Annotated in this window: 51 protein-coding genes (2 of these 51 running past the window's edge); 22 read left to right on the plus strand and 29 right to left on the minus strand. The window is 69.5% G+C overall.

Annotated features, from left to right (window positions below):
- Nucleotides 1-330 carry the 3' portion of a GntR family transcriptional regulator gene (locus tag ACFYRH_RS00970; protein ID WP_387766030.1) on the plus strand. The gene continues 450 nt to the left of window position 1, outside the view, so the window shows 330 of its 780 coding nt (coding positions 451-780); its start codon lies off the left edge, out of view; it ends in the stop codon at nt 328-330.
- Here ACFYRH_RS00970 and ACFYRH_RS00975 read toward each other — a convergent pair.
- Nucleotides 314-1,243: a LysR family transcriptional regulator gene (locus tag ACFYRH_RS00975; protein WP_387766033.1), complete on the minus strand. Its 930-nt coding sequence runs from the start codon at nt 1,241-1,243 to the stop codon at nt 314-316. The two genes, ACFYRH_RS00970 and ACFYRH_RS00975, sit on opposite strands and share 17 nt — an antisense overlap.
- A 112-nt stretch (nt 1,244-1,355) precedes the next feature.
- Between ACFYRH_RS00975 and ACFYRH_RS00980 the strand changes: the two genes are divergently transcribed.
- The 5 genes from ACFYRH_RS00980 to ACFYRH_RS01000 are packed head-to-tail and all read left to right on the plus strand — an operon-like array spanning nt 1,356 to nt 4,759.
- Nucleotides 1,356-2,066 carry an SDR family NAD(P)-dependent oxidoreductase gene (locus ACFYRH_RS00980; protein WP_387766036.1) on the plus strand — a complete coding sequence of 237 codons (711 nt, stop codon included), beginning with the start codon at nt 1,356-1,358 and terminating at the stop codon, nt 2,064-2,066.
- Nucleotide 2,067: 1 nt separating this feature from the next.
- The gene (locus ACFYRH_RS00985) at nt 2,068-3,180 is read left to right on the plus strand and encodes a YbfB/YjiJ family MFS transporter (protein WP_387766039.1); all 1,113 of its coding nucleotides are present in this window, start codon (nt 2,068-2,070) and stop codon (nt 3,178-3,180) included.
- Nucleotides 3,177-3,527: an SgcJ/EcaC family oxidoreductase gene (locus tag ACFYRH_RS00990; protein ID WP_387766042.1), complete on the plus strand. Its 351-nt coding sequence runs from the start codon at nt 3,177-3,179 to the stop codon at nt 3,525-3,527. Before ACFYRH_RS00985 ends, ACFYRH_RS00990 begins: the two co-directional genes overlap by 4 nt.
- Before the next feature lie 26 nt (nt 3,528-3,553).
- Nucleotides 3,554-3,949, plus strand: coding sequence for a VOC family protein (locus tag ACFYRH_RS00995; RefSeq protein ID WP_387766045.1), 396 nt, complete (start codon nt 3,554-3,556; stop codon nt 3,947-3,949).
- Between the two features lie 24 nt (nt 3,950-3,973).
- A complete protein-coding gene (locus ACFYRH_RS01000) occupies nt 3,974-4,759 on the plus strand; it encodes an arylamine N-acetyltransferase (RefSeq protein ID WP_387766048.1) in 786 nt (261 codons plus the stop codon).
- 24 nt (nt 4,760-4,783) lie between these two features.
- Here ACFYRH_RS01000 and map read toward each other — a convergent pair whose 3' ends face one another.
- Nucleotides 4,784-5,560, minus strand: coding sequence for a type I methionyl aminopeptidase (map, locus tag ACFYRH_RS01005; RefSeq protein ID WP_387766051.1), 777 nt, complete (start codon nt 5,558-5,560; stop codon nt 4,784-4,786).
- Nucleotides 5,561-5,641: 81 nt separating this feature from the next.
- Here map and ACFYRH_RS01010 point away from each other — a divergent pair, with 81 nt between their 5' ends.
- Nucleotides 5,642-5,944 (plus strand): helix-turn-helix domain-containing protein, encoded by a 303-nt coding sequence (locus ACFYRH_RS01010; RefSeq protein WP_387766054.1) that lies wholly within the window; start codon nt 5,642-5,644, stop codon nt 5,942-5,944.
- Here the strand turns inward: ACFYRH_RS01010 and ACFYRH_RS01015 are convergent.
- Entirely contained in the window at nt 5,914-6,537 is a 624-nt protein-coding gene (locus ACFYRH_RS01015; protein WP_387766057.1) for a flavin reductase family protein, read from the minus strand. The genes ACFYRH_RS01010 and ACFYRH_RS01015 overlap by 31 nt on opposite strands.
- Nucleotides 6,538-6,603: 66 nt before the next feature.
- Here ACFYRH_RS01015 and ACFYRH_RS01020 point away from each other — a divergent pair, with 66 nt between their 5' ends.
- Nucleotides 6,604-7,302: an ArsR/SmtB family transcription factor gene (locus tag ACFYRH_RS01020; RefSeq protein ID WP_387766060.1), complete on the plus strand. Its 699-nt coding sequence runs from the start codon at nt 6,604-6,606 to the stop codon at nt 7,300-7,302.
- Between the two features lie 52 nt (nt 7,303-7,354).
- Nucleotides 7,355-7,594: a hypothetical protein gene (locus ACFYRH_RS01025; protein ID WP_387766063.1), complete on the plus strand. Its 240-nt coding sequence runs from the start codon at nt 7,355-7,357 to the stop codon at nt 7,592-7,594.
- Between the two features lie 358 nt (nt 7,595-7,952).
- Here the strand turns inward: ACFYRH_RS01025 and ACFYRH_RS01030 are convergent, their stop codons facing one another.
- The 5 genes from ACFYRH_RS01030 to ACFYRH_RS01050 form a co-directional block, all read right to left on the minus strand.
- On the minus strand, nt 7,953-8,615 hold the full coding sequence (locus tag ACFYRH_RS01030) for an anti-sigma factor family protein (protein WP_387766066.1): 663 nt from the start codon (nt 8,613-8,615) through the stop codon (nt 7,953-7,955).
- The gene (locus tag ACFYRH_RS01035; RefSeq protein WP_387766069.1) at nt 8,612-9,121 is read right to left on the minus strand and encodes a sigma-70 family RNA polymerase sigma factor; all 510 of its coding nucleotides are present in this window, start codon (nt 9,119-9,121) and stop codon (nt 8,612-8,614) included. Before ACFYRH_RS01035 ends, ACFYRH_RS01030 begins: the two co-directional genes overlap by 4 nt.
- 30 nt (nt 9,122-9,151) lie before the next feature.
- Complete coding sequence (locus tag ACFYRH_RS01040) at nt 9,152-9,562, minus strand: DoxX family protein (protein WP_387766072.1); 411 nt, start codon at nt 9,560-9,562, stop codon at nt 9,152-9,154.
- A gap of 81 nt (nt 9,563-9,643) precedes the next feature.
- The gene (locus ACFYRH_RS01045) at nt 9,644-10,471 is read right to left on the minus strand and encodes a hypothetical protein (protein ID WP_387766074.1); all 828 of its coding nucleotides are present in this window, start codon (nt 10,469-10,471) and stop codon (nt 9,644-9,646) included.
- Between the two features lie 63 nt (nt 10,472-10,534).
- Entirely contained in the window at nt 10,535-10,954 is a 420-nt protein-coding gene (locus ACFYRH_RS01050; protein ID WP_387766077.1) for a MarR family winged helix-turn-helix transcriptional regulator, read from the minus strand.
- Between the two features lie 52 nt (nt 10,955-11,006).
- On the opposite strand from ACFYRH_RS01050, the gene ACFYRH_RS01055 reads away from it, so the two are divergent.
- On the plus strand, nt 11,007-11,600 hold the full coding sequence (locus tag ACFYRH_RS01055) for a TIGR03086 family metal-binding protein (RefSeq protein WP_387766080.1): 594 nt from the start codon (nt 11,007-11,009) through the stop codon (nt 11,598-11,600).
- Between the two features lie 2 nt (nt 11,601-11,602).
- Here the strand turns inward: ACFYRH_RS01055 and ACFYRH_RS01060 are convergent, their stop codons facing one another.
- From ACFYRH_RS01060 to ACFYRH_RS01070, 3 genes are read right to left on the minus strand one after another with little or no spacing between them, the layout of a single operon-like run.
- Nucleotides 11,603-18,586 carry a hypothetical protein gene (locus tag ACFYRH_RS01060; protein ID WP_387766083.1) on the minus strand — a complete coding sequence of 2,328 codons (6,984 nt, stop codon included), beginning with the start codon at nt 18,584-18,586 and terminating at the stop codon, nt 11,603-11,605.
- 2 nt (nt 18,587-18,588) lie between these two features.
- Nucleotides 18,589-18,966, minus strand: coding sequence for a hypothetical protein (locus ACFYRH_RS01065; protein ID WP_387766086.1), 378 nt, complete (start codon nt 18,964-18,966; stop codon nt 18,589-18,591).
- Complete coding sequence (locus tag ACFYRH_RS01070) at nt 18,959-19,309, minus strand: YbaB/EbfC family nucleoid-associated protein (protein WP_387766089.1); 351 nt, start codon at nt 19,307-19,309, stop codon at nt 18,959-18,961. Before ACFYRH_RS01070 ends, ACFYRH_RS01065 begins: the two co-directional genes overlap by 8 nt.
- A gap of 115 nt (nt 19,310-19,424) precedes the next feature.
- On the opposite strand from ACFYRH_RS01070, the gene mycP reads away from it, so the two are divergent.
- Entirely contained in the window at nt 19,425-20,609 is a 1,185-nt protein-coding gene (gene mycP / locus ACFYRH_RS01075) for a type VII secretion-associated serine protease mycosin (protein ID WP_387771659.1), read from the plus strand.
- Nucleotides 20,610-20,663: 54 nt separating this feature from the next.
- Here mycP and ACFYRH_RS01080 read toward each other — a convergent pair whose 3' ends face one another.
- The 5 genes from ACFYRH_RS01080 to eccCa all read right to left on the minus strand — a co-directional run bounded on the left by ACFYRH_RS01080 (nt 20,664) and on the right by eccCa (nt 27,163).
- The gene (locus tag ACFYRH_RS01080) at nt 20,664-20,963 is read right to left on the minus strand and encodes a WXG100 family type VII secretion target (protein ID WP_387766092.1); all 300 of its coding nucleotides are present in this window, start codon (nt 20,961-20,963) and stop codon (nt 20,664-20,666) included.
- 15 nt (nt 20,964-20,978) lie between these two features.
- Complete coding sequence (locus ACFYRH_RS01085; RefSeq protein WP_387766095.1) at nt 20,979-21,296, minus strand: WXG100 family type VII secretion target; 318 nt, start codon at nt 21,294-21,296, stop codon at nt 20,979-20,981.
- 128 nt (nt 21,297-21,424) lie between these two features.
- Entirely contained in the window at nt 21,425-22,870 is a 1,446-nt protein-coding gene (locus ACFYRH_RS01090) for a hypothetical protein (protein ID WP_387766098.1), read from the minus strand.
- A 9-nt stretch (nt 22,871-22,879) separates the two neighbouring features.
- On the minus strand, nt 22,880-23,266 hold the full coding sequence (locus ACFYRH_RS01095) for a hypothetical protein (RefSeq protein ID WP_387766101.1): 387 nt from the start codon (nt 23,264-23,266) through the stop codon (nt 22,880-22,882).
- Nucleotides 23,267-23,278: 12 nt separating this feature from the next.
- Nucleotides 23,279-27,163 (minus strand): type VII secretion protein EccCa, encoded by a 3,885-nt coding sequence (eccCa, locus tag ACFYRH_RS01100; protein ID WP_387766104.1) that lies wholly within the window; start codon nt 27,161-27,163, stop codon nt 23,279-23,281.
- A 115-nt stretch (nt 27,164-27,278) separates the two neighbouring features.
- On the opposite strand from eccCa, the gene eccD reads away from it, so the two are divergent.
- The 7 genes from eccD to ACFYRH_RS01135 all read left to right on the plus strand — a co-directional run bounded on the left by eccD (nt 27,279) and on the right by ACFYRH_RS01135 (nt 35,623).
- Entirely contained in the window at nt 27,279-28,619 is a 1,341-nt protein-coding gene (gene eccD, locus ACFYRH_RS01105) for a type VII secretion integral membrane protein EccD (RefSeq protein WP_387766107.1), read from the plus strand.
- Nucleotides 28,620-28,622: 3 nt separating this feature from the next.
- A complete protein-coding gene (gene eccB, locus ACFYRH_RS01110; RefSeq protein ID WP_387766110.1) occupies nt 28,623-30,041 on the plus strand; it encodes a type VII secretion protein EccB in 1,419 nt (472 codons plus the stop codon).
- A gap of 88 nt (nt 30,042-30,129) precedes the next feature.
- Entirely contained in the window at nt 30,130-30,456 is a 327-nt protein-coding gene (locus ACFYRH_RS01115) for a hypothetical protein (protein WP_387766112.1), read from the plus strand.
- A 14-nt stretch (nt 30,457-30,470) separates the two neighbouring features.
- Nucleotides 30,471-31,706, plus strand: coding sequence for a hypothetical protein (locus ACFYRH_RS01120; protein ID WP_387766115.1), 1,236 nt, complete (start codon nt 30,471-30,473; stop codon nt 31,704-31,706).
- A gap of 467 nt (nt 31,707-32,173) precedes the next feature.
- Complete coding sequence (locus ACFYRH_RS01125) at nt 32,174-32,722, plus strand: type VII secretion protein EccE (protein WP_387766118.1); 549 nt, start codon at nt 32,174-32,176, stop codon at nt 32,720-32,722.
- Nucleotides 32,723-32,945: 223 nt separating this feature from the next.
- Complete coding sequence (locus ACFYRH_RS01130) at nt 32,946-33,977, plus strand: LuxR C-terminal-related transcriptional regulator (protein WP_387766121.1); 1,032 nt, start codon at nt 32,946-32,948, stop codon at nt 33,975-33,977.
- A complete protein-coding gene (locus ACFYRH_RS01135) occupies nt 33,974-35,623 on the plus strand; it encodes a right-handed parallel beta-helix repeat-containing protein (protein WP_387766124.1) in 1,650 nt (549 codons plus the stop codon). The genes ACFYRH_RS01130 and ACFYRH_RS01135 overlap by 4 nt, the downstream gene beginning before the upstream one ends.
- Before the next feature lie 5 nt (nt 35,624-35,628).
- Here ACFYRH_RS01135 and ACFYRH_RS01140 read toward each other — a convergent pair whose 3' ends face one another.
- The gene (locus tag ACFYRH_RS01140) at nt 35,629-36,195 is read right to left on the minus strand and encodes a hypothetical protein (RefSeq protein WP_387766127.1); all 567 of its coding nucleotides are present in this window, start codon (nt 36,193-36,195) and stop codon (nt 35,629-35,631) included.
- The gene (locus tag ACFYRH_RS01145) at nt 36,192-36,761 is read right to left on the minus strand and encodes a hypothetical protein (RefSeq protein WP_387766130.1); all 570 of its coding nucleotides are present in this window, start codon (nt 36,759-36,761) and stop codon (nt 36,192-36,194) included. The genes ACFYRH_RS01140 and ACFYRH_RS01145 overlap by 4 nt, the downstream gene beginning before the upstream one ends.
- Nucleotides 36,762-36,878: 117 nt before the next feature.
- Here ACFYRH_RS01145 and ACFYRH_RS01150 point away from each other — a divergent pair, with 117 nt between their 5' ends.
- A complete protein-coding gene (locus tag ACFYRH_RS01150; protein WP_387766133.1) occupies nt 36,879-38,390 on the plus strand; it encodes a serine/threonine-protein kinase in 1,512 nt (503 codons plus the stop codon).
- 1 nt (nt 38,391) lies between these two features.
- Here ACFYRH_RS01150 and ACFYRH_RS01155 read toward each other — a convergent pair whose 3' ends face one another.
- The 5 genes from ACFYRH_RS01155 to ACFYRH_RS01175 form a co-directional block, all read right to left on the minus strand.
- On the minus strand, nt 38,392-40,431 hold the full coding sequence (locus ACFYRH_RS01155; protein WP_387766136.1) for a transglutaminaseTgpA domain-containing protein: 2,040 nt from the start codon (nt 40,429-40,431) through the stop codon (nt 38,392-38,394).
- Nucleotides 40,428-41,555, minus strand: coding sequence for a DUF58 domain-containing protein (locus ACFYRH_RS01160; RefSeq protein ID WP_387766139.1), 1,128 nt, complete (start codon nt 41,553-41,555; stop codon nt 40,428-40,430). Before ACFYRH_RS01160 ends, ACFYRH_RS01155 begins: the two co-directional genes overlap by 4 nt.
- Entirely contained in the window at nt 41,552-42,550 is a 999-nt protein-coding gene (locus ACFYRH_RS01165) for an AAA family ATPase (protein ID WP_387766142.1), read from the minus strand. The genes ACFYRH_RS01160 and ACFYRH_RS01165 overlap by 4 nt, the downstream gene beginning before the upstream one ends.
- Entirely contained in the window at nt 42,550-44,877 is a 2,328-nt protein-coding gene (locus ACFYRH_RS01170; protein WP_387766145.1) for a fibronectin type III domain-containing protein, read from the minus strand. The genes ACFYRH_RS01165 and ACFYRH_RS01170 overlap by 1 nt, the downstream gene beginning before the upstream one ends.
- Nucleotides 44,878-44,967: 90 nt before the next feature.
- Nucleotides 44,968-46,329: a BTAD domain-containing putative transcriptional regulator gene (locus ACFYRH_RS01175; protein WP_387766148.1), complete on the minus strand. Its 1,362-nt coding sequence runs from the start codon at nt 46,327-46,329 to the stop codon at nt 44,968-44,970.
- Between the two features lie 248 nt (nt 46,330-46,577).
- Here ACFYRH_RS01175 and ACFYRH_RS01180 point away from each other — a divergent pair, with 248 nt between their 5' ends.
- Together ACFYRH_RS01180 and ACFYRH_RS01185 are read left to right on the plus strand one after the other, a co-directional pair.
- Nucleotides 46,578-47,189 (plus strand): dihydrofolate reductase family protein, encoded by a 612-nt coding sequence (locus ACFYRH_RS01180; protein ID WP_387766151.1) that lies wholly within the window; start codon nt 46,578-46,580, stop codon nt 47,187-47,189.
- Between the two features lie 231 nt (nt 47,190-47,420).
- Entirely contained in the window at nt 47,421-50,216 is a 2,796-nt protein-coding gene (locus ACFYRH_RS01185; protein WP_387766154.1) for a glycosyltransferase, read from the plus strand.
- On the opposite strand, the gene ACFYRH_RS01190 is transcribed toward ACFYRH_RS01185, so the two are convergent.
- The 5 genes from ACFYRH_RS01190 to ACFYRH_RS01210 are packed head-to-tail and all read right to left on the minus strand — an operon-like array spanning nt 50,179 to nt 54,752.
- On the minus strand, nt 50,179-50,982 hold the full coding sequence (locus ACFYRH_RS01190) for a DUF1932 domain-containing protein (RefSeq protein ID WP_387766157.1): 804 nt from the start codon (nt 50,980-50,982) through the stop codon (nt 50,179-50,181). The genes ACFYRH_RS01185 and ACFYRH_RS01190 overlap by 38 nt on opposite strands.
- A gap of 26 nt (nt 50,983-51,008) precedes the next feature.
- Nucleotides 51,009-51,644, minus strand: a complete 636-nt coding sequence (locus tag ACFYRH_RS01195; RefSeq protein WP_387766160.1) for a methyltransferase — start codon at nt 51,642-51,644, stop codon at nt 51,009-51,011.
- Nucleotides 51,645-51,655: 11 nt separating this feature from the next.
- A complete protein-coding gene (locus ACFYRH_RS01200; protein WP_387766163.1) occupies nt 51,656-52,657 on the minus strand; it encodes a tripartite tricarboxylate transporter substrate binding protein in 1,002 nt (333 codons plus the stop codon).
- A gap of 50 nt (nt 52,658-52,707) precedes the next feature.
- The gene (locus tag ACFYRH_RS01205) at nt 52,708-54,210 is read right to left on the minus strand and encodes a tripartite tricarboxylate transporter permease (RefSeq protein WP_387766165.1); all 1,503 of its coding nucleotides are present in this window, start codon (nt 54,208-54,210) and stop codon (nt 52,708-52,710) included.
- A gap of 2 nt (nt 54,211-54,212) precedes the next feature.
- Nucleotides 54,213-54,752: a tripartite tricarboxylate transporter TctB family protein gene (locus ACFYRH_RS01210; RefSeq protein WP_387766168.1), complete on the minus strand. Its 540-nt coding sequence runs from the start codon at nt 54,750-54,752 to the stop codon at nt 54,213-54,215.
- A gap of 169 nt (nt 54,753-54,921) precedes the next feature.
- Between ACFYRH_RS01210 and ACFYRH_RS01215 the strand changes: the two genes are divergently transcribed.
- On the plus strand, nt 54,922-55,650 hold the full coding sequence (locus tag ACFYRH_RS01215; protein WP_387766171.1) for an IclR family transcriptional regulator: 729 nt from the start codon (nt 54,922-54,924) through the stop codon (nt 55,648-55,650).
- A gap of 13 nt (nt 55,651-55,663) precedes the next feature.
- On the opposite strand, the gene ACFYRH_RS01220 is transcribed toward ACFYRH_RS01215, so the two are convergent.
- A protein-coding gene (locus tag ACFYRH_RS01220; protein ID WP_387766174.1) for an NACHT domain-containing protein crosses the window boundary here: on the minus strand, nt 55,664-56,724 show its 3' portion. It continues 2,275 nt past the right edge of the window; only the last 1,061 of its 3,336 coding nucleotides appear in the window; its start codon lies beyond the right edge, outside the window — the gene reads right to left on this strand; the stop codon is at nt 55,664-55,666.

Below are 56,724 nucleotides of genomic sequence, written 5' to 3' on the forward strand. Positions count from 1 at the left end.
CCCGCCACGCTCGCCGAGCCCCTCCTCAACGCCGACTTCACCCACACGAGCCTCTACAACGAGCTGGCCCGACGCACCGGCATCAACCTGGACCACGGCCGTGAAGACATCCGCGCCGTGAACCCCGGTCCCGCCGAGCGCGCCCTCCTGCACTGCCCCGACGACGCCGCCGTGTTCTCGATCATCCGCCAGGGCAGCGCCCAGAACCGCCCGGTCGAGTGGCGTCACACGCTCGTCCGCGGCGACCGCTTCGCCTTGTCAGCAGAGTTCTCGGCACACGCCGGCTATCGCCTGATGCCTGCCACCACAGCCCTCACCCAGGCGTGGTGACCCCCAACCGCGATCGGAACGGATCGTCCGACGGCAGCCACCCCACCGCCGGGTCGAAGTCGATCGCCACATCTTGAGTCAACGCCTCAACAGCCGCGAGTACGGCGGGACGCGTCTCCGACCGCCGCGACACCAAGGCCCACGTCCACACCGGCACGGGATCGACGACGGGTCGGCGTACCAGTCCCCGGGGCAGCGGCGTCGCGTCGCGTTTGGGCGAGCTGATCACGGGCCGACCCAACCGGCGTACGTGGTCGTAGAAGGCAGGACCGGTGATGCCGTGGTCGTCGATCCGGACCACTGACGCACCGGTGGCCCGCGCGAACTCGACCGCGTAGATGTTCCACGACGCCCACGCCGCGGTGTCCGCGTCCACCAGAACCCCCGCGTCGGCCGCCCGCACCGGCGACTCGTCACGCCCCACCGCGAACAGCCGATCCACACCCAACAGCTGACCGGTCAGCTCCTGCTCAGCCAGGTCGGTCGCACGCACCCAGCAGATCGCCAGGTCGATGCTCCCGTCGGCGACCCGCCCGGCCTGCGTGTGCGACGGCATCACCCACGCATCGACGAGCAACTGCGCCACCCCGGACACCCGTTCGGCCAGATCCGGCGGCCGCCAGCTGACATAGCCCAACCGCACCGGCTCGCTCGCGGCGAACCCCCGAGCGGTACGCCGCAACGCGTCCGCCTGCTCCAGCAGCGCCCGCGTCTGCGGCAGCAACGTCTCGCCGTACGCCGTCAGCGTCACGGTCCGCCGATCGCGCTCGAACAACCGCACGCCGAGGTCCCGCTCGAGCGACTTGATCTGCTGCGACAACGACGGCCCGGCGATGTGCAACCGGGCCGCGGCCCGGCCGAAGTTCAGTTCCTCGGCGACCGCCACGAAGTACCGCAACTGCCGAAGCTCCACGGCGCTCAGCGTAGTAGGCGCAGCCTCCCAGGTAGGAGAAAGCCGGTCGTGGAAAAGCCCACATGGTTCGACGAATATCGAAGTAACACCCACTCAGAAGAGAGCGAGAACCATGAACTCCCAGAAAGTCGCCGTCGTCACCGGGGCCTCCCAGGGGATCGGCGCAGGCCTCGTCACGGCGTACCGCAAGCTCGGCTACGCCGTCGTCGCGAACTCGCGGACCATCGCGCGGTCCGACGACCCGTTGGTCCTGGCCGTCCCCGGCGACCTCGCCCAGCCCGGCGCCGGCACCGCGGTGATCGAGCGGGGCCTGGAGGCCTTCGGCCGGATCGACACCCTGGTCAACAACGCCGGCATCTTCGTCGCGAAGCCGTTCACCGAGTACACCGACGAGGACTACGAGAAGATCGCCGGACTCAACCTGCGGGGCTTCTTCGACACCACCCGGCGCGCGATCGCCGCGCTGCTGGAGAACGAGGACGGCGGGCACGTCGTCAACATCACCACCGCGTTCGCCGAGCACGCGTTCAGCAGCGTCCCGGCGGCGCTCGCCGCGCTGACCAAGGGTGGCCTGAACTCCGTCGTCACGTCGCTCGCGACCGAGTACGCGACCCGCAACATCCGGGTCAACGCCGTGTCCCCGGGCGTCATCCGGACGCCGATGCACCCGGAGGAGACGCACGAGTTCCTCGCCGCTCTGCACCCGGTCGGCCGGCTCGGCGAGATCGACGAGATCGTCGAGGCGGTCACCTACCTGGAGAACGCGAAGTTCGTGACCGGCGAGGTCCTGCACGTCGACGGCGGCCAGCGGGCGGGTCACTGACATGCAGCCCTGGCGTCTGGCGGGACAGGGAGCGGCGGCACTGGCCGGCGGGATGGGGATCGGGCGGTTCGCGTACACGCCGATCCTGCCGCTGATGCACGCACAGGCCGGCCTCACCCCGCGCCTCGGAGCGGCACTCGCGACCGCGAACTACACCGGTTACCTCGCCGGTGCGGTGGCCGCGGTCGTGGCGCCGCGACTGGTGCACTCCCGCTGGACGCTGCGGGTGTCCCTGCTGATCCTCAGCGCGACCCTCGCGCTGATGCCGGTCGGTCACAGCGGTTCGCTCTGGTTCGTCCTGCGGCTGATCGCGGGGGTCGCGAGCGCACTGGTGTTCGTGATCGCGGTGAGCGCCGTACTCCCCCGGCTGCGCAGTCACCACGTCGGCTGGACTTTCGGCGGCGTCGGCGCCGGCATCGCGCTCTCGGGCGCGGTGTTGATCGGCGGCACTGCGCTGATCGGTGGTACGTGGCGTACGGCGTGGTGGATCACGGCCGTACTGACCATCGCCTGCACGATCCCGGCCTGGCACCTGACCGGATCGCCGGCTGCCCGCACCCGAGGGACCGGCGGCAGGTCACGACATTTCACCGCACTGCTTACCAGCTACACCCTCGAAGGCGTCGGCTACATCATCGCCGGCACCTTCTTGGTTGCCGCGATCAACGAAACGGCCTCGGGAGCGGTCGGGAACGGCGCCTGGATCATCGTCGGTCTGGCCGCCCTACCGTCGACCGCCCTGTGGGCGACACTCAGCCGACGCTGGTCGCGATCGAAGCTGCTGCTGATCGCGCTCGTCCTGCAGGCGATCGGAATCGCACTGCCCACTGTCGTCCACGGCGTCGCCGCTGCCCTGATCTCCGCCGCGCTCTTCGGCGCGACGTTCCTCGGCGTCGCCAACCTCGCGATCGCGATCGGCGCCGACCTCCAGGTCCCGCACGCGGTCGCGATCCTCACCACCGGCTACAGCCTCGGCCAGATCATCGGCCCGCTGGCGGTCGGACCCCTGCTCCACAATGGATACCACCAGGCGCTCCTGGTCAGCGCCGCCGTCGTGGCCCTCGCCGCGACCGCCGCGCTCCTGGTCCGCCACCCCTCAAGGAGACTTGTATGAAACAGATTCTCACCAGCGTTCTGGACCAGTGGAAGTCCGGGGTCGACGCTCACGATCCCGAGCGGGTCGCGGCCCTCTTCACCGAGGACGCGATCTTCCAGGGCCTGCACCCGTACGGCGTCGGCCGCGCGACCGTCAGTGAGTACTACGACTCGCAGCCGCTCGGGATGGCGGCGCAGTACCGGATCCTCGAGACCCGGCAGCTCGCGGACGACCTGCTCCTCGGGTACCTGACCGTCGACTTCACCTTCACCGACCGGCCGGCACTGACCGTCAATCTGAGCGTGCTGCTGCGGCACATCGGTGACGACTGGCTCATCGCGCACTACCAGGTGTCGAAGTTGTAGATGCCGAAGTTGTAGATACTGGCCGCATGAGTGTGAAAGAGCTGCGGCTGGTCGTGACGGCGGAGGACTACGACGAGGCGGTGACCTTCTACCGCGACGTACTCGGGCTGCCCGAGCGGGCGTCGTACTCCTCGGAGAACGGGCGGGTGGTGATCCTCGAGGTCGAGCGGGCGACGCTCGAGATCGCGGATCCCGGGCAGGCGGAGTTCATCGACGAGGTCGAGGTCGGCCGGCGGGTGGCCGGGAAGTACCGGGTCGCGTTCGAGGTCGAGGACTCCGCCGCGACCACCCAGCAACTCGCCGACGCCGGCGCGACCGTCGTCGCGGCACCGACCCGCACGCCGTGGAACTCGCTCAACGCCCGCCTGGAGACGCCCGGCGGCATCCAGCTCACGCTGTTCACCGAACTTGACCTCAAGTGAACTGGAAGTGTTGAGGTAGCGGGCATGTGGAACATCGAGAGCCTCGACCTGGACGCCTACCTCGCCCGGATCGGACACGACCGGGTCGCCCCGTCGGCGGATGCGTTACGCAGCCTGCATCGCGCGCACGTGCTCGCGATCCCCTTCGAGAACATCGACGTGATCCTGGGGACGCACCCGGGGATCACGCTGGACGCGATCCAGGCCAAGCTGGTCGGCCGGCAACGCGGCGGGTACTGCTACGAGCACGCTCTGCTGTTCGGCGCCGCCCTCGAGCAGCTCGGGTACGACGTCGTACGGCGGGTCGCCCGCGTCCAGCCGCACAAGGCCGGCCCGCGGACGCACGCGCTGCTGAAGGTCGGCGTCGACGGACAGGAATTCCTCGCGGACGTCGGATTCGGCGCCGGTCAGCTCTACCCGACTCCGTTGAAGGACGGCGTGGTGATCGACCAGGCCGGCTGGGACCATCGCCTGACCCTCGACGGCGACCTGTGGACGTTGTCGAAGCAGACTGCGGACGGTTGGATCCCGCAACACGCGTCCAACGACGAGCCGGTCCGCCCGATCGACTACGAGGTCTACCACCACTACGTCTCGACGCACCCGAAGTCCCCGTTCACCGGCCGTCCCGTGGTGATGCGCGTCGCCGACGGCGTCGTACGGCGACTCGTGGGCGACACGCTCACGGTCGAACACGCCGACGGCCGTACGACGGAACGCGCCGTGCCACCGCAGGACCTGCCGGACGTCCTCGCGTCCCTCGACGTGGTCCTCAGCGCGGAAGAGATCGACCGCCTCGAGCTCGTCTAGGGCGCGACGCCCGCGACGCCGGCCTCACGTCTGCTTCGGCAGCGTGAGAATCTCGGCGCCGTCCTCGGTGATGGCGATCGTGTGCTCACTGTGCGCTGTCCGGCAACCGGTCGCACTGCGCAGAGTCCACCCGTCGTCATCGGTGACGAGCTCCGCGGTGTCGGCCATCACCCACGGCTCCAGGGCGAGCAACAGGCCCGGCCTCAGCTTGTACCCACGGCCCGGCCGTCCGGTGTTCGACACGTGGGGATCCTGGTGCATCGTCGATCCGATGCCGTGACCACCGAACTCGACGTTGATCGGATACCCCGCGTCGCTCAGCACCGTGCCGATCGCATGCGAGATGTCGCCGATCCGGGCTCCCGGACCGGCCGCGGCGATGCCTGCGGCCAGTGCACGTTCGGTCGCGGTGATCAGCGCGACGCTCTCCGCGGGCCTCGAGTCGCCGACGATGAAGCTGATGGCGGAGTCCGCGGCGATGCCTTCCAAGGTGACGGCGAGGTCGAGGGACACCAGATCACCGTCGGCGATCCGGTAGTCGTGCGGCAGCCCGTGCAGCACGCCGTCGTTGACGGACGTGCAGATGTAGTGACCGAACGGCCCGCGCCCGAACGACGGCTCGTAGTCGACGTAGCAGGACTGTGCCCCGGCCTCGGCGATCATCTCCTGGGCCCACCGGTCGATATCCAGCAGGTTGGTGCCGACGGCACTCCGGCTCTTCAGGGTCTGCAGGATGCCGGCGACCAGCGCGCCGGTGTCCTTCGCGCGCGCGACTTCGGGGGGACTCAGGATCTCGATCATGCGGGCGTCCTTCTCACAGATGCAAAAACCACGACACCAATAACTATACCGGCCATACTATCCCGGTATTAGAATCGGTTCATGGTCAGGTTGCCGCTCACCCCCGCGGACGTCGAACGCGGGCAGCGCCTCGGTGCCCTGCTGCGCCGCGCCCGTGGCGAGCGATCGATGCTCGCGACCGCGCTCGACGCGCACGTCTCCCCGGAGACGCTGCGGAAGATCGAGTCCGGCCGGGTCGCGACGCCGGCCTTCTCGACCATCGCCGCGATCGCCGACGTCCTCGGCCTCTCGCTCGACGAGGTGTGGGCCGAGATCAACCCGCCCGACCGCGGCGCCGCACCGGCCCGCTCCGGTCACACCGCCCGCGAGCGGTTCGCGTCGTAGGTCTCGCTGCGGAACGACGCGCCCAGTTCGGAGCCAAGCCCGAAGTAGTGGCGGAAGTTGTAGATCAGCGGCGACCACTCCGCGGGGTCGACGTACGACGTCCCGGGTACGACGATCCGCTCGTCCGCATGCACCCGCAGCACCCGGGCTTGCGCGATCAGGAAGTTGCCCTCAGCATCCAACTGCGAGTGCACGACGGACGCCTCGAACTGCAACGGACACTCCGCGACCCGCGGCGGTACGACGTGTTCGGACGCGACCGGGGTCAGTCCGGCGGCGGCGAACTTCTCGCGCTCGTGCCGGAAGCGAGCACGCTTGTGGTCCGGCACCGGACTACGTCCGGTCAGACCGGCGATACGTTCGACCGCCCGCCACTGCGAGGGCGACGGGTAGTTGATCACCACGTCCGGCCGGTCCCGCAGGTTGACGGCGGTCTGGCCGGACATCCCGACTCCGAGCACTACGACGTCACCGAGCGCCCACGCGGACGACATCGGCGCGAGGTTGACGGTGCCGTCCTCGTTGCTCGTACTGAGCAGTGCGACGGGCGTTCCGACGTACAGGATGGAAGGTTCGATCGTCAGGTGGGTCACGTCGATCGACGGTAGGCACGGCTCGGTTCGGTGGGTGCCGAACTGTCGCGGCGGCATGATGGGGGTATGACTGCCGAGGGTGCGGAGTTGGCCGGCTGGGCGCGGATGCTGGCCGACGGGACGCGCGCGACGGTCTGTCTGGCGCTGCTCGACGGGCGGGCCTGGACCGCGAGCGAACTGGCCAGGGTCGCGAAGGTCTCGCGGCCGACGATCAGCGAGCACCTCAACGTCCTCGTCACGGGCGGCCTGCTGACCGAGGTCCGGCAGGGGCGGCACCGGTACGTGCGACTTGCCGGACCGGACACCGCCGAGTTGATCGAAGGGCTTGCGGCGCTGGCGCCTCGGCGTACCGAGGTCGCGAACAGTTTGTCGGCGGTGAGCAAGCGGGATGCGTTCGCGCGGGCCCGGACGTGCTACGACCACCTGGCCGGGAAGCTCGGCGTCGCCCTCGCCGACGCGATGACCGAACGCGGCCTGATCGACTGGTCCGACGGGATCGCGTTGACGCCGGAAGGCCAAGCCTGGTTGGAAGATCTCGGCATCACGGTCGAGGCGCGCCGCGGCCGGCCCGCCGTCCGATCCTGCCTCGACGTCACCGAGCGGCGGCCACACATCGCCGGCGCGGTGGGCGCGGCGCTGTGCGCGCACGCGCTGCGGAACGGTTGGGTGAAGCACATTTCGGGCGGTCGTGCGTTGAAGGTCGACGGCGCGGTCCGGGAGTTCGGGCTGCCGTCCGGTGTCGTCCGGACTCTGAGAAGTCCGTGAGGGAACACGCTCTCAGGAGGCGCTCAGCGCCGATTGCACCTAACCTTCGGCCATGACTGAGTTCGAGCCCGGCACCGATCTGGTGTCCCGTCTCCCTCTGCCCAGCCACGTGATCGTCCTCGCGGACGGTCAGTGGCGTCGCGGCTGGCTGATCGGCCGCGACCACGAGGAGTCGGGATGGACCGCTCTGGTGCAGTACGAGGGCGACGACGGAACCGAGCGGACGGAACGCCTCCCGGCGGACCGGATCGCTCTCCCCGAGTCGAACGGCCCGACTGAGAAAGCGTCCTGAGAGAGGAACGCAACGACGCGAAGGGCCCCGGGTGGACATCACCGGGGCCCTTCGCGGGTAACGCTGCCTGGCGCCTCATGAGCATCGAGAACCTCGGCCCAGGCCCTTCGGGCGGACGACCTGGGACGAGGTCCTCAGTGGCGTTACACACGGTGTATCGGCGGTGACGGCCGGAGTGTTACAGATTTGCCGAAGTTTCTCACGACCAGATCACGGCGACCGGCGGCTGCCGAAATGACTCCGGACGAACGGCGACCCCGGTGCACGTCCCTGAACACCGGGGCCTCGAATCGGTGGCCTCTCGAGCGACCGCCGCTCTTGACCTCCCAGTGCCCCGACCGCGCGTAGTCATGCGCTGTCAGAAATGAACTGCCAGCAACACCCGGCCGGTTTCCGAGCTGCGGATGTCCAGCCCCCGGATCTCGCTGCGCTGCAGCTTCGTGGTGGCCGCCGGTTTCACCGTGGTGCCGGGCGAGGAGGTCCAGCTCGCGATCAGCTGAACCTTGCCGGAGGCATCTGTGACGTACAACTCATATCCGCGCGATCGTTCGCTCGGCGTCGCGAGTTCGTCGTACCGGCAGCTGATCTCGATCGTCGTCCCCCAGGGCTCGGGGACGAGGCGGGCGTCGGCGGACAGCTTGCTGCTCACGGTCTGGGCCAGTACGACGTAATCACCCCTCGGCTGGTCGCGGGTGAGCGGGATCGCGATCACCACACCGATCGCGGCGGCGGCCACCGCGATCCCGGTGGTCAGCGCCGCGAACCGGACACGCCGCCTACGCCGGTCGCGCTGAACGCCGCGGACCAGTCCGGGCAACAGATTCGGTGGCTCGGCGGTGATGGTGGCCAGCGCCCGCTCGGCCGGCAACGCGGCGAGCATCCCGGGTACGCCGGCCAGCGACCCGACCTCGGCCGCGCACTCGGCACACGTGTGCAGATGCTCCTCGTACTCGCGCCGGTCCTTCGTCGACAACGCGCCGAGCAAGTAGGCCGCGTCCCACTCCCGGTACGGGTCACTCACTGACTCGTCACCCCCTTCTCCTGCAGCGCGAGCTTCAGTGCCCGCAGCCCGTAGTGCAGCCGCGACTTCACAGTGCCCGACGGGATGTCCAGCTCCTCGGCGATATCCGTGACCGTGCGACGTCCGTAGTACGCCCGCACGATCACCTGCCGATGCTCCTCCGACAACTGCGCCAGCGACTCCGCGACCAGCCAGGCGTCCAGTACGGCGTTCGCGTGGTCGGCGCTCGGCTTCTCGGGGAGGTCGTCGCTGGCGACCTCCCGGCTGACCCGGGCACTGCGCCGGTCGTCGATGACGAGGTTGCGCGCCACCGTGAACAGCCAGGCCCGGGCCCCCGCCTCGTCCTCGGACAGGATCTGCGGCCGGCGCCACGCCCGGAGCAGGGTCTCCTGGACGACGTCCTCGGCGAGCCGGTCGTCGCCGGTGAGCCGCACGACGAACCGCCACAGCGCCGGAGCGTGCACGTCGTGCAGCTCGCGCAGCAGCGCCGCCCGGTCGTCGGCCATCGGCGCTCCTGCTCTGTCGGACATCGGGGATCAGTCGGTTGCCGCGGTTGCTCGTGCGGGTGCCTCGGCTGCCCGCTCCACCGACCAGGCGCCGTTGCCCAGGAAAGCGATCAGCAGGAAGGCGAAGCAGAACAGCGCCGCCTTCTCGCCACCATTCTGCACAGGTAGCAAAGCACCCGCCTGGTGCACGGTGAAGTAGGCGAACGCCATCGAGCCCGAGCAGAGCAGCGCGGCGTACCGGGTGCCGAGCCCGATCATCACCAGCGCGCCGCCGACGGCCTGGATCAGCGCCGCCCACCAGGACGGCCAGACCAGCAGGCCGACCTTCTCGGTCCCGAGGACGCCGAACAAGGCGGCCGCGCCGTGGGTCGCGAACAGGAACCCGACGACGATCCGGAAGACACCGGTCACTTCCTTCTGAAAACGCTCCAGCACCTGCACAGGGCCTCACTCCTCGCAGTAGGTGTTGCGGTGGGGGTTGTGGTCTGTGCTTGGTTCGAACGATTGAACGCTCCACTTGGTTCAACGCTGCGTGATTCTAAGATCACACTCCGAATCGATTGCCTTTCGGGTCGCGAGTTGGTACCCGCGCGCCGCGACGAGCAGGCCGGCGCCCCAGACGACGTACGCCGGGACCGCCACCCAGAAGAAGCTGTCCGGCAGGCCCACATCGCCGTACACCGGTTCGCCCTGGAGCGCGGCGACGACCATCTGGATCAGACCGACACCGAAGTACGCCGTCATGCCGGCGCCGATCGTGAGTCCGGGCAGGAGCAGCAACCACCGCGGGAACCGTCGGCCGGCCGGATGCGCGAGGAGGAACGGCAGCACGGTGCCGACCAGCAGGAACCCACCTTCGAACAACATCAGCGACAGGTTGCCGCCGTACGGCGTCTGATTGAAACCGACCGCCGCTTGAGCCGCCACCCTGGTCACACATCCGACTGCCGCGGCGATCGCGCCTACTGCCGAGAGCCAACGCGGCCACGGCCTGGGGATCGGCTGATGGGCTTTGGCAACGAGAGCAAGCAGTGCGGCGCCGGCGACCGCGGCGAGGCGGGTGATCATGCCGAGCGGATCGAACGGGATACCGAGGCCGGGCAGGACTGCGGCGACGACATCGAGGAGCAGGAAGGCTGCGGCGGCGACCCATCCGGCAGCGAGGGCCCAAAGCAACCTCGGGTGGATCTTGAGCACGGCCGATGCGGTGATCAGACAGGCGGCGACGGCCGCCCAGTTGGGGATCAGGAGATCGTCACCGGGCAGCTTCCATGCGGGTGCATGACCCGTCGCGAACCAGACCCGCAGACCGCCGTACGCGATCGCCCATGCCAGCACCGCTCGCCTCATACGGACAGTCTGTTCAGCCGCGGCGGCGGCCGGATCACCCGCGGGAGGGAACGGGCTCCGTCGTCAGCGTGACGCGTGCAGGTTGTGCAGGATCCGGATGAACGTCTTGCGGTCGGCCGCCGAGAGGCCGTCGAGGACGCTCTCCTCGCGGGACTGGATGTCCTTGCGAACGGCACGGCGTACCCGACGACCCTGGGGGGTGATCGAGAGCAGCCGGACCCGGCGGTCGTCGGGGTCGGGCGTCCGCTCGATCAGGCCGGCCTTCTGCAACTCGTCGAGGGTGCCGATGATGCGCGACTTGTCCGCGCCGATCGCCTCCGCGAGGGCGGCCTGGGTCCGCACCGGGGTCTCGTCCAGGGCCGTGAGCACCGAGTAGCCCCACATCGACACCTCGTGCGCGGCGAGCACCGGCAACTCGAGCGCGATCAGCTCCCGCACCAGCGGATACAGCATCGCTGCCAGATCGGGACGCTCGGTGGCCATGCCTGGAAAGGTAGCACTGGCGCAATCATATACGTGCGCTTATGATAAGCGCATGCCTACTATTGATTACATCGCGCTCGACGCCGAAGCCGTCCGCGCCAGCATCGAGATCGCCGGCACCGCCACCACCGCCGACCTCGCCAGGCCGACCCCGTGCCGGGTCTGGACGCTCTACGGTCTGCTCGCCCACATGGCCACCCAGCACTACGGTTTCGCCGCCGCATCCCGCGGCGAGTCCGACCCCGCGATCTGGAAACTCCGCGACCTCGGCGCCGACCCCGTCAAGGCTTACATCGAGTCCGCCGAACACGTCCTGGACGCCTTCGCCCAACCCGGCGTCGCCGACCGCACCTTCACCCTCGCCGAGTTCGGCCCCGACGCGTCGTTCCCCGGCTCCCAGGCGGTCAGCTTCCATTTCATCGACTACGTCGTGCACAGCTGGGACGTCGCGGCAGCCCTCGGCATCACAGTCACGTTCACCCCCGAAACCCTCGAGGCCGCCGAAACAGTCGCCGAGGTCGTCCCCGCCGGCGACATCCGCAGCGCCCCTGGTACGCCGTTCGCCCACGACATCCCGTGGTCAGGCCCCGACCCCCTGGACCGCATCCTCGCCCACCTGGGCCGCAACCCCAACTGGCCGAAGTGAGCTCAGTTCGGGTTGATGAGACGGGCCGGGACGGCCCGGGCCTGGTCGGCCACCAGGCTGCGGCGGAAATCGGCCTTCGCGGCGATGGCGCGGGGGCCACGACTCCACAACGGCCCGCGGCGACGTTCCGCGGTGGCGACCAGGCCGGCCGCGATGTCGACCAGTTGATCACCGGTGCGGGCTGCCTGCTGGATCTGCGCCAGTGAGTACGGGCCGTACCAATTCTCGGTGACCTGCTGGATCTTGGCCGCGATCAAGGCAGCGCGTTCAGCCTCGGCACTCGGCCGGATCGGGCGGTTCGCATCCCACGTCTGGTCGGTCAGGTTGCGTCCGTTGAGCGGGTCGTGGTGCAGGACGGAGGCGCTGACAGGGATGTTCATCGGCCCGCCAAGACGCAGGTGGGGATCGATACCCAGCTCGTGCGAGGCATCGGCGTACTCCGAGAGTGTGCTCGAGATGGCCAGCAGGATCTCGGTGAGCTGACTGAGCTCGGTCGGTTGGTGCGTGTCGTAGCGGTTCAGGACGCGTTGGTGTTCGGCGTCCAGATCTTCGAGGCGGGCCAGCAGGCGGCCGAGCTCGGTGGAGGGGTGACCGTCTCGGCGTTCCGACTCGATGAACCGGCCGAGTTCGGTGGTCGGAGCGGGTCGATCGCGCGGTGGCAGGCCGTTGACGACGTCCTCGAGGCGGGTAGCGCTGTGGGCGGCGGCCGCGGCCGCGGCGCGCTCCCGATCGAGGTGGGCGGCGGCGCGGCGCTCGGCCGCGCGATCCCGCTCGTCGAAGTCCGCCCTGACTCCCATCCGGCGCCGCAGGTACTTCGCGTAGTAGCTGAACGGCTGGGACCCGGCGGCGATCGAGGCGAGCACCAGGTACGACGGATCGACGTGGAAGCGGAACACCATCACGGCGGAGAGTCCGACACCGGCGCCGGCGATCGAGGCGGCACCCACCGCGTACCAGCGCCGGCTCGTGGTGGCTTCGCGTTCCGGGTGGATGACGGGTGACCAGGGCCGGAGTGGCGGAATGTCGATCGCGCCGAGTGGCCGATCCGCCAGCAGCGCGTCCAGTTGATCGAGGACCGGGTCGCCGATCTTCTCGGCCCGCGTCTGAACCTCGGCGCGCAAGAGCTCCAGCCAGTTGTGCATGCGGCGGTCGAAGGCGTGTCTGTTCGCCTCGGCGTGGAGGGCGTCGACGAACCCGGCGACAACACTGGTCAGACCGACCCGGGCCACCGCTTCCAGCAGAGTGGCGGTGGCCGCGGCGAGCTGATCGTTGGTGGCAACGCTGGCTGCCCGGCTGACCACCGGCACGACACTCAGCAACAGCTCACGAACGGCGAAGGTCACCTTGCCCGGGACGACGCCGCGGCCGGGATCATCCGGCGACGGGGCGACGGCGAACGACGGGAGCTTGATCGCGGGGTCGCCGAACTGCGCACCCAGGGCCTGCAGCCGGACGAGCTCGTCGGCGGCCCGACGGAGCTCGCCGATCAGCTGTCGCCGGCCGCGCCAGTCGAAGAAGCGGATCCGGCGCTCGTCGTCCAGAGTCGCCTGGTGCCGGGCGAACGCGTACTGCGCGGTGCCGAAGACGACGGCGGCCAACCCGATCCCGGCTCCGGCCACCACGGGCGACACGAGCAGCGCGATCGGCGCCGCGGCGACGGCGACAGTGACCGAGCTCTGCACTGTAAAGGTCCACCACGGCATCACCAACGGCGGTGCGTCCACGACGGGCGGCGTCAGTTGAGGGCGTGGCGGGCCGGGTTGGTCCGGCGGGATCGCCAGCCCGTTGTGCTCGGCAGCCGCGGCGAGGACCTGCCGGCCGGCGGTGCGGACCGCGTCGGTGAGCTCTGCGCGTTGAACCGCTTGGGACCGTTCGGCTTGTTCCTGGCGGTAGTTCCTCCGGGCCGTGATGACAAGATCCTCGAGTACGGCGACGTACCGGTTGAGCGCGGCCCGCAGCGGGACGGCGATCGCCCCGCCGAGGAAGATCGTCGTCGCGAGCGGGCCTGGATCCTGGGCGGCGAAGAACCACGCGGTGAAGGCACTGGCCGGCATGGTCTCGACGAGGGTGAAGCACAGCTCGGCGGGCAGGTCCGGGAGCCACTGGCCGGCGAAGCGGCGCATCCGCTGGAGCAGCCCGGGTTCGATCTCGGCCACGGAGGTCGCGAGATCGTGCGGGAGCGCCGCCCGCAGGTCATCGTGAGCGATCACGCCGAGGGCGTCGGCCATCTCGGCGAACTGCCGCGCGGCCCTCCGGCGCTGCGGCCAGGACCCGGCGTTGCGCCACTGGTCGACGAGGCCGCGCAGCCTGTCGAACATCCCGGCTACGGTGTGCTGATCGTCCGGCGCGGGCGTGAACTGGTCCGATGCCAGGCGTCCGAGCGCAGCGGCGGCGTTCGTCCCGTGCGCCTCGACGAGTGCGCGGAGAAACGGCTGTTCGCGCAGTGTCTTCTGCCGGCTCGCGGACTCCCCTGGCGCGGCAGAGACGTCCGGCTGGTTCGCGAAATGCTGGAACAGCCTGTGCAGGCACCGATCCACGGCCGGGTCCGGAGCATCTTTCGTGCCTGCTCCGCTCGGCAACTTCTTCGTCCCGAGCAACCCCGGCCGTGTCGCCTTGACCTCCTGCGCGTCGACCCAGGACACGACGGCGTTGGCGACCCGAGTGCGGACGGCGTTCAGGTGCAGAACCGCCTCGACCCGCCGTCGCAGATCCGAAGGCAGCGGCGGCCCGTCCTGCTTGCCCAGGTGATGCAGCAGCAGCCGCAGCTCCTTCCGCAGATGGTACGGCGACTCACCCCGCTCGATCTGATCGAGCAGGTAGCCCACCTCGGCGTGTCGTCCGTCCGACGGCTCCCCCTTGTACGCCGACACGACGCCGGCGAGCGCGTGCGCGACCGCGCGCCCGGTCACGCCGTCAGTGACCTGCGGGGACAGCGTGATCAGTGCCCAATCGCCGTCCCGAGCGGTGCGTTCCCAGCGGACCGGTCCCGCGTCGGTGAAGGTGCCGGAAACATCCAGCCGGACCGTGAGCTCCGCCCCACCCCGCAGCGTGATCGTGATCTGCTGCCCGGAAATCTCGATCGCACGCACCTCGTCATGCGCCGTCGCGACCGCGCTGGCGATCTGCGGGAGCGCCCGGTGAACAGCATCACGCACCGCGGCCTTGTCCGGCGTACCGCGTCCGTCGCCGCGGAACTCGCTGCGGTGGATACTGCCCGCACTGCCGCGCGGCTGATCCCGGTGCTCACGGGCCAGACGGGCACGGGGCGCCCCGGCGCCGTCGACGGCCGGCCGGTTGTCGCGGACGGCTCGGACGAGGACGCGGAGAATCCGGTACAGCGGGGCCAGTTCGTTCTTGCGGCGGCCGTTCTCCAGCGTTTCGTTGCTAATGGCACCGATGTGGGCGAGGGCCGCACCGATTCGGGTGGAGAGCAACGCGTTGAAGGCCCGGACGACGCGCGGCGGTACGGCGTCCTCCGCGAAGCGAGCGAGGAACTCCTCGTCACGGACGTCATCCGGCTCACCGGCGTACAACTCGTCGATCTCGGCGGAGAGCTCCGGGAGCAGTGGGCGGAGCTTGTGGACGGCGTCGAGGATGTCGGACCGGGTCCGCGCGCCGAACAGATGCCAGGCAAAATGCCCGATCACCTCGTGCCACACGGTCGCGGCGACGTCCGCCGGCGACACGTGATCCCGCGCGGACAGATAGACCACACCGATCCCGTCCTCCATCCGGAAGTATCCGGGTCGGGACTTGTTCGTCCGCTCGATGCCGTACTCACCGACGAGCTCGTCGTTGTCCGCTGCAACCACGAACCGGAGCATGATCCCGCGAGGCAGTCGCATGCGACGTCGTACAGGGTCCAGGGCCCGCCGGACAGCGTCTGTGGTCATCCCGCCGTCCTGCACCTGAGGATCACCACCAGCCACCCTCAGGACGGCTTCACGAATCCGCGACTGCTCTGCCGCTGACAACGCCTGGTCGGCCGGAGCGCTCCGCAACGCCGCCGGCAAGACCTCGCTCTCCCGGGGCCTCGAGACCCCGCGGTCCCGCCCGTCAGACGACCCCCGCACCCTCGCCCGCGCCGATCCATCGCCACCCGACGACCGCCGGCGGATGATTCCCAACGAAGACTTGCCAGGAGCCGCCGGCCGTGTGGCGGCATTCCGCGCGCTGCTGCCGGGCATGGAGTCATCGGGCGTGGAAGCGTCAGGCGTGGAAGCGTCAGGCGTGGAGGTTTCGCGTTGGGCTTCGGCCCACTCGAGCCAGGCGTCGAGGGTCGTCAGCGCTGGGTCCTTCGGGCCGGTAACGGGGCGGGTGCCAGCCACGTCGTACGCGCGGAAGCGGCCGTCGCGTGTGATGGCGAACTGCAGGTCGCCGGGGAGCACGTGGTTCTCCAGAGCGAAGGTGCGGAGGGCTCGGAGGCTGTCGACCGTCGCTCGGGTGGGAAGACCGGGATGGGTGACACGTGAATCCGCGTCCGGTGCCTCCTCGTCGAGGATGGCGTGGCTGCTGACCTCGAACCGGTCGACCACGATAGCGTCGCGGCCGAACAGGGTGGTACGGGCGTGGATCGGCGCGATCACGTCTCCGCCGCCGGGGAGGGCACGGAGCTTGCTGGTCAGTTCGATCTCGGTGGCGAGCGAGACGCCGGGGTGCGCGATCAGGACGACCTTGTCGTAGAACGCGAACGCCGTCTTCGAACGCCCAGCCCCCAGGCGCGGGCCGAGCTTCGACTCATCGACCTCGACCTCGATCCCCTCCGCCGACGAGACGTGTGGCTTGCGGACCAGCTTGCCGCCCTCCGGTACGACGACACCATCAGGACGCACCGTGCGGTCCTCGGCGGGGGCGAGTACCGCGGTTCCGTCCGAGGATCGGAGTACGACGTCCTGACCGGTGATGTCTGCGAGCTTCTGGGCCATGGCAGTGGCGGCCGCACTCGGCTGGTCGACGACAATCTCCGGGTTCGTGCCACGAGCGAGGGTGGCGAGCTCGTGCGGGGACACCGCGCGATCGCCGTACAGCAGGTGATTGTCATCAGCAACAAAAGCCCGCTCCCTTCCGCCGGGCAGCTTCGGATGTACGCCGCCACGCTGCTGGCCGGCGAAGACACGGCCGACCCGGGACCGGCGCGAAGGCCCGGCCGGGTGCAGCTCTGGCGCGCCGCCGCGGACAAAGCTCGCACCACTCCCGTTTGTGGACGTCCTTGCAGTCGGCGGTGCAACCGGAACGACCGGAGGTGGCGCAGCTGTGGCTTGAGCTGCGGGAACTGGCGACGCGTCGATCGACGGTGGGGCCTGAGCAATTGGGGCGGACTGCGCCAGAGCTACGGGAGGTTGCGGCGACGAGGTATCCGGCGAGCTCGAGGCGGCCGTCTGAGGGTCGGCCCCTGCCGACTGGGCAGTCTGAGCCGGCGTGCTGCCTGGAACCGACGGATCCGCAGGAAGCGACGAGGCGGAGGACCGTGAGCCAGGGGTGGACGGGTCGGGCTGTACAGAAGGGGTGGAAGGGCTGGAAACCATCGAGTCCGTGCCCTCGGTGGCTTCGTGGTCGGTGTTGTCGTCCGGCCCGTTGTCCGCGGGCGGCCTGGATCGTCCGGCGGGGTCGCGGAGGGTTTGCTCCTGCGTGGCACGCGATTGCTGAGAGATGGACGAGGTTCCGCCGGCCTGGGCCGATGCGCGGCCGGCGGCTGTCCACGGAGTGGTTGAGGTCAAGGGAGCGACAGCCGACTGACCAACCGTGCCCGCGGACGCTGCAACCTGGGATGCCGCGTGCGACGAGTTCTGGGCAGCGTTCTGGCCGAGATTCGCCGCGGAGTTGTGGGCAAGGCCGGATGCGGTCTCCTGGGAGAGGTCTGCCATCGTCTCGTGGTTGACGGGCGGGGCTTGGAGCACGCCGCCGTCGGGACCCGCCGGTGGGTGGCCGCCGGGGAGGGCCGAGACGAGTTTGTGGCCGGCGTACTCGCCGGCCGCCTCACCGATGGATTCGAGCGGGCCGTGCACATCACTGGCCATGGATCCGCGGGCGACCCCGTGGGCGCCGGCGATCCAGGCGTCCTGCAACGAAGGGGTGTGCCAGCCCTCGCCGAAACCCAGCGACGTGAGTGAGCTCGCCAGCGGTGAGGTGATCGCGTTGTTTCCGAACGTTCGCGCCAGTTTCCCGACCGGCACCTTCGCCAGGCCGATCCCGAGACCGTGCGACAGGGGTACGCCGACCACAGCACCCGCCGCGGTCATCGCCGTACCCCGCCAATCCCAGTCATGCGTCATGACGAACCGCTGCTGGGAGTCCAACTGCGGTTGGCCGTCGCTGCCGACGGCGAGGCGGCGGTCCTGGCCGGTCAGCTCGCCCATCCAGCCTGCCACCGTGTGCGGGATGAGCTCGTCGGCGAGTTCACCGCCGACGACGCCCAGCACCTTCGGCACCATCTCGCGACTGAAGACGAACTTGGTGGTCTGCTTGGTCCCGGCCGTCAGCATTTCGAGCAGCATCTTCTGCTGCAGCTTCCGCGCCTCCCGGTTCACCAGCTTCTTCAGCATCATCAGCAGCAGCTGTTTGACGCCTTCCTGCCCGATCTTGCGAATCAGCGTCCCGAGGATCGGTCCGACCCCGGCGAGGATCGTGATCCAGCTGACGATGCCGATGATCAGCAGCTCGCGTTTGGTCCGGACGACGGTGTCCCCCATCGTCCGGAGGAACTCGGCCACGTACCCCACCGAGTCGGCCAGCATCGCCGGCCCCTGGAAGTCCTTGGTGCGCGCATAGCGTTTCAGGAAGTCCTCGAGTGCCGCTCCGGCTTCTCCGTGGTACGCCGCTCCGAACCCGCGCGCGGCTGTGTCGATCCGGCCCGGCAGCGCCTCGGTCAGGTACTTCTTGCACAGGTCGTACTGGTCCGCGAGCGCATAGAGCTTGTCCTCGTCGGCCTGCGGCTCGTACCCGCCCTCCAGGATCGCCTTCAGCCACCCTGGCAGATGCCAGCCCACTGTCAGGCCTCAGGAGTGGGTGCCATCGCCCAGCCCTCGGCGGTCCGGGTGAGTCCGAGCGCCGTGCCCCGGACCTGCTGGGCCGCGTCGTCGTCGGTCGCCTTCGCGTTCTGACCGCACGCCGACATCTGGTCACCGCGGCCGACCAGGTGGGTCTCGATCGTCTTGCCGAACGCTGCGAACGTGTCGGCATGGCTGTTCACCCAGCCACTGCTGATCTGCCGGCCGTAGTCGTCGTGCCCGGCGGCTGCCTCGATCACCTCCTTCGTCAACCCGCCCAGCAGGCGCCACAGCTCGCGACCCGCGTCGTAGCCGGTGGTCCGGCAGGCATCAGCCGACCGCGCCACCCCGAGCTGATCGACTTCGATCCGGTCAGTCATCGAAAACCTCCCGGAAGGTGTCGTACGCCGCGGTCATCTTGGCGGCTGCGGCGGCGTGGGCCTGGCCGAGGGTCGCGACGATCGCCGCGGCGAGCTGTTGTGCGTCCTGGTCGCGGTAGATGCCGGGGTCGAACTCGATCGCACGAACCTCGCCCCGGCCGGTCACCGTGACCTTGACGAGGCGGTCAGGTGACACCGCGGACGCGACGGTCTCGTCGAAGGCACGGTCCAGCACGCCCGCCGCGCCGGCCAGCTGATCGAGGCCGCTGTCCAGGCCGAGCGCCGCCATCTCCTTGGCCAGATTGAGCTCTGTCGCACCCGCGGTGAACTTCGACATGTCCATGATCGACACCTCCGAGTCCCTAGCGTCGGTGCTCGGTGGTGTGCCGGTCAGTCCGTGGCCACAAGGGGTCAGAACCGGTGTCCCGATCGGGCCCCGCCGTAGCGTCCGGACCGTGATGACTGTCAGAGCAGCAGCCGCGACCGTCGCCCTCGGGGCGCTGGCCGCTACCACGCCGACCGCGTCGGCGGTCCCGCCGGCCGGACAGTGCCGGACCGCAGAGGCCGGTGGGCAGCCGATCAGCAAGATGCCCTGGGCAACAACCTGGCTGGCGCCCGAACGGGCCTGGCCGGTCAGCACCGGCAAGGGCGTCACGGTCGCCGTGATCGACTCCGGGGTCGACGCGGACCACCCGCAACTCCGAGGTGCGGTTCTGCCCGGCCAGGATGTCCTGACCCCCGGTGACGAACGGGCCGACTTCGACTGCGTCTCACACGGTACGGCGGTAGCGAGCATCATAGCCGCGCGACCGGTCACCGGGATCGGCTTCCGCGGAGTCGCACCTGGCGCGCGGATCCTGCCGATCCGGGTCAGCGAACGCGACGCCAGCGAGCAGCAGGGCGAGGCCGTGAACGCGACGGTGTTCGCCGGCGCCATCCGGTACGCCGTCGACGCGGGCGCCACCGTCATCAACATCTCGCTGTCGCTGTACGTCGACCAGAAGCCTGTCCGCGACGCCGTCCGTTACGCCCAACGTCATGACACCCTGATCGTCGCCGCGGCCGGTAACGCCCACGGCCAGCAGGGCGAGGACCCGGTGACGTACCCCGCGGCGTACCCAGGTGTCCTCGGCGTCGGTGCGACGACGATCGACGGCAGCCGCCTGTCGAGCTCACAGGTAGGCCCGTACGTCGACATCTCGGCGCCCGGTGGCGGTGTGCTGGCGGCGACCCGCGTGAGCGGCCACCGCTACTACGACGGCACTAGCTTCGCGACGGGCTTCGTCAGCGGTACGGCGGCACTCGTCCGCTCGGCCGATCCGAAGCTGCCCGCGACAGCCGTCGCCGCCCGCCTGATGGCCACCGCGACCCCCGCGCCTGGCCCGACGGATCAGTACGGCGCCGGAGTCGTGAACCCGTACCGCGCGGTGGAGGACGTCCTCACGACGGCGAAACCCGCAGTACTCCCGCCCGTGAAGAACGCGAAGGTGGACTCGGCGGCGGAGCGTCGTACCGCTGCGTTGAGCGACGCCGGACGTGCAGGTCGCCGGATCGCCTTGTTGGCGGGTCTTTGTGCCGTTCTGGTGGTAGTGGCCGCGCTCGTCCTGCCGCTCGGGCGCCGTCGTCGCTGGCGCGTCGACTGAACACACGAAAGAAGAGCCCGGCCCCTCGACGGGGCCGGGCTCTTCCGCGGTTCGTCAGGCCTGGATGGAGATGGCCGCGGCGCGGTCGGTACTGCGCATCCGCAGCATCGATTCCTCGACCGCGCTACCCCGACGGCTGAGCAGCTGGTTCAGCTCGCCGGCTGCCTGCGCCCACAGGCGTTGCACCTGCTGGACCTGGGGTGCCGCTTCCTCGCTCGTCCAGGTGTGCAGCAGCGCGTTCATGGCGGCCTCGAACTGGGTCTTCAGCTCGGTCGCCTCCTTGCTGGCGGAGGCCATGTCGACGGAGGCCTGCAGCATCGCGCCGAACGGGTAGTTGATGCGTTCACCGGGCATGAGTGGTTCCCTTTCTCAGGAGAAGACGCTGGCGTCGAGGACGGGCGCCTCGCCGGCCTGGGTCAGCGCGACCTGGCCTTCGTCGTCGGCGCTCTGGTACTTGGTCTTGGCGTCACCGATACCGTCCGCCAACTGGTGCAGGCGGTTGCAGAGCTTGGTCATCGCGTCGAGGTGGCCGTGATGCCCCTGCCAGAACGCGTTCTTGATCATTCCGTCCATCGGATCCAGAACGCCCATCGCGTTGTGCAGCCTGACCGTCACGTTCTTCAGGTTGTCGCCGATCGCGGCCGCATCCTGGGCGGTCTTCTGCATGCGCGTGAATTCGGTCTCCACACCGGCCATGGTGTGTCCTCCTCTGCTGGGTTGCCGGCGCGTGATCACCGGTCGATGTCACGCTAGGTCCGGAATCCGCGCCCTCCGGACGCGTTCCGGTTGCGGCCACGGAATGGCCAGTTGCGCCGTCAGAGCTTCCAGAGCTCCTCGTCGAGCACCTCCTCACCGCCGGTACGGCGGGCGCGCGCGGGACGACCGCGCTTACGCAGCGGCGGTGCCCCGGACGGCGTCCGTCGTTCGCCGTTGGTCCGGCCCTGGAGGTCGGACTGCACACCCTGGCGGCGCATTCGCTCCACGGCCGTGGCCTCGGTCGGCACCGTGAAGCCGGACTTGCTCGCCGCGGCGCCCGGCCGGATCTCGCTGCGGGCGCCGGCTCCGGCGCCCGCACCGGCTCCGCTCATCGGCGGGTACATCGGCGACGGGCTCGACTGCGTGCCGGTCGATGCCGTCGACGTCCTGCCGGACAGCGACGGTTCGGCTCCGGCCTCGCCCGCGGTAGTTGCTGATCGCAACGATGGGGTGCCGCGGTCCGACGTACCCGTGGTGCTGGCCGGCAGGGTGGTGTGACCTCCGCCGATCCCTCCGCCCAGAGGCACGCCGATCGATGGCAGGCCGCCGCCGGTCGCGCCGCCGCCTGTCGTGGGGGTGAAATGGGTCGGCGTGAAGGTCGGCGGTGTCGTGCTGACGCCACCGGCGAGCGCGGGCTCGTCGGACAGCGGACCCTTGGGTGTCAGGTTGCTCAGGTCCGGCGTCGTTGCCGTCGACGCGTCCCCGCCGCCGAGGTCCTTCGCGTGTTGCGCGAGCGTCAGCCACTTGTCGAGGTTGTCCGGAACCTTCCCGGTCAGGTCGATACCCTTCCCGATCACGTCGATGATCTTCCCGGCCTCGTCCCACGGATCCTTCGCCTCCGGCGACTTCGGCGACGACGGATCGGTCGCGGGCACCGCGGCGGGAGTTTGGCCCGGGACACCGTCGGCGGCACCCGGTGGGGAGCCGCCCGCAGTGGGGTCCGCCTTCGCGTTCGGGTCGTCGGTGGCAGGCTGCTGCTCGGCGCGATTCGGCATCATCGGCCCGCCGTACTTGCTCTGCGGGACGGGCAGGATGCGCCCGAGCGCCTGCTGCATCTCCGACGAGAGCACTCCCATCATGTTGGCCGCGGTGGCCGTGATGTCGTCCATCTCCTGCTGCGCGGCTTTGGCCTTGCCGGCGTCCGTCGCTGACCTGAATCGGCTTTCGGCCTCTTGGTACGGCGTTATCAGACCGCCGACGACGGCCTGGGTGTCTCGGATGGTGCAGCCGATGCTCGACAGATGGGTGCCAACGCGCTCGACGAACGGTCGCCAGGCGTCCACCGAGGCCTTGCTGGTGGTGACCTCGTTCCCGATGCTGTCGAACGTCATGCTGTCGTGGAAGAGGTGAGTGTTGTTCCAGGCGTGCTGAAGGTTGTCCTGCGTCGTCTGGAGATCCGTCGCCAGCACCGACCAGGTTTCACCCGCCTGCAGCCATCCGCTCGCGTTGAGCCCGGCGAGCTGAGCGACCATGTCCGCCATCGACGTCTTGCTGTAGTCAGCCATCGTGCGCTCCTAGGGGGTGGGGGCCTTCGGCAGGTCGGGTAGAGGGACTGTCCAGCCGCCACCGGTACGGAACTGACCGAGCTGATCCGCGACGATCTCCGAGGCGTGCTGGTCCGCGACCAGGAAGCGACCCGCGGCAACCTGGTCGGTGGTCTCGAACGCGTCCGCGGAGTTCCGGGCGACCGTGCCGAAGGCGTCGATACCGCGCCGGAGATCCAGACTGAAGCCGGCCGCCTCTGGAGCCCATTGCTTGACGAAATCGCTTAGCTTGTCGGCGTCCGGCATCCCGCCGCCGCCCAGCTCGAAACCTGGCAGCGCCCGGGCGAGCGGGGCGAAGTCCGCCGGGTGCAGCATCGCGGAGAAGTCCCGTAGTTCTTGCGGTGTGACCTCGACCATCTGTGGCTCCTGTCAGCTCGGGCAATCGACTAGCTGGATGAGGTTGACGTCGCCGCGGCGGGTTACTTGTCGGGCGCGGCCCGGGGGTAGCGGCTGCGGGCGGACGGTGCCGAGCAGCGGGCCTTCGGATCGGTCGCCGCTGAGCAGCAGACCCGGCGTACCGAGGTCTCGGAGGCGGGCGATCAGGGGTTCGTAGATCGCGCGGCCGGCACCGCCGGTGCGGCGGGTGATGACGACGTGGAGCCCGATGTCGCGGCCGTGGGCGAGGTAGTCGACGAGGCCGTTGAGCGGGTTGGCGGTCTGGCCGGCGACGAGGTCGTAATCGTCCACCAGCACGTGGATCTGCGGTCCGGTCCACTCGCCGGACAGGCGGCGGTCCAGGACCGGGCCGAGCTCGGCAACCATCTTCTCGACGCTGCGCGGCTCTGTGAACGTGCCCACCACATGTGTCCCCTGCACTGCCACCGAACGGCGGTAGTCGACCAGGATGATCCGTGCCTCGGTCGGCTCGTAGCGTTCCACGAGCGATCGGACGATCCAGCGCACCAAACCGGTCTTCCCGCTCTCGGTGTCGCCGAACACGAGGAGATGCGGGTCAGCATCGAAGTCGACGTACGCCGGTCCGAGGTCGCGCTCGGCGAGTCCCACTGGCAGTCCAGCCGGTATCTCGCCACCGGAGTCCTCGCGGCGACGCAGTACGGCGGTCAGCTCGGACACCTCGAGCTGGACAGGCAGCAAACGCACTCGTGGCGCGCCGGACACCGGCCACGCCGCCGCGAGTTGTGCACCGAGGTCGGCGTCCGGTGTGGCGACGACGAAGTGCTGTGCCTTGTCGGTCAGTCCACGACCTGGCGTCTCGGCGGGCACGCTCATGGCGGCCTTCCGGTCGACCATCGAGTCGGACGGGTCGCCCAGTCGCAGTTCGACCTTGGTGCCGAAGAGGTCGCGGATCGTCCCGCGCAGGTCGAACCACCGCGAGCAGGTCGCGACCACGTGGACGCCGTACGCGAGGCCGCGGCCGGCAATCTCGGCCAGCGTCGTCTCGAGCTCTTCGAAGTCGGACCGCAGGACCGTCCAGCCGTCCACCATCAGGAAGACGTCACCCCACGGGTCACCCGCGAACTCCCCGGCCGCCCGGCGTTCCCGGTACGCCGCCATGCCTTCCACACCGTGTTCGGCGAAGAGACGCTCCCGGTTCGTCAGCAACTGCAGGACCTCCGCGACCGTCCGGCGTACGGCGCCGACGTCCAGGCGCGAGGCGACACCGCCGACGTGCGGCAGGTCGCGGAGCCCGGCGAGTGAGCCGCCACCGAAGTCGAGGCAGTAGAACTGCACCTCGCGAGGGGTATGGGTGAGCGCGAGGGCCGAGATCAGGGTGCGGATCGCCGTACTCTTGCCACTGCGTGGTCCGCCGACGATCACGGCATGCCCGGCCGCCGCGGACAAGTCGACCACCAACGGGTCCCGCCGCTGCTCGTGCGGCTTGTCGACCAGACCGATCGGCACTCGAAGCCCGCCGCGGGCACTGGCGGCGGCGACAGTCAGTCCACGGTCCGGGTCGACGGTCAGCGCGGGCAGCAGCTCGGTCAACGGCGGCGGGGCGTCGAGTGGCGGCAGCCAGATCTGATGTGCCGGCTTGCCCTTGTTCGCCAAGCGATCGACGAGGATATCGAGCAGCTTCTCGCCGACGCCGTCCTCCTCCGGCTCCTCCTCGGCCTCGGCGACCGCAGCGGGCAACGAAACGTACGCACTTGTGTACTCGGCCACTTCGTCGGCCACCTCATTGCCGGTAGCAGCCGAGCTGACAGCCGACCGGTGCACGCCCGACACGTAGGCTGAGCGGAATCGGATCAGCGTCTCCGTGCCGATCTGCAGGAAGCCGTGGCCGGGAGCCCGCGGGAGCTCGTACGCGTCCGGGATGCCGAGCACCACCCGGCTGTCCATCGCCGAGAACGTCCGCAGACCGATGCGGTACGACAGGTGCGCGTCCAGGCCGCGGAGCCGCCCCTCTTCCAGTTTCTGGCTGGCCAGCAACAGGTGTACGCCGAGTGCCCGGCCGAGGCGACCGATCTGGTTGAACATGTCGATGAAGTCCGGCTTGGCCGACAGCAACTCGGAGAACTCGTCGCAGATCACCAGCAGGGTCGGCACCTCGGGCAGATCGGCACCGGCGGCCCTGGCGAGCTCGTACTCCCGGACGGACTCGTAATTGCCGGCTCGCCTGAGCAGTTCCTGCCGCCGTACCAGCTCGCCGCTGATCGCGTCCGACATCCTGTCGACGAGCGCGAGCTCCTCGTTCAGGTTCGTGATCACCGCGCTGGTGTGCGGGAGCCTGTCCAGCTTGGTGAACGTGGCGCCTCCTTTGAAGTCCACCAGGGCGAAGTTCAGGCTGTCCGACGGGTGCGTCGCGGCCAGCGCGAGGACCAGCGTCCGGAGCAGCTCGCTCTTGCCGGATCCGGTGGCACCGATCAGCAGGCCGTGCGGTCCCATGCCGTCCTGGGCCGACTCCTTCAGATCGAGCTCGACCGGTGTGCCGTCCGCAGTGACACCGAAGCGCACGCGCAACCGGTCCCTGTTCGGCCTGGGTCCCCAGTGGCGTACGGGGTCGAAGTCATAGGGATCGCCGAGGCTGAGCAGGTCAGTCAGGCCGAACGCGGAGGCGAAGCTCTCGTCGCCATCGGTACCCGCCGACAACCGCAGCGGAGCGAGAAGGCGGGCCAGCGCCTCGGCGTCCTGGCTGGTGAAGCTGTCCGCCGTACCAACCTCTGACTCGCCGTCCGCGGTGACGCTGGTCAGCGTGCCGTCGTCGGCAACATCCAGCAGCACTGTGGAGCGGTCGAGCAGTCTGGGCGGCTGTGTGGTCAGGTCGATGACGCTGACGCCCTCGACGCCACTACCGGTCATCAGGTGGTCCGAGCCGACCACGTCGCCACCGTCGATCAGTACGACGACATGCGGACCATCTACGCGACTACTAGCGGCCGGGTCGAATCGTGGTCGCTGTGCGAGCAGATCGTCGAGCACCGACTCCAGATCGGGAACACTCTTGCTGACCAGGCGGATCGGTCCCAGTGCGTCGGACTTCTCCGGGTGATGGGCGTGCGGCAGCCACTTCAGCCACTCCCACTCCGCCCTGGTGTCCGGTCCGACCACTGCCGCGACCAGGAGGTCGTCAGGTGAGTGGAAGGTGGCCAACTGCGCTACGAGAGCCCGAGCCAAGCTACGGGCACGGTCCGGATCACCGTCGACGTACACGCGAGCGAAGCCGCGTAGAGCCATCGCCACGGGGAGTCCGGGGACAGTCGAGTACGTCGTGATGAAACGACGCAGGGCGCCGGCTGACAGGGGCTCCAGCTCTTCCAACGGTGCTGTGTCCGGTGGCGCGATCGGGGTGGCGAGTGGCTGTGCTCCCGTTCCGACACGGACGATCGCGAAGTCGGCGTCGTTGCGGCGGCGTTCCCAGAGGCGGTAGCTCTCCACCAGCGTCCACAGCTGGGTCGGTTCCGGGTGCAGGTACGACAACGCCGTACGTTGCTGGACCACGGCGCGCCTGGCCCGGATGCGTTGCTGGGACAGATGGCGGAGGTATCCGCGGCGCGCGCGGGCCATCTCACGACGAGGCGCGCCTTGGCCGGCGAAAGCGACCGCTGCCGTGCCCAGTGCGGACAAACCGAACAGGCCGCCGACGATGTAGCTCATCCGGCCGCCACCGCCGAGCGTCGAGTACATCAACGCCATTGCGGCACCACCCGCGAGCATCGGCACCATCATCACGTACTGCGAGAGCTGCTTGCCCGCGGGCTGCGGCAATGCCGGTGGCGGGTCGAGGGTGACGTCGCCGGTCGGCAACGCCGGACCGTCGCGCCGGGGCGGCCTGCTGACGATGGTTGTCGACATGTTCCAGGACGCTAGGCGGCCGGACCGCGGCGGAGCGGGCGACGGCCGCTAGCTGACTGTCCACAAGCTGCAAGCCCAGGCGCGGCGTCAGGATCCGCGTGCGACGGTGGCGAGCGTGAGCATTCGTGGACTGGTCAAGGTCACCATCGACGCACCCGAACGCCGCATCGACCTCGCACTGCCCGAACGGTCGACGGTGGCCGAGGTGCTGCCCGGCATCCTTCGGCACGCCGGTGACGGCCTCGCCGATTTCGGCGCACTACAAGGCGGTTGGGTCCTGCGACGACCCGACGGCGAGGCCCTGGACACGCACCGGGACCTCTCCGGTCAGGACGTCCGGGACGGCGAGATCCTGCATCTCGCACCGGCACACCAGCACTGGCCGGAGCTGGAGTACGACGATCTGGTCGACGCGATCGCTACCGACGCCCGGTCCGGCGGACGCGCGTGGACGCCGGGCCTGACGCGCTGGACCGGACTCGTCGCCGCGGCCGTCGCTCTGCTGACGGGGCTCGCACTGCAGCTCCGCAGCGGCCCACCGTGGAATGCCGTGGCGCTGTTCGCCTTGGTCACGGCAGGCGTGTTGATGCTGGCCGGAATCGTCGCGTCCCGCGCGATCGGTGACGCGGCCGCCGCGGCGACGGCCGGCTCCGTCTCTGTGGTGTTCGCCTTCACCGGCGGAGCACTGTTGCCTGCCGCAACCTTTCGGCCGGAGGAGCTCGGTGCGCCCCAACTGATGGCCGGCGGCGCGGCACTCCTGTTGTCCGGACTGATCGGGTACGTCGGGATCGCCCGCCGTACCGCGGTGTTCGCGGCCTCCGTGACCGCCGGCGTACTGGCTTTGCTCGCGGGTGCACTGGGCGGGGCCTTGGACGGCACGCGGTCTGCTGCCGTGGTCGCTGCGGTCGCGGTGGCGTTGATCCCCGTGGCCGCACCGATCGCGATGCGGATCGGTCGACTGCCCAAGCCTGTCCTGCCGACGAGCACAGCCGACCTGCTCGCCGACCCGCCTCAACCACCCCGGCGGATCGTGTACGCCGCAGTCGTGCGATCGGCAGCGCTCTACACCGGCATCCTCGCCGGGCTGGCTGTCGGACTGGCCTGTTCTCTATGCGTGCTGGCGCGGTCCACCTCGACGCCAGGACGTTTGCTGGTGCTCCTCGCCGTCGGCATCTGTTTGCTGCGCGCACGGCTGCTGCCTGTGGTGGCGCATCGGTTGAGTCTGATCGTCGCTGCGCTCTTCGGACTCGCCTGGCTCCTCAGGCCGGCGCCGTACTCGTTGCTGTTGTTCGCGGGCGTGGCTGCGTTCCTGGGGCTCTGGTACGCGGCACATCGACCGGGCGCGTATCTCGCGCGGTACGCCGAGGTGGCCGAGATGATCCTGGTTCTCCTGGTCGTACCGGTCGTCTTGTGGGTGCTCGGACTGTACGGGTACGTGCGCGGGCTGGGTGGATGACCGATGGCCTCCAAACGGGATCAACTGCAGTCGCACCAGTTCGTTCAGCAGCGGATGACTCACGCGCTGCTGCTTCGCGAGACCGATCCCGAGCACCCGCCGTTCCGCCGCGGGATCGTCGCAATGCTCGTCGGTATCGGGCTCGCCGTGCTGGTGCTGGCGGGTTCCGGTGTGTACGGACAGCTGTCGCCGGGCGGCAAGACCTCGTGGAAGTCCGGCGACCGGGTGATCGTCGAGAAGGAGACCGGAACGCGGTACGTCTATCGCGACGGAGTCCTCTATCCGGCGGCGAACTACGTGTCGGCCTTGCTGCTCGCGAACAAGTACAGCGCGCCCCTGATGGTGTCGGCCAAGTCGCTGCTCGGCGTACCGCGTGGTCAACGGGTGGGGATTCCGGACGCACCGGACTCCTTGCCGGACAAGCGACGACTGCTCGGGAGTGGGTGGTCGATGTGCGCGCAGCCAATTCTCGATTCGTCGGGCAGTCCGGTCGTGCGGTCGGTTCTGCTCGTGGGAACAGAGCAGCCCGGCGCGCAGGCAGACTCCTTGCTCGTTGTCGGGCCGGATAGCCGGCGCTACCTGATCTGGCGTGGCTACCGGCACCTGATCCAGCAGCAGGCCACGGTCGCCGCCGCACTCGCTCTGAACAACGAGGCGTGGCTGCAGGTCCCGTCTGTCTGGCTGGACCTCGTACCGTCCGGCGCACCGCTCGGTCCGCTCTCGGTGCCGGGTGCTGGAACGCAGTCCAGTCTCCTCAGACCAGGACGCGTCGGCACGCTGTACGTCGTACAGACGTCGACCGGGCAAGGTCAGTACTACCTGTTGCAGCGCGATCGCCTGGTGGCGATCAGCTCACTGCAGTACGACGTCCAGCGCACGGCACCCGCCACTCGGAAGGCGTACCCGGGTGCAGTCCCCCAGGCAGTTCCGTTGGATCCGGCGGTCGTGGCGCAGGTGTCGGGCGGTGTGGGCACCACCTCGACCACGGACTCGGCGCTGCCGCCCACCCGGCCGACGTTCGCACGACCGGAGTCGACGGCGGACTCGGTCTGTGCGGTGTTCTCCGGTGGCAGCTTCCAACCGCGGTTCACGGTGGCCGGCTCGCTGCCGACGAGCGGCGACGCCGGTGTGACGACCGGGCGTGGAACCGGCGGGCTGCCGTTGGCCGACGTGGTCGTCGTACCACCGGGTCATGGCGCCGTTGTGGAGTCGATGGCCTCGCCGGGTCAGCCGGCCGGGTCCGGGGCGTTGTCGTTCGTGAGCGATCTCGGACGGCGGTACCAGTTGGCGAGTCACGACGTACTCGGCGTCCTCGGCTATGACCAGCCGCCGGTGGTCCGGCTGCCCGCCGAACTGATCAGCCGGCTGCCTGCGGGGCATGCGCTCGACCCGTCGGCCGCGACCTACCCGATCGGCCCGTAGCTGACGACCGGTGGCCTGATGCGGTCCGCCGGCCGGCGTCGTACCCGATCCCTGATGTGGTGCAGAAGACGAACCCCGAGGAGGAAGTATGGACATCGGCACGCTGGCAGTGGTGCCTGACGAGTTACGTCAGTTCGCGGCACTGGCACCACTGGCGACCGTCACCCCGGTCTCCGGCACGGTTCAGTCGACACCGCCGCTGGCCGGTGCGATGCCGGAGAGCGCGACCGTCGAGGCGCACGTCCGGTTCTGCGTCGAGCACACCGGCACCGTCACGCTGCAGGCCACCAACGGCATCGCCTCGCTGATCGACGCCGCGCTCTCGGTCGCGAGTCGCTTCGAGTCCACCGACCAGGCGAACGCGATCGCGCACCGCCGCCTGGGCGACGAGTTGCCGACGACGGCAACGGACTGACAGGGGCCGCGATCATGGGTGCGTACTTCGGGATGGATCTCAACGCGATGGCGACGATGCTGTACGGGCAGCGCGCCGAGCCGTGGCACGCAGGCGCCGACCTGTGGGGTTCGGCCTGTCAGCAACTCCTCGCCACCCACGGCGATCTCGGCGCCGCGAACGCGGTCGTCACCACGTGGCCGACGAGCGTCGGCTCGGCGTCGCAGCTGGCGTTCAGCGGTCAGGTGATCGGTAGCCTCGCATCGCTCGGCGAGTGGTCGGCGTACACCGGCGCCATGTCCGCGGCGCTGCGGCTCGGCGGGACGGCACTGAACGCGGCTCAGGCGGTGATGCCGGCGCTGCAGAGCGGGTACGACACCGCGGTCGCGCTGAGCGGGGTCCCGATCATCGGGCCGTTCGCGGCGCAGGTCGCGGTCGGCCTGCAGCAGGTCGGCGCCGGGATGATGGAGGCGGTCGGAGTGGTCATGCAGGCGCCGACCGCCGTGCCGCCGCCGACGCAGGGGTGGCAGGGGCCGGGTGGGGGTGCGGCCCCGCCGGCGTCGCCCGTACCCGCCGTACCGGTGACCGATGTGCTGGACGCGACGGACAAGTTGTTCAGCGCGATGGAGAAGGGCGCCAACCTGGTGCAGACCGTCACCGGGCTCGCGCAGTCGGGCAGCCTCGGCGACGCCCACGACACCCTCACCAAGCTGCCGCAGTTCAAGGATCTGCCGGGCACGCTGATCCACCCTGACCTGCCGACGCTGGCCGGTGGGGTCAGCGGGGGCACCACGATGCCGACCATCCCTGCTGCCGGTACGGCGTCGACGCCAGGCGGATCGCCGGGCGGGATCCCGGCTGCGGTTCTGGCCGGGACGCTCGGGGCAGTGACGAACTCGTTGCGCAGCACGCCGGCCGTCGCGCGGGTGCCCGGTGGCACCGGGGTCGCGGGTGCCCGCATCGCGGCTGGGAGCGAGCCGGCGCTGGCAGGTAGTGCCGCGCGAGCCGCGGCGGCGGCCGGCAAGTCGATGCCGACCATCGCTCCGCCGATGTCCGGGGCGTCCGGTGGTGGCGGGACCAGCGAGGCCCGGACCGGGGCACGCAAGCGGACGTCGAGCGACTCGGAAGACAGCCTCCGTCGCAGCGGCGTTCAGTCCGAGCTCCAGGGCCGCGCCGCCCGCGAGTCGACCAGCCAGTTCACACTGCCGACGACGCGGCGGCGTACTCCTGGTCCGGTCCTCGACGACGAAGTCTTCGACCACCTCTCATGACGACGACACCGGCCACCCCGGCCTTCGCATCCAGGACGGCGCCGGAGGCCGCCATCACACCGGTCGCCGCTACGGTCGCGCCATCGCGACAGCAGGCAGCAGCCGCGGCGCCCCCACCTCGCGCAGCTCGAGCCGCTAAACCTGCAGTCGCCATCGCCGGGGCCCCGATTGCTGCGCCTGCAGTGGCAGCGTCCGCTCCCATGCCTGCTGCTCCCGGACGCACGCGGCCGCGCGTGATGGTTGGGCAGGTGGTCTGTTGGCAGCTCGTCGCGGGACTGGTGGCGGCACTGGTCGGCCGGGGCTGGGTGACGGAGCTGTTAGCCGGCGTAGTGACGGTCGGGGCGCTGGGAACCACCGGCTGCTGGTGGCGAGGGCTGTGGTGTTTCCAGTGGCTCCGGCTGGCCTGTGGGTACCTCGCGCGCGGGCCGCGGTTCGTAGCGGTCGAGGGACATCGCGGATGGCTTGAGGTGGGCGACGTTGACGCCGGGACGATCGTCCGAGCGGACGGCGTGACGGTGCTGCTGGAGACCGACGTACCGTCGGATGTCGTGGCCGGCGAGTTGGTCGAGGACCTCACCGGTCTGCGGATCAAACTGCTGCGCCGGCCCGGATCGGCATGGATCGCCATCACCGCGCTCCGGTCACCCGAGCAGCACCAGGACGCCGAGCTCGAGCTGCTGCTCGCCAACACCGTCCGCCGGCTGACGAAGCGCCTGCGCCGCCGCGGCCTCCGCGCCGAGCCGCTCGCACCCGCCGAGCTGAACCATCTCCTCGGCACCTTCACCCCGAAGCACGCCACCGAGGACTGGGACGCCCTCCGCCTCGGTACCGGCCGCTACCGGATGTACGCCGTCCCCGCGGCGCTCGCCCTCCAGCAGGCCGGCGCCATCGCCGTCACCACCTCCAGCGACCTGGACCACGCCCTCGTCCTGGCCCACGCCGACGCCCCGCAGGCACCCGCCGCTGTCTCGCGGACCGGTCGCCAGCGCGCGGCGTTCATCGCCGCCCTGCCCTGATCCAGCGGCGTTCCAGGCGTGGATCAGACCCCGCTGGACAGCCGCTGTATCGGCTGTACCAGGCGTGGACGCGCGCAAGATTCCCGCTGGACGGCGGCCCGCGATGGTTCTGGTGTTGACCCCGAGTCGCACCGACTCATCGAATCGAGCGAGGTGTCCCGTGTACCACTCCGAGCCCATCGAAGGCGCTTCGTACCCCCGTGCAGCGCGCTACCCACGCGCCGTGAAGTCCGCCCCGCAGGTCCGCACCACCGGAATGCGGCTGGCCCATCTGGGGGTCGATGCGACCGCCGAGCGCACCTACCTGGTCGTGCTCGAGCGGCCCTCCTGGACCCCGGCCGAGCTCGGCGAGCGACTCGGCCTCGACGTCGCCGCCACCCACGACGTCATCCACCACCTGACCGGCCTCGGCCTGTTGGCCCGCAACGGCTCAGGCGAGGTCGTTCGTCCGCTCAATCCCCGACTCAGCCTGACCGCTCTGCTCGCCGAACGCGAGGCCGACCTGGCCCGCGTGACCCGCGACCTGGAGCGCAGCCGGGTGGCCGCGGCCGAGATCGCGGGCGAGTTCGCCCGCCGGCACCCGGCGCCGCTCGGCGACAGCAGCGGCGCGCTGGACTGGGCAGGCAGCCCGGCGGCCGCGCAGCGGACCATCGAAGGCCTGCTGAAGTCAGCCTCCGGTGAGGTGCTGGTGAGTACGCCGGCCACAGCCGCACTGGCCGACCCGATCGCCGGCCTCCGCGAGTTGGGCACCGGCGTCTTGGCACCGGTCCGCTACCGCATCCTCGTTCCGGACGCTGCTCGCACGGACCCGATGCTGGCGCGCCGCTTGCAGCAACTGACCCGGAACGGCGCACAGGTCCGTACGGCGACCAGCGTCCCGCTCTGCGCGATGATCGTCGACACTGCGACAGTCGCGCTGCCCGCTGACCGGACCGGTCGCGGAGCGGTCAGCATCCTCCGATTGGCCGCCGCAGTCGGCGCGGTGACCGAGCTGTTCGAACGCGTCTGGCACGCCGCGACACCGCTTCGCCAACCGACCGGTCTCGGCGACGCCTCCGGATTGACGGTCCGCGAACGCGAAGTACTCTCGCTGCTCAGTGACGGTGGCACGGACGCGTCGGCCGCCGCGCAGCTCGGAGTGTCCGTCCGGACCGTTCGGCGGATGGTGTCCGAGATGATGGCGCGGCTCGGGGCGCAGAGCAGGTTCCAAGCCGGGCTGAAGGCGGCCGAGCGTGGCTGGGTGGGGACGCGATGAGCCGCACGCTTCTGGTGGCACCGGATCGGCCGGGTGCCTACCCGAGCATCGGCGCCGCCGTCCTCGACGCACCGGACGGCGCTGTCGTCTCCATAGCGCCCGGTGTCTACCGGGAGACCATCGATTTGGCGGACAGGTCGGTCACCCTGACCGCCGACGCGGGTGACGTGGTCATCGACGCCACGTCGGCACAGACCCCGGTACTCCGGGCATCGGGCGGACAGCTCGTACTCCGCGAGCTCACCGTCCGCGCCGGCGACGCCCCCGCCATCGAACTCACCGGAGGCATACTGCGCGCCGAACACTGCGCCCTGTCGGCCGGCTTCGGGCCCGGAGTGCTCGTGGCCGGTCCGGCCGAGGTCTCGCTGGCGCACTGCCGGCTCGACGGCGGCGAGCACGGTCTGGTGCTGGAGGACTGCACCGCCACGATCGAGCACACCAAGATCAGCGGTGTGTCCGCGGACGGCGTCATCGTCCGCCTGGGCGCCACCGTCGTACTGCGGGATTGTCAGATCACCGACTGCGGACGCCGGGGTGTCTACGCGTACCAGTACGGCCGGTCGAGCCTCGAGGGCTGCGAAGTGATCGGTACGGCGGAGGCGGGCATCCTCGTCGCCTACGACTCCACCGCCGTACTACGGCACTCCTTCGTCCGCGACGCCGGCGGAGCGGCCGTGGTGTTCGGCCGCCGATGCCAGGGAGAGGTGGTGTCGTGCCGGTGGGAGAACACTGCCGAGCCGGCACTGGAGATCGCTGAGCCTGACCAGGTGTCCGTCACCGCCGCCGTCCAGGCGGAGGTCCGGGCGGTCGCCCGCGAGCCGGCCGCTGCGGACGTGGAGTCCCTACTGGAGGAACTGGACGCCATGGTCGGCCTGGCGGGTGTGAAGGACGAGGTACACAGCCTGATCGACGAGCTACAGGTCAACGAGTGGCGGCGGAAGGCCGGACTGCCGACCGGCAGCCTCAGCCACCATCTGGTGTTCGCCGGCGCACCCGGCACCGGCAAGACCACGGTGGCCCGGATCTACGGGAAGCTGCTCGTGGCGCTCGGGGTACTGCCGAAGAACCAGTTCAGCGAGGTCGGCCGGCGCGATCTGGTCGGCCAGTACGTCGGTCACACTGCCGAGAAGACGACAGTACTGTTCGAGGCCGCGATCGGCGGCGTCCTGTTCATTGACGAGGCGTACACGCTGTCCCGCGCCGGGGCGGAGAACGACAGCTTCGGCCAGGAGGCGATCGACACCCTGGTGAAGCTGATGGAGGACCGGCGCGACGAGGTGGCGGTGATCGTGGCCGGGTACAGCGACGAGATGCTGCGGCTGATGGACGCCAACCCCGGTCTGGCGTCGCGGTTCTCGAAGACCATCGACTTCGAGAACTACGCTCCTGACGAGCTGACCCTGATCGTGCAGCGAATGGTCTCCGCCAACCAGTACGACCTGGACGTGGCGGCAGAGCCGATCCTGGAACGACACTTCGCGATCGCCTCGCAGGTCACGAACTTCGGCAACGCCCGCGACGCCCGGCGCCTGTTCGACCGGGTCCGGACGGCACAGTCGCAACGGTTGCGCCGACGGGGCTGCATGCCGGACGTCAACGACCTGCGCACCCTGCTGGTCGACGACGTGACCGCCGCCGTGTCATGAGGGGGTCATGAGACTGGGTCGAGGGCGGCGACGAATCCGGCGAGCAGCTCGGACACCCCGCCGAGCACGAGGTCGAGCTGGGCACCCGGCGTGCCCGGCCCGTCCTCGGTCTGCTCGGCAATCGTCGCCAGCACCTCACAGTGCGCCCACAGCGACGGCGCTACCCAGCCCCACTGCCACAACTCGTAGGTCGTCGCACCGACGGCTGCCAGCGGTTCCAGCCCGGGTACGCCGATGGCGAAGAGGTCCGGTGCCTCGGGACGGTTGCCGAGTCCGAGGAAGAGCGGCATCAACCTGTACCGCTCCGCAAAGCCGGCCGCGTCATCTGCCGTGACCAGCAGGCCACGACTCAGCAACGCGTCCAGCCGCCGCTTGGCGTCGTCGATATCGGCCTCGAGGCATGCGGTCAGCAGATCGGGGACGCCAGTGGCGCGGTGCGCGAGTACCCACACGCCGAGCTCTGGTTCGCTCAGCTGCTCCGTCGTACGGCCGACGCGGATCACGTGGTGCACCGAGTCCGCGGACGCGAGCGGGCCGGCGCCGTGGCCGACGGGAAAGATCGCGGTACTCATGACCGGTACTCCTGTTCCGCGAGGTCGAGACACGTCGCGCTGGGGGCCAGCAACGCGTGCAGAGTGGTCAACACGGCGGTGAGGTCGACCTCGTGCTCCGTGCAGGCAGCCAGGAGGTTGGGCGACAGGTGAGCCCAAAACCACAGGTCGTAGAGCGTCCGGGTCATACCGGCGAGTGCCAGCTCAGTAGTACCCGATCTGAACATCGCGTCATCCTGCGAAGCGTTCCCCAGCCCGAGGTGCAGCGGCAGCAGCCGGTGACCTGCTGCGAAGTCGACTGCGTTGTCTGCGTCGACTTCAGCGAGAAGCTGCCTGGCCAACAACCGATCGACAACCGCCTCGGCGTCCTCGATCCCGCCACCGGCCGAGAAGGCGACGACCGTGGCGCGGCTCCAGGAGGTGTGCGGCGGGGCGGTCAGGCCGTGCGCGATCGACCAGACCGCGAAGTCCTCGTCGGTCAGTTCGACGATCTCTCCGCCGAGCCGGACCTGCTGGACATGGGTGTCCGCGGAGCCCGAGTAGTACGGACCGAGGCAATGGCCGATCGGGAAGATCAGTGTGGTCATGGTCTTCACGGTGGCAGCCCCGCGCGGGGCTGGACGGCTCTTGCAGCATGCGGCCAGGGTGTGGCAACAGCAGCCGGTGTCGCGGCGGACGACCTGTTCACACGGGAAGATGGACAGGTGACAGACACGACAGGTCCTGACTCCGTCCCGGCCCTCCCGGGTTGTACGGACCTCGTCCTGGTCCGGTCCGGCATCCCGCGGGTGTACAGGGGCCTGCGGCAAGGGACTGCGGTCAGTGCGCTGGTCTACCCGGTGCGCGTCGACCCAGGTACCGCAGCCGCGTTCCACAAGCAGGTGAAAGCGCTGCAGGGCGTCAACCATCCGCATGTCGCGCCGGTACTGGAGTCTGGTCTTGCTGACGGCTACCCGTACCTGATCAGCACGTCGGACGCCGGGACGCTCACAGAGCAGATGCGTGACCAGTTGCAGTCACCTGCTGAGCTCGCGGTACTCGGTCGGCAGTTGGCAGAGGGGCTAGCTGCGCTTCACTCGGCGGGGTTGATTCACGGTGGTCTGACACCTGGCGCGGTTGTGTTGCTGCCGGACGGACGTCCGCAGCTGTCTGCGCTGACACTCGGGCTCGGACAGCACACCGGGCACGCCGCGCTGAACTCGCCGAGCCAGCTGTACGTCGCGCCGGAGACACTGCGGGACGGGACGCTCACCGCCGCATCTGACCTGTATGCGCTGGGCGCTGTTCTGCACGCTGCGATCAGCGGGAAGCCTCCGCTGGCGGCACAGATGGGTGAGACCGCCGGGGAACACATCCTCCGGGTACTCAATGAGCCGCCCGCGCGTCTCGACGTACTGCCGGACGCGTTCGCGGATCTGATCGCTCGGTTGCTCGAGAAGGTCCCCGAGAAGCGCCCGTCCGCCGAGGCCGTCGCAACGTCGCTCGCTGGGCTGACCGTCCCTCCCATCCCGGCGGTTCGCCCGGTTGCCGCGCCCGCGTCCACGTCGGCGAAGAAGTCAGAGCCACCAGCAGAGGCGACACCTCAACTGCCCCGTCCTGCTCGGCTGTCCCGCAAACATCTGCAGTCGTGGCCGCCGGCAACCCCACCTGCAGGCCCTCCTGTGGCGCCGACGGCTCAACCTGCGGCGGGTCAGCCTGTTGCTCCTGCACAAGCCCCGCCCGCCGTCGTACCACCTGCGGCCGCGACCCCGGCACCGGTCCAGTCGCCGGCTCCTTCTCGAGTGCCGGCGCCTGCTCAATCGGAGGGCAAGCGCCGCAACTGGTTGCTCGCGGCAGGAGGCGTCGTCGTGGCAGCCGCAGTCATCACAGCGCTTGCTCTGGTCAACCACAAGGGGCAGACCGACGAACCGCCTATCGCCGGGCAGACACCAGTGCAGTCCTCTGCGCCGGCGTTGGTGGTCAGACTCAACCCGCCCGCTGATCACAGCACGTATGTCGATCTGACGTGGAGCGGGCCTTCGGACGTGAACTACGCCGTTGTCGTGGCGCAGGCGGGGCAGCCGGCGAATACGAAGCTGGTCTACAAGCAGACCAAGTACCGCGTCGCAGTGGTGCCGGGGATTCAGTACTGCTTCGCGATCCAAGCCACCGACGGCGTCAACAAGACGGAGACCGAGGCCCGCCCCATCCGCGACGCCCAATGCCGGCGACGCTGACTCAGCCGATCAGACTGCGGGCGCTGAAGGTGGTTCGGATCCGCTGCGACAACCGTCCCTCGGCCAGCCCGCGCCGAGCCTTCCGTACGGCGGACCACGCGAACTCGCGATCCGGGTCCGAGTCCTGACCGGACCACAGCGCCCGGTCCAGGCACCCGGCCAGCAACGTCATCGCCTGCGACACCGGCCCGTCCGACTCGCGCGCCAGGTCCCGCGCGGTCGCAGCCGGCGTCACGCGCATCCCGTGGTCCCGCAGCAGGTCACGCGCCTCGGCCCAAGCCCCCATCGTCCCGTTCCGCCTGCGCCGCCGACGGCGTACCGCCTTGGCCAGGGGTACGCCGACGATCCACAACAGCAGCAGTACGACGACAACGCCGGCCACCGCGACGAGCGCACCCCAGCCCGGCCAGTGATGTGCCGTCTTGGGCTCGGTCGCCGGCAACGTCGGCTCGGACTGATGCTCGCGCTCGATCTCCTTTGTCGAGGGCAACTGTTTCCGCACGGCCTCCGCCGCACCCGCCAGACCGCCCCCGCCCGCCTTCGACGCCGCCGTCCCGGTCGGGTCCAGCGGGACCCACCCGACGCCTCGCACGGCGACCTCGGGCCAGGCGAGCACGTCGCGGTTGCGAATCACGTACGTGCCGTCCGGGCTCGGTTCGTCCGGCTGCTTGAAACCGACCACGAGTCGCGCCGGTAGTCCGAGCAGCCGAGCCATCACGACGTACGACGCCGCGAACTGTTCCGACGTACCGCGTTTGCTCTTCAGGAGGAAGTGGTTGAGCTGCGCGTAGCCGTGGCCGGTCGGGAGGTTCTCGCCGGTGGCGAGCTTGTAGTTCGTGCGCAGGTATTTCTCGAGCACCAGCGCCAGTTGGAACGACGGCCGCACGTCGCCGGCGATCTGTCGCGCCAGGTCGTCGATCCCGACCGGTACTTCGCCGAGGTCGGCGCCGGTGCTCAGATCCGAGTCGACACCCGCAGAGGCCAGTGCGTCCGTGTCGACAACGGGCTCGGCCCAGTTGACGCGGTACTGCGACGGTCGCTGCTGCTCGGACAGCAACGCCCCGGACGTCGGGTCGACCAGCAACGGTACGTCGTCCACAACGGACAGCGTCCGCGTCTGACTGGGCAACCACGGCAGTGACCAGTCCGCCAGCGCAACGTCCGCAGACTGGCGCAGTACCGGCACTGTCACGTGTGAATCGAGCGACAGTTCCCGGCCGAGACGCTGGAACTTCGGTGTGGTCGTCCAGGTCACTCCGTCGAAGTTGTCCAAGGCAATCACCGGCCAGCGATCCACTGGACCGTCAGCGCGCGCAGTGAACACCACCGTGTCCGGTGAGTGCAGCCGCTCGGCTATCTCGGTCAGCGGATTGCTCAGCACGGTTGGCGAGTCAGGCGGACTCGGCTTCGCCAGATGTACCGCTGCAGGCGTCGGCAACGCCAGTCCGAGCGTCGACGCGCCAACACCCATCGCCCCGAGCGCAGCAACCAGACGGGCGCAGGCAGCTCGGTCACCTGGCCACTGCAGCAGCACAAGCGCGAAGCAACCAGCAAGAGCCAGCCCGGCCAGTACTGCGTCAACTCCGCTGACCGTGACGTAGGCCTGAGACAGTCCGGCCACTACGAGCGCTGGGAGCACCGCCAGCAGCCGAGAGCGCTGCAGCACTCGCGCACCGACCAAACAGGCCAGCAGCACCAGCAACGGCACAAACGCCACCAGGTCAGCCGAAGGACTGGCCGGCCACGTCGACTCGAGAGTACGACGCCATCCGGAGGTGACTGCCTCCCACAAGGACATCGGTCGCCGTGCCGCACCAGGGATCACCGCGAGCAGTCCGACGACTCCACCGACCAGCGTCAACGGCACGCGCAACCGAGCGAGCTGTGGACGACGCAGAACTGCTTCTTCCACCAAGTACACGACAACGGCGACAGCGAGCATCGGCAGCAGCACAGCCGACGTACCGAAGAGCGGCGCGAAGAGCAGGCCCGCGACCACTGCGGCAGCGAGTACTCCGAGGATCGGTAGCCGCCGACTCATGCTGGTACGGCGTTCCAGGCGTCGACCGCACTCTGTGCGCTGTCAGCGTGGACGACGTGCACTCCGGCAGCCGTGTGCAGCGAAGGGTCGTCATGGGTCAGGTCGACGCACACCACCGGTCGATAGCTCGACCTGAGGTTCGGTACCTCGGCCAGACCGGCAGTGTCACCGGTCAACACGACCAGTGCGCCACCGTCACGTCCCATCGGCAGCGACTCCAGCAGGCTGGTCGTTTCGGACGACTGCTCCACTCTGGCGAGCTCATCGAGCAGATCGCTGACGGACTGTACGTCGTGATCCGTACCGCAGGGCGTGGTGAGTCGAAGACGCTGACCGGACTGCGCAGCGACCACCATGATCGACGCCGCCACCGAAACGGCCGTGTCGAACTGGTCCGGTGTCAGGGCGGTCGTCCGTGTGTCCAGAAGCACCTGCAGTCGCGGCTGGTCCGGATCGACGTACTCGCGCACCATCAACCGGCCTGCTCGCGCGGAGGCCTTCCAGTGCACGTGCCGGACCTCGTCACCGGGCACGTACTCCCGCAATCGCCGCAGGTCGATCGAGCCGCGCAAGGGACCGGCGGACACCGGCCCCTCGAAGTGGTGCCGCTGCCGGATGCCGGTCGCCGTACGAGCGGCGTACCGCTTCGGGTGGACGAGGAGTGTCGCTGCCTCGCCGATGGACACCTGGCACGACACCAACCCGAACGAATCGGAGCGGCGCAACAGCAACGGCCCGACGAGCAGTGGTCCACGCCGTGCTGTCGGCAGCTCGTAGTGGTACGTCGCAATGCCGTTCGGCGCCAGCGCTGTCACTGACACCTCGGACTGATGCGGGCCAGCGGTGTCGGCGGCAACGAACGCAGGCTGCCGGCGTGTGGACTCGTTCCGCACCATCAGCCGCGCCAACGCGGGCTGACCGCATTCGACGCGCTCCGGATACAACACGCGCTCGACAGTCACCTTTGGACGCCGCACCACGGTCAGCACACTGATCAGCACCGCTGCGAGACCAGCTCCCGCCAGCACTCGTAGCATCGGATAACCGAGCAACTGGCCGGCAACTAGCAGCGCGACCGAGCCGACCAGCAGACCCCAGGCTCGCAGAGTGAGCCGGGTCCTCATGGCACGACGCCAAGAGCCCGCTTGAGATCGCGCCGCACCGGGTTGCCCGGCGCCGGAGTGTCTTCGAGTACGTCGTCCACCACGCTCTCCGCCGTACGCCGGGCCAGTGTCGCGTCCGCGGTCAGTACCAGGCGATGCGCGAGCACCGGCCGGGCGATGCTCTTCACGTCGTCCGGCGTCACGAACGAACGCCCGTCGGTCGCGGCGATCGCGCGCGCCGCCCGCACCAGCGCGATGCTGCCGCGTGGGCTGGCGCCGTACCGGACCGCGCTGTGCAATCGGGTCGCCGCCGCCAACCGGACCGCGTAAGCCATCACCGCCTCGTCGACGTACACCGAGCGGACCGCGGCGACGACATCGCGCAGCGTCTCGGGGTCGATCACCGGCTCGAGGTCGTCCGGCGTCGGCCCGGCGCCGTCCAGCGCGACCACCTCGACCTCGGCGTCATGGTCCGGATAGCCGATCTCGATCCGCAGCAGGAAGCGGTCCAGCTGCGCCTCGGGCAGCCGGTACGTGCCTTCCATCTCGATCGGGTTCTGCGTCGCGAGGACCATGAACGGGTCCGGCACGCGGCGCGTCTCGGCGTCCACGGTGACCTGCCGCTCGGCCATCACCTCGAGCAGCGCAGACTGCGTCTTCGGCGTACCGCGGTTCACCTCGTCGGCGAGCACGATGTTCGCGAAGACGCCGCCGGGATGGAACACGAAGCGGCCCTGACCCTGGTCGTACACGACGACGCCGGTGATGTCACCGGGCAGCAGGTCCGGGGTGAACTGGATGCGGCTCCAGCGGCCGCCGATAGTGCGTGCCAGACTCCGGGCCAGGCTGGTCTTACCCAGCCCGGGCAGGTCCTCGATCAGCAGGTGACCGCCGGCGAACAGCGTCGCGATCGCCAGCCGGACGACCTGCGGCTTACCGCGGATCACCCGCTGGATGTTCGCGGAGATCAGCTCGTACGCCTGCTGCGGTTCCATCCCGCGCCCCGGTTCCCGCATCACCACTGCCCTTCCTTCCGCGCGTGCCGGCGCCGCCGCGAGGTACGTCGTACCGCTCCCGCCGGCGCACTGGCCGGAGGCAACGCCGGAGCGCTCGCGGCCGGCGTGGCCGTAGTACTCCCGGCTGTGCCGGTGGCGGTCGCACTACTCGCGTTGTTGCGCTCTCGGGTGATTGCCTTGACCGTGAACGTCAACTGGATCGCAGTCAGGCCGGTGTAGCGAGTGCTGGTGGTTGTGACGGTCCGGTCCGCCTGGCCGGTCACCGAGACCACGTAGTGCACCAGCTGACCTCCACCGAGGTTCGGGGCGGTCCAGCTCAATGACACCGACCCCTTGCCCGGTGTCGCAGTCACCTTCGGCGCAGCGGCCGGTCCGTACGGGTAAACCGTCCGGGTAGCGGCAGAACGCGGTGAGGTGCCCGCGCTGTTCTTCGCGGTGACTCGATAGCTCACAGCCTTGCCCAGCGTCGGTTTCAGGGTCGTCGACGTCACGTACGCCGGCGCTGCGGTGGACGACCCGTCCGAGCCGATCACCGTGAAGCCGGTCAGCGTGTAGTCCGCCGTGTTCGCCGACGCCCAGGACACTGTCACGGAGCCATCCGGCTTGGTCGTCGCACTGACCTTTGTCGGCGCACCCGGCGGCTCGGCGTTCCCGTTGATCGTGGTGGCCTTGGTGTCCACGGCCGGACCGGTCCCGACGCGGTTCGTCGCGGACACGGTGAAGATGTAGCCGCCGCCGTTCAGCAGCTGACCGAAGCTGTGGCTGCGGGTGCCGCCGGAGACGGTCGCCGTTCCGGACTCCGGCAGACCGACGACGAAGGTGCCCGGCGCGATCCGGAAGCTGACCTTGTAGCTGGTGATGGCGGCGCCGTTGGCGCGGGCCGCGTTCCACGTCACCGTCGCCTTGCCGTTGCCGGGCTTGGCGGACACCGCTCCGGGCGCACCCGGCGCCGCAGCCGGCGGTGCGGTCGGTTTCGTGACCGTCGGCTTCGTGGTGGTCGGCCTGCTCGGGGGCGGCGTCGGCTTGGTGGTCTCGGTCTTCCTCGGTTTGTGCTCCGGCGGCGCCACCGTCTCGGTACTCCGCGGCTTCCCCGGACCCACCGTCACGTGGATCGGCGGCAGGATCGGCCGGCGCGAAGGTGGCGTCGAAGGAGGCGTGGAGGTCGGCGTACTACTCGGCGTCGGTGCGGTCGGCGTCGGCGTGCTGCTCGGCGTCGGCTTCTCCGTGGCGGCCGGCGACACCGGCTTGTTGCCGCCGTCGGTGTCCACCTCGCTTACCGTTCCGTCACCGTCGACGACCGTCACGACCTCACCGGTCTCGTCGTCGATGTAGATCCGGCCGTCCTGGCCGGCAGTCACCCGCGGACCACCCTTGTGGTTGCCGGCCTTCTTCTTGAGCTCATGGGTGTGCAATGGCTTGCCGTCGGGAGCGAACGTCCGGACGACCCGCTTGCCGGCATCCAGTACGGCGACTGCGGCACCGGTCGCGGCCACGGAGTCGTAGTGCCCCGGCGGCAGCGTCACGCTCTCCGCAGCCTTGGCTCCGGCGGCGTCCACGAGCAGGAGTCGCTGGCCGGCCAGAATCGGGATGCGGCCGCCGACGTCGGCCTGTGCGACCACCGAGTCGGTCGGCAGCGCGCCGCCCACGGACATCGGCACAGCGCGGCCGGCCGTGTCACCGGTCAGCGGTGTCAGCGTGCGCTTCGACAGGTTGGCGAAAGCAGGCTTGCCGCCCACGCTGAGCAGCGCACCGGCGTCGCCGGCCTGTGAGGGCAGTGTGCACGCCAGCTCGGTCGACGCGGGCGCCAGCTTGCAGAAGTTGTTGGCATCCCGCACCCACAGCGCTCCGTCGGCGGCAGCGATCGCACTGGAGACGACGCTGCCGACTGTGACGGTCTGCTGCTGGTCACCGAGCCGGACGATCTGTCCGTGCTGCCGGTACACCAGGTAGGGACCGGACTGTGCCTCGATACCGATCGGTTCCTCCGGGATCCCGATCCGCACCGTAGTCTTCACGGTCAGGTCGGACTTGCCGAACACGATCACGCCGTCCGAGTTCACGACGTACCCGTTGGTGGTGCCCTGGACGACCTGGCTGCCGGCTCCGGTCCGGACGCCGCGGACCTCGGCATCGACGTTCTTGCCGCCGCCGTCGACCCGGAAGACCGCGCCGAGGGTCGCGTTGTAGACCCAGTGGCCCGCCTGCTGGAACGCCACCGCGGGGGCGCCGCGGCCGAGCGCGGAGTACCCGACGAAGGTCCCGAGGACGAGCGCCGCGACCGTCCACCACGCGACGGGGCGGCGGATCGCGCGGGCAATGCGAGTCATGCGGCTAACCGTGCCTTTCGACTGTCCAGCTGCGGTACAGCGGCGATACATCCGGCCACGAGTCGTCCGGAAGCGGTCGTCGTCCGGGCGTCACGAGGCGACCGACGCGCTCGCCGGGTCCTCCGGCTCGCCGAGCTCGGCGAGGGTCTGACGGGCCTCCGTGGCGGTCGCCGTCCCGGGCAGCAGCCGGACCGCGCGCCGCAGGTACTCCGCGGCCTGCCGGCGGGCACCGCCGCTCGCCTCGGCCAGCGCCAGGTTGACCAGCACCGTGCCCTCGGCGTCCCGGTCGTCGTGCACGGAGGCGATGCTGAGGGCCGCGGTGAACTCGGACCGGGCCTCGTGGATCCGCCCGGAGCGGGTCTGCGCGATCCCGAGGATGTTGCGCGTGATGAGCTCGCCGTACCAGTCCTTGTCGGCACGGGTCGCGGCGGCGACCTCAGCGACCAGCGGACCCCAGCCGGGGATGTCACCGCCTGTCTCCAGGTACTGGTGAACCGCGCTGGTCAGCAACCACGCGTTGGACACGTCGTCGGCCGCCAGCAGGTGCGTGATCGCGGTGGTGAACTCAGCGTGCCGACCGGCGAACCAGTCGCGCGCTTCGGCCGCATGCGGGCCGGCCAGCGCAGCAGCGGCCTCCTGCACCATCTGCACGTACGCACCAGGTCCAGTGGGCTCCGGCTTGGCAGGCTCCGGTTGCGCAGGCTCTTCAGGTACGTCGGTCAGCAGTTGCTGCTGCAGCGCGCGCAGCTCCGGACCCGGCTCGGTCCCCAGCTCGTCCACCAGAGCAGTCCGGGCCTTCTGGTACGTCGCCAGCGCGTCGGCGCGACGTCCCGCGTCCCGGTACGCCATCACGAGCCGCGCCCAGTTCTTCTCCCGCAGCGGGTCCTCGGTGGTCAGGCTCTTGGACAGGGCGATCGCGTCGGCGAGTCGCGCCGTACCGAGGAGTGCGTCCGCCAGCCGTTCTCGCACCGACCAGTGCAGCTCCGTCAGCCGTACCACCTCGGGCTGATGCCCATCAGTGACCAGCCCCTCGTACGGCGTACCTCGCCAGAGCGACTGTGCCGACTCCAGGTGCTTCAGCGCCGTGCCGGAGTCGCCCGAGGCCAATGCCTCGTCGCCTGCGGCCAGCAGGGCCTGCATCCGGTCGGAGTCGAGCTCACCGGCCTCCACGCGGATCCGGTAGGCCTTGGAGCGGCTCTCGATCCGCTGACCCTGCTCACCGAGCGGAGGGAGCGCTTTGCGGAGCTGCCAGATGTACGTGCCGATGTTGCGCTCGGCCGACACCGGAGGGGTCCTCCCGGCCCAGACCGCGTCGATCATCTCGCCGACCGCGACCCAGGTGTTCGCCTTGACCAACAGCAGCGCGAGCAACGCCCGGGGCTTGTCGGCTCGGATGTAGCTGACCGCATCGGTGCCATCGATCTCCACCGGCCCCAGCACCCGGAACAACACCGCCGCACCACCTCCACACACGCTCACTGCCCAGCAGGGCCGTCTCACGAATCACTCCGACGCAACGACCCGCAAGCCGGTTCCGACACCCACTGCCTATGTTCCGCTACTGAAGGTAATTACCCAACACCAAGTGTCGCCACCCATCAAACCGAGCCGGAGGGTCAGCCATGGACACCCGCGGAGGACTGTGAAAGCTCTTTGAAAGAGGCGTGCGGAACGGTGAGCAGAAAGAAAGGAGACGTGCGATGAAGCTGACGACGATCACTCAGGTGTCGGTCGACGGGGTGATGCAGGGGAACGGGCCGTCGCAGGCGGATCGCGACACCGGGTTCGAGCGCGACGGCTGGGCGCTGCCGCCGTTCGACGACGAGGCGACGGCATGGGTCAACGACCTCTGCCTGCGGGCCGACGGGTTCCTGTTCGGGCGCCGGACGTACGAGATGTTCGCGCAGTTCTGGGGCGTGATGGAGCCGGGCAGTGGCCCGATCGCGGACTCCTTCAACAGCAAACCGAAGTACGTCGCCTCGAACACACTCACCACGGGCAGCTGGCCGGAGACGACAGTCCTGTCCGGTGACCTCGCGGCCGCCGTCCGCGACATCAAGGCCGGCTCGGACGGCGAACTGCAGGTGCACGGCAGCGGCGCCCTCGTCCGCTGGCTTCTCGCGAACGACCTCGTCGACGAACTCACCCTGCTCGTCATGCCGGTCGTCGTCGGCCAAGGCACTCACCTGTTCCCCGCCAACGGCCCTGATCTGGCCCTCGACCTCCTCGAGTCCCGCACCTTCCCCAAGGGCATCACCCTGCAGACCTACCGCCCCTCCGGCCGCCCCCACTACGTCTCCGCCGCCGGCTGACGCCGTCCTCCGCGATGTCAGAAGCTGCAATTTTCTGGACTTGACGGCGGATCGTTCCGGTATAGTGCGCTATCCGGTGAGCGGACACGCAGCTGACTGATCGCTGTTCTCAGATCGGGGGGTCTGAGAACTCGTCCCTGCCAACCGGACACATGACGAAGTACAGAGATGACTCGGCCCTGCCCACTTCCGCGGGGCTGGGCAGTCTTGTGACGGCGTGGGGGACAACACGTGGACAGGAACACAGACGGCATGCCGCCGCGGCTCGACGCGCCTGTGCGGCTGCTCGTCGGCCCGGCCAACTTCGCGGGCCAGGGCACCCGCTGGGCTCGCGCGCTGGAGCAGCGCGTACCCACGACGAAGGCCACCGCCTTCGCCTTCTTCCGGGGAATCCTCGATTACCCGGTCGACTACGGCGTACCGGCACGCACGTACCGCCGCAACCCTCGCTGGCGGCTGAACTTCTACAACCATGTCGTGGGCAACTACACGCACGTACTGCTCGAAGCGGCGCGGCCGCTCTTCGGCCCGCTGCACGGACCGGACGGGTCCTACGAGATCCCGCACCTGCTCACCAAGGGTCTGCAGGTCGGATTGATTGCCCACGGCTCCGACGTCCGCATCCCCAGCCGGCATGCCGAAACCGAGCCCTGGTCGCCGTTCCCGGACCTCGACGACGAGACCGTCGAACTGCTCGAACGCAATTCCACCCGCGCGGTCGAACTGTTCACGTCGTACCCGGGCACTGTGTACGTCTCGACGCCCGACCTCCTGGACTACGTCCCGAATGCCGTCTGGTGCCCGGTGATCGTCGACGTCGACACGTGGCGCAGCAACGCCCCGGTGCTCGAACACGAGAAGCCGGTGGTCGCGCACGCGCCGAGCAAGTCGGCCATGAAGGGCTCCGAACTCATCGACCCCGTCATGAAACGACTGGCCGACCAGGGCCTCATCACGTACCGCCGGGTCGAGGGCGTCGACCCCGCGGACATGCCGGCCGTGTACCGCGACGCGGACATCGTCCTCGACCAGTTCCGCATCGGCAGCTACGGCGTCGCCGCGTGCGAGGCGATGGCGGCCGGCCGCATCGTCGTCGGCCACATCGCGCAACACGTCCGCGACCGCGTGGCCGCCGGCACCGGCCTCGAACTCCCGATCGTCGACGCGACGCCCGACACGGTCGAACAGGTCGTCCTCGATCTGATCGCGAACCCGGCCCGAGCCCGCGAGATCGCCGCGCGTGGACCGGCGTACGTCGAGAAGGTCCACGACGGACGCTGGTCGGCCGAAGCACTGCAGGCGTTCGTCGAGCGGGCGAGCCCGGTGCCGGCCGACTGGCGGCCGTCGTGGATCCGGCCGAAGGTCGTGATGATGGCCGGCAACGACATCGTCAGCGACGCGCGGGTGCTCAAGTACGCGCAGACGGTCGCGAACTGGGATCTCGACGTCACCTGCATCGGCATCCCCGGACGCAGGCTCAGGGGCGTCCGGCAGTTCGGCAAGGTCCAGGTGTTGTGCCCGGTCATCCCGTCGAAGGTATTGGTCACGGGTTGGCGCAAGCGGTGGGCCAACGTCAAGGCGAACCTCAACCCGTGGTTCCGCACCGAGAACGAGTACATGCTCGCGTACGGGCGCTGGCAGTACGCGAGCCGCGAACTGCGCGGTGACCGCGGGCGCGACCGGCGCGACCGCGAACGGACCGGCAGCGCGCCCGGTCCGCTTCTCACCCGGCTGCAGCGATCCGTCTTCGGCCGGCTGCAACGAGCCGCGCGCTGGCGTTCACTCCGGCTGCACCGCGCCGTACTCCAGGCCCGCATGTACTTCGCTCGGCGGGCCGAACAGACCGTCGATCTCAACGACCTCGGCATCGGCAAACGGCGCCAGCGCCTGCTCGCCCTCTACCGCCACCTGCCGTCGGGCCGCTGGCGGCGGGTGATGCCGGAGCTGGTCGACCAGGAGTTGACGCTCGGCCCGCTGCTCGATCGCCTGTTGATCGAGGTCATCCATGTGCACGACGTGTTCATGCTCGGCATCGCGGCGCGCGCGGCACACCGGGCGGCGCTGGACGGGCGCACCATCAAGATCATCTACGACGCGCACGAGTACATCCCCGGCGTACCAGTGGTCGCTCCGCGCCGGGTCGCGGCCTACACCGACCTCGAGCGCGAGTTCATCCGCGACGCCGACCGCGTCATCACGGTGTCCGAACCGCTGGCGCACTGGCTGCAGCGCGACCACAAGCTGACGAAGCTGCCCGACGTCGTGCTCAACGCCCCGGTCGAGCCACCGGCGGACGCCGACGTGAAGACGCTGCGCGAAGTACTGCAGCTTTCCGACGACATCCCGCTCGTTGTGTACGGCGGTGGCGTCAACCGCGCCCGCGGCGTCGGGACAGTCGTCGAGGCGCTACCACAGCTTCCCGAGGTCCACCTCGCGATCGTCGCGCACGCCAACTCGGTCACCGCCGAGTTGCTGGCCCGCGCCGCCGAGCTGGGCGTCGCGGACCGCGTGCACCTGGCGCCGTTCGTCCCCGCCGAGGTCGTGCCGCTCTACCTGCGGTCGGCGAGCATCGGCCTCAGCCCACTGCTGCACGCGCCCAACCACGACATCGCGGTGACGAACAAGTTCTGCGAGTACATCGCCGCGGGCCTGCCCATCATCACCAGCGACACCCCGGCACAGGCCGACCTGGTCAAGGACCTCGACCTCGGCGCCGTCTACCCCGCGGGCGACGTGGACGGGCTGGTCCAGGCGATCCTGTCCGTCCTCGCCGACCGCGACCGGATCGCCAAACGCATCGCCGGCGACCCTGCCCTCCGCCACCGCTTCTCCTGGTCAGCCCAGGCCGAAGTCATCCGCTCGGTCTACGCCGACGTACTCGGTCACTTACCCGACGCGGCCTGGGCAGCCGACGCCACCATCGTCCGCAAACTCCTTCCCGGTCCGCCACAACCCTCGGAGACGAACTGGCACGCCTTCAGAAGAGGCCTCAAGAAGCCCGAGCCGACGGTGCGGAACCAGGCGTGATCTCCCGCTCCGAAATGCGCCGGTGGCTCTCGTACGTCGCCGTACTCATCGTGGCCGGTACGTCGAGATCGGCCAGGTAGCGAGCCGCGTCGTACATCTCCTGCGCCCGGCGCCGGGCGTGGGTCTGCGTACCGGTCAGCAGCCGGTCGACGACCGCATGCCCGTCGCCGGCCAGCTGAGCGGCGATCTGATCGCGGATCCAGGTCTCGTAGCCGGCCGCCCGCCCAGCCTCGACGGCCTCGGTGATCAAGGCGGCCAGGCCTTTCATGAAGACGCTCCGCAGCAACTTGTGCGCCATCGCCGACCCGGCGGGCTCATCGAGCACCTCGACGGGCGCCCCGAGCGGGCGCAGGAGTTCTGCGACCGCTGGGCCTCCGACACCGCTCACCATCAGCGGGGTGCGCGCGCCGTGCCAGGGAACCGGTCCGAGGATCGCGACATCGGCGAAGGCACCGCCCTGCGCGACGACACGATCCGCCAAGGTCAGCATCACGGTCGGCGATGCCGAGGTGAAGTCCGCGTAGCACGCGCCCGGTGCGAGGTGGCCGAGCGCTGCCTCGCAGATGGCCGGCGCCACGGCAGCGCTCGTCAGCACCAGCACGATCTCGGCATCGGTCACCGCTTCCGCGATGCCGTCGATCCTCGTCACGCCGTCGGGTGTGGTGACGGCTGCGGGATCCGTGCCGGCAACGGTGTGTCCGGCCTCGACCAGAGCCGCGGCGTACGAACCGCCGGCCTCGCCGAGCCCGATGACAGTGCACTTCATGAGATGTTCCTCTGCTGTCTTGATCGTCAGATGGCCATCGGCGCGGGGATCGCCCGGCGCCGGTTGGTCTCGTCGTCGAAGACCGCCTGCGCGGCGGCCGCGACGGCCACGGCCTGGTCGCGGGCGATGACGGCGACACCATCGCCGTCACCGACGACGACATCCCCGGGGCTCACCGCCACGCCGCCCACCGCGACGGTGACGCCGACCCGACCGGGCCCGAACTTGTACGGCCCCGCCGGCGTGCAGGCCCGCGCGAACACGGGCATCTGCAGCTCCCCGAGAGTGTCGGCGTCCCGGGCCGCGCCGTCGATGACGAAGCCCGCGATGCCTTTGGCCAATGCCTTGGCGCCGATCAGGTCGCCGATCAGCGCCCGGCTCTCGTCGCCCTGTCCGTTGACGACGATGACGTCACCGGGTCGCGCGATCGCGAGCGCCTCGTGAATGGCCGCGTTGTCCCCGGCGCGCGTCCACACGGTCAGAGCCGGACCTGCCAGCCGGGCACCGGGCCAGATCGCCTGGATCCGGGACTCGAGAACGCCGAGCCGGTCCATCGCGTCGCCGATGTTCGCGACGGGCAGTCCGGCGAGCTGCTCGACGACGTCGTTCGGCGGGCGGTCGTAGGCGGCGTCGGGCGTTGCGATGGTGACATTGCTGTGCATCGGGATCCTTTTCATTTCTTGATGACGAGCGGCAGGACGGACTTGATCGTGGTCTCCTGCTCACCCCAGAACTGCTGATAGGCGGCGGCGTCGAGGTAGTGGGTCTGCAGGCCCAGCTTCGTCATGCGCTGCTGCACCTCGGGGTCCTCGATGGCCTTCTTCAGGCCGGCCTCGAGTTTGGTCTTGACGTCGGCCGGCAGCCCGGCGGGCGCGGAGTACCCGCGGGCGGTCGCCGACTTCACGTCGTACCCCTGCTCCTTGAAGGTGGGTACGTCGGGCAGGAACGTGCTGCGCTCCTCGGCCATCACGCCGAGCAGCTTGATCTTCTTCTGCTTGACGAGGTCGGTGACGTCGCTGGCGCTGCCGAGGTAGACCTGGACGTGGCCACCGAGGAACGCGGCGACGGCCTGTGAGGCGCCATCGGAGAAGTGCACGAGCGCGAATTTCGTGCCGCTCTTCTGCTCCATGTCGGCGGCCGCGAAGTGCTCGCCGGTCTGCAGCCCGGTGGTGCTCACCGTGATCGTGCCGGGCTTGGCCTTCGCCGCGGCGACGAGGTCCTTGACGCTCGAGTACGGGCTGTCGGGGGCGACGCCGATCACGGCCGGGTCGATGACCTGCATGCCGAGCGGCTGGAAGCTCTCCCGGGTGTACTTCGCTCCGCGCGCCGGGTCGAGCGGTGACACCACGACCGACGGGGAACCGGTCGCACCGATGGTGTAGCCGTCGGGCTTCGCACTGGTGAGGAAGGTATAGCCGACCTGGCCGCCGGCACCGGGCTTGTTGACGACCTCGACGTTGGTGCCGAGCTCCTTCTCGAGAGCCGGCGCGACCAGGCGGGCGGCAGTGTCGACGGCGCCCCCCGGAGCGAACGAAACGATCAGCTCGACGGGTTTGCCCTTGCGGGGCCAGGCTTTCGCAGTGCTATCGGCTCCTTGAGCGTTCGGTCCACAGGCGGCGAGGGCGGTCGCGAGGGACAGCGCGACGGTTGCGGCGAGGAGAGTACGGCGGTGCATCAGATGGCTCCTTGGACGTGGTGCGGGCAAGAGGGTCGGGTGGGACGGGCTCACGTCTCGGGGTCCTCGTCGAGCGCGGCCGGCTTGCGCAGTCGCAGCAGTGGGCTGATCGCGATCAGAACAGCGACGGCGAGCAGTACGACGGTCAGCGGGCGGGTCACGAAGATCGAGAAGTTGCCCTGGGAGATGTCGAGCGACTCGCGCAGCGAACGCTCCATGAGCGGGCCCAGTACGAGCGTCAGAACCAGGGGTGCCAGCGGGATGTCGAAGCGCCGCATGACGAGGCCGACGACGCCGAACCCGATCATCACGAAGACGTCGAAGACGCTGTAGTTGATGGTGTAGGACCCGACGACGAGGAAGAGCAGGATCAGCGCGGTCAGGATCGGCTGCGGGACGCGCAGGATCGCGGTCCACAACCGGACGAGCGGCACGTTGAGGATCAGCAGGATCACGTTGCCGATGAACAGGCTGGCGATGATCGCCCACGCGATCTCGGCGTGCTCCGTGAAGAGCGTGGGACCAGGGGTGAGCCCCTGCTGGAGAAAGGCTCCCATCAGTACGGCGATCGTCGGCGAGGCCGGAACTCCCAAGGTGAACAGCGGGATCAGGGCGCCGTTGGCGTGCGCGTTGTTCGCGGTCTCGGGCCCGGCGACACCTTCGATGGCGCCGCTGCCCAGTTCGTTGCGGTGCTTCGAGAACTTGCGCTCGGCGCCGTACGACAGCAGGGACGACACCGAGCCGGTCATCCCCGGGACGAGACCCAGGAGGAAGCCGATACCGGTGCCTCTGGCAATGGCCGGCGTACTGCGGCGCAGGTCGGTACGGGTGGGCAGGAGCCCACGCAGGCCGGGGGTCTGCGGGTGCGTGGATCTCTTGCCTGCCGTACTGAGCAGGATCTCCGACAGGCCGAACAGACCGACGATGACGGCGACGAAACTGACACCGTCGAGGAGCCGGTCACTGCCGAAGGTGAGCCGCGGCGCTCCGGCGACGGGGTCGATGCCGACCATCGCGATCAGCAGACCGATGACACCGGAGATCAGGGCGCGAACCATACTCTTGCCGGCCAGCGCCACGAGCAGCGAGATGCCGACGAGCATCAGGGCGAAGAACTCCGGCGGACCGACCTTGAGGCCCAGCGTGCCCAGCGGTTTCGCGGCGATCACCAGGCCGACGGTGGCGATCACGCCGCCGACGAAGGATCCGATCGCCGCGATCGTCAGGGCAACACCGGCGCGGCCGCGTTTCGTCATCTCGTAGCCGTCGATCGTCGTGATCGCCGAGGCCGCCTCGCCCGGTGTGTTGAGCAGGACGCTGGTGATCGTGCCGCCGTACGCCGTGCCGTAGAAGATGGCGGCGAGCATGATGATCGCGCTCGCCGGCTCGAGGTTGAACGTGAGCGGGATCAGCAGCGCGACGCCGGCCACCGGCCCGATCCCCGGCAGGACGCCGATGAGCGTGCCCACCAGGCAGCCGATCAGGGCGAACAGCAGGTTCTGTGGTGACAGGGCGGCCGCGAACCCGCCGAGCAGCTCGTTCAGGACGTCCATGGTCAGATGCCGATCAGGGTCAGAGGTGGCACGGTCGCCACGGGGAGGGGCACGAGCAGCAGGTCGTTGAAGAGATGGAAGGTTCCGACGCTGCCCACCACCGCGACGATCACCGTGGTGAGCCATCGGACCTTGCCGATCCACCGCAGGTGGAACAGCAGGAACAGGCAGAGCGAGACCTGGAAGCCGAGCACCTGAAGCACGACGGCCAGTACGACGAGGCTCGCGAGAGTGACGCCGGCTGCGCGCCAGGGCGTGCGCTCGTCGCCCGTTGGCACCGCCTCCAGACGGGGCGTCTGGAAGAACCACACGACACTCAGCAGGACCAGTGCGACGGCGAGGACCAGCGGGAAGAACCCGGGGCCGGGTCCTTCGGGCAGCCAGACCCCGAGGCCGCGCGCGCTGATCGCGACGTACCCGCCGACGGCTGCCAGCACGGCCTGCACCGCCCAGGTCCCGGCCGGCCGCCGCTGGTGTGGTGGTGGGTCCGTCGCGGTCGCCCGAGTGTCGGTGAGAGTCTCCATTGCACGCCTGTCTTTCATTCTATGAAACTACATTTCACTTGATGCACCGGTAGGTTGCCTGCCGCGATGACCGGCGTCAAGACTTCGTCAGGACTTTCCTTGGTCGACAAGAGTTTTCATCGTGTGACAAACTCGGTCGTGTTCAGGCGGAGGGAGCGGGACCTTGGGTGGGCCGGCGAACAGCAACATGAGGTCGCTCGAGCGGGCGATCGACGTCCTCGAAGTACTGGAGGACGCCCCGCGCGGCCTGCGGCTGAGCGAGCTCGCGCGGCGGGCGAATCTGCATGTCGCCACGACGTTGCGCATCCTCACGACGCTCGAGGCGCGCGGCCGGGTCGAACACGACGGAACGCACTACCGGGCGGGCGCCCGGCTGCTGTTCGGCGCGCATGCGTACCTCACCACGAGCCCCCTCGCACTCGCGGCCCGTTCAGTTCTCCAGGATCTCTCGAGTGAGACCGGCCTGACGTCGTCGGTGTTCGTCCGCACCGGGGCGCATCGGGCGATCATCGCCCGCGTGGAAGGCTCGGACCCGCTGCGCTACGCGCTGCCGGTCGGGGAACGTCTTCCGCTGCACCTCGGCGCCGGCAAGATGCTGATCGCCCACCTGCCCGAGGATGAGCTCGAGCCCCTGATCGCCGAAGTCACGCCGTTCGTCACAGCGAGCGGTGTCGAGGTGACGGCCGCCGCACTCCGGCGCGAACTGCGCGGCATCGCCGCGTCCGGGTTCGCAGTCTCCCGGGACGACCGCATCCTTGGTGGCCGGTCGGTTTCGGCACCTGTGCGCGGTGCGGACGACGAGGTCCTCGCCGCCATCCAGGTTGCCGGCAACGAGGAGACCTTCCCCACGCGCCGTACGAAAGCCCTGACCATCGCGGTGCGCAACGCGGCAGATGCCCTGAGCCGCCGTCTGTAGCGCGAGCCCAGGGTCAGGTTCGCATCAGGAGCAGGACCTCCGAGGGGAGGGTGGGATCGTCACGGCGGGCGTCGAGGCAGGTGAGGCTGCTGTGCAGACCTCGGAGGCTTCGGGCGATCGCGGGGTCGGTGAAGCGGTCCGCGACACAGGCCGCCGCGAGGAGGCCGAGGCGGATCGCCGGGCTGCTGCTGTACGGCGTACCGGGATTCTGGACCGTTGCCGCGATCATCGACGCGGACACGACCGTGACCCGCCGCGCCAAGATCCGCCAGCACTGCTCGTCTCGGCCCGAGTCGGCGCCCGCGAACGTGGACCCACCGGCCCACGTTGCGTTGAGCAACAATGGCTGGAGTTTCCGCAGGACGGGTTCGGCCTCGTCGGGAATGGCCGGCGACAATTCCATCGACTCCGAGAACAGCTCGAGCAGGAATCGTTCGAACTGCAGCCAGCCGTGTGCATGGCGGTACTTCGTCCGGTGCGGATCCCAGAGTGACAACAGCAGGCTGAGCGCCACGACCGCGAGCTCGAACTGGTCGCGATGGATTCGCGGCGGCGCCCACTGCAACACGGTTCGTCCGCCGGATGCGGCGGCGGGCAGCAGCGCCGGATCCTGCAATTCGTGGACAAGCATCGACACGTCGTCGGACACCAACGAGTGCGTCAGGATGACGTCGAGCGCCTGCCCGATCGCTTCGTCAACGGCCCGCGCCCGCCGGAGGGTACGCCGGAACTCGCGCACCAACGCGGGCGGGACGGGGAAATCCGTCACCTCCGCGAGGCCACGCGCCAGGTCCCTGATGCGCTCGACCCGCCGATGCAGGTCGCGATCCTGCGACAGGTCGCCGCCGCGACTCCGCGCCAGCGCGCGATCGACGTGGATCGCGTCCTTGACCAGCGCCGGCGTCCTGCTGTCGTTCAGCAGGTCCAGCCGGTTCAGCATCGACTTGAAGTCGTGGATGCGTGCGCGTTCCAGATCCCGTTCGAGTGCGAGGCTGAGCACATAGGGAAGGACACCGACGACGGACCGCAGGTCGCGCCGGATGGTTTCCGCGAGCAGGTCGGCGCTCGCGACGT

The organism is Kribbella sp. NPDC004875, assembly GCF_042873375.1.
Lineage (GTDB): Bacteria > Actinomycetota > Actinomycetes > Propionibacteriales > Kribbellaceae > Kribbella.

What these genes read in the sequence shown, in the direction of transcription:
- ACFYRH_RS01050 (WP_387766077.1), bottom strand. Translation starts at nt 10,954, where the DNA reads ATGGCCACCGAGCGTCCCGATCTGGCAGCGATGCTGTATCCGCTGGTG.
- ACFYRH_RS00995 (WP_387766045.1), top strand. Translation starts at nt 3,554, where the DNA reads ATGAGTGTGAAAGAGCTGCGGCTGGTCGTGACGGCGGAGGACTACGAC.
- map (WP_387766051.1), bottom strand. Translation starts at nt 5,560, where the DNA reads ATGATCGAGATCCTGAGTCCCCCCGAAGTCGCGCGCGCGAAGGACACC.
- ACFYRH_RS00980 (WP_387766036.1), top strand. Translation starts at nt 1,356, where the DNA reads ATGAACTCCCAGAAAGTCGCCGTCGTCACCGGGGCCTCCCAGGGGATC.
- ACFYRH_RS01010 (WP_387766054.1), top strand. Translation starts at nt 5,642, where the DNA reads ATGGTCAGGTTGCCGCTCACCCCCGCGGACGTCGAACGCGGGCAGCGC.
- ACFYRH_RS01065 (WP_387766086.1), bottom strand. Translation starts at nt 18,966, where the DNA reads ATGACTGACCGGATCGAAGTCGATCAGCTCGGGGTGGCGCGGTCGGCT.
- ACFYRH_RS01190 (WP_387766157.1), bottom strand. Translation starts at nt 50,982, where the DNA reads ATGAAGTGCACTGTCATCGGGCTCGGCGAGGCCGGCGGTTCGTACGCC.
- mycP (WP_387771659.1), top strand. Translation starts at nt 19,425, where the DNA reads ATGACTGTCAGAGCAGCAGCCGCGACCGTCGCCCTCGGGGCGCTGGCC.
- ACFYRH_RS01200 (WP_387766163.1), bottom strand. Translation starts at nt 52,657, where the DNA reads ATGCACCGCCGTACTCTCCTCGCCGCAACCGTCGCGCTGTCCCTCGCG.
- ACFYRH_RS01090 (WP_387766098.1), bottom strand. Translation starts at nt 22,870, where the DNA reads ATGGCTGACTACAGCAAGACGTCGATGGCGGACATGGTCGCTCAGCTC.
- ACFYRH_RS00985 (WP_387766039.1), top strand. Translation starts at nt 2,068, where the DNA reads ATGCAGCCCTGGCGTCTGGCGGGACAGGGAGCGGCGGCACTGGCCGGC.
- ACFYRH_RS01215 (WP_387766171.1), top strand. Translation starts at nt 54,922, where the DNA reads ATGAGGTCGCTCGAGCGGGCGATCGACGTCCTCGAAGTACTGGAGGAC.
- ACFYRH_RS01000 (WP_387766048.1), top strand. Translation starts at nt 3,974, where the DNA reads ATGTGGAACATCGAGAGCCTCGACCTGGACGCCTACCTCGCCCGGATC.
- ACFYRH_RS01045 (WP_387766074.1), bottom strand. Translation starts at nt 10,471, where the DNA reads ATGAGGCGAGCGGTGCTGGCATGGGCGATCGCGTACGGCGGTCTGCGG.
- ACFYRH_RS01205 (WP_387766165.1), bottom strand. Translation starts at nt 54,210, where the DNA reads ATGGACGTCCTGAACGAGCTGCTCGGCGGGTTCGCGGCCGCCCTGTCA.
- ACFYRH_RS01055 (WP_387766080.1), top strand. Translation starts at nt 11,007, where the DNA reads ATGCCTACTATTGATTACATCGCGCTCGACGCCGAAGCCGTCCGCGCC.
- ACFYRH_RS01165 (WP_387766142.1), bottom strand. Translation starts at nt 42,550, where the DNA reads ATGCGGGAACCGGGGCGCGGGATGGAACCGCAGCAGGCGTACGAGCTG.
- ACFYRH_RS01180 (WP_387766151.1), top strand. Translation starts at nt 46,578, where the DNA reads ATGAAGCTGACGACGATCACTCAGGTGTCGGTCGACGGGGTGATGCAG.
- eccB (WP_387766110.1), top strand. Translation starts at nt 28,623, where the DNA reads ATGGCCTCCAAACGGGATCAACTGCAGTCGCACCAGTTCGTTCAGCAG.
- ACFYRH_RS01145 (WP_387766130.1), bottom strand. Translation starts at nt 36,761, where the DNA reads ATGACCACACTGATCTTCCCGATCGGCCATTGCCTCGGTCCGTACTAC.
- ACFYRH_RS01020 (WP_387766060.1), top strand. Translation starts at nt 6,604, where the DNA reads ATGACTGCCGAGGGTGCGGAGTTGGCCGGCTGGGCGCGGATGCTGGCC.
- ACFYRH_RS01135 (WP_387766124.1), top strand. Translation starts at nt 33,974, where the DNA reads ATGAGCCGCACGCTTCTGGTGGCACCGGATCGGCCGGGTGCCTACCCG.
- ACFYRH_RS01025 (WP_387766063.1), top strand. Translation starts at nt 7,355, where the DNA reads ATGACTGAGTTCGAGCCCGGCACCGATCTGGTGTCCCGTCTCCCTCTG.
- ACFYRH_RS01140 (WP_387766127.1), bottom strand. Translation starts at nt 36,195, where the DNA reads ATGAGTACCGCGATCTTTCCCGTCGGCCACGGCGCCGGCCCGCTCGCG.
- ACFYRH_RS01160 (WP_387766139.1), bottom strand. Translation starts at nt 41,555, where the DNA reads ATGAGGACCCGGCTCACTCTGCGAGCCTGGGGTCTGCTGGTCGGCTCG.
- ACFYRH_RS01095 (WP_387766101.1), bottom strand. Translation starts at nt 23,266, where the DNA reads ATGGTCGAGGTCACACCGCAAGAACTACGGGACTTCTCCGCGATGCTG.
- ACFYRH_RS01195 (WP_387766160.1), bottom strand. Translation starts at nt 51,644, where the DNA reads ATGCACAGCAATGTCACCATCGCAACGCCCGACGCCGCCTACGACCGC.
- eccCa (WP_387766104.1), bottom strand. Translation starts at nt 27,163, where the DNA reads ATGTCGACAACCATCGTCAGCAGGCCGCCCCGGCGCGACGGTCCGGCG.
- ACFYRH_RS01115 (WP_387766112.1), top strand. Translation starts at nt 30,130, where the DNA reads ATGGACATCGGCACGCTGGCAGTGGTGCCTGACGAGTTACGTCAGTTC.
- ACFYRH_RS01120 (WP_387766115.1), top strand. Translation starts at nt 30,471, where the DNA reads ATGGGTGCGTACTTCGGGATGGATCTCAACGCGATGGCGACGATGCTG.
- ACFYRH_RS01210 (WP_387766168.1), bottom strand. Translation starts at nt 54,752, where the DNA reads ATGAAAGACAGGCGTGCAATGGAGACTCTCACCGACACTCGGGCGACC.
- ACFYRH_RS00990 (WP_387766042.1), top strand. Translation starts at nt 3,177, where the DNA reads ATGAAACAGATTCTCACCAGCGTTCTGGACCAGTGGAAGTCCGGGGTC.
- ACFYRH_RS01155 (WP_387766136.1), bottom strand. Translation starts at nt 40,431, where the DNA reads ATGAGTCGGCGGCTACCGATCCTCGGAGTACTCGCTGCCGCAGTGGTC.
- ACFYRH_RS01080 (WP_387766092.1), bottom strand. Translation starts at nt 20,963, where the DNA reads ATGCCCGGTGAACGCATCAACTACCCGTTCGGCGCGATGCTGCAGGCC.
- ACFYRH_RS01070 (WP_387766089.1), bottom strand. Translation starts at nt 19,309, where the DNA reads ATGGACATGTCGAAGTTCACCGCGGGTGCGACAGAGCTCAATCTGGCC.
- ACFYRH_RS01170 (WP_387766145.1), bottom strand. Translation starts at nt 44,877, where the DNA reads ATGACTCGCATTGCCCGCGCGATCCGCCGCCCCGTCGCGTGGTGGACG.
- ACFYRH_RS01035 (WP_387766069.1), bottom strand. Translation starts at nt 9,121, where the DNA reads ATGGCCGACGACCGGGCGGCGCTGCTGCGCGAGCTGCACGACGTGCAC.